At 41.6% G+C, this 57,488-nt stretch carries 39 protein-coding genes; 16 read left to right on the top strand and 23 right to left on the bottom strand.

Annotated features, from left to right (window positions below):
* Window positions 1–201: 201 nt before the first annotated feature.
* On the top strand, window positions 202–771 hold the full coding sequence (locus tag ACM5QX_RS23985; protein WP_414755830.1) for a hypothetical protein: 570 nt from the start codon (window positions 202–204) through the stop codon (window positions 769–771).
* 100 nt (window positions 772–871) lie between these two features.
* Here ACM5QX_RS23985 and ACM5QX_RS23980 read toward each other — a convergent pair whose 3' ends face one another.
* Both ACM5QX_RS23980 and smc read right to left on the bottom strand, forming a co-directional pair.
* Window positions 872–1,852 carry a PRC-barrel domain-containing protein gene (locus tag ACM5QX_RS23980; RefSeq protein ID WP_414755829.1) on the bottom strand — a complete coding sequence of 327 codons (981 nt, stop codon included), beginning with the start codon at window positions 1,850–1,852 and terminating at the stop codon, window positions 872–874.
* A gap of 58 nt (window positions 1,853–1,910) precedes the next feature.
* Window positions 1,911–5,534, bottom strand: a complete 3,624-nt coding sequence (smc, locus tag ACM5QX_RS23975) for a chromosome segregation protein SMC (RefSeq protein ID WP_414755828.1) — start codon at window positions 5,532–5,534, stop codon at window positions 1,911–1,913.
* A gap of 282 nt (window positions 5,535–5,816) precedes the next feature.
* Between smc and ACM5QX_RS23970 the strand changes: the two genes are divergently transcribed.
* The 4 genes from ACM5QX_RS23970 (at window position 5,817) to ACM5QX_RS23955 (ending at window position 9,640) form a co-directional block, all read left to right on the top strand.
* Complete coding sequence (locus ACM5QX_RS23970) at window positions 5,817–5,981, top strand: hypothetical protein (RefSeq protein WP_414755827.1); 165 nt, start codon at window positions 5,817–5,819, stop codon at window positions 5,979–5,981.
* Window positions 5,982–6,142: 161 nt separating this feature from the next.
* Window positions 6,143–7,504, top strand: coding sequence for an NAD(P)/FAD-dependent oxidoreductase (locus ACM5QX_RS23965; RefSeq protein ID WP_414755826.1), 1,362 nt, complete (start codon window positions 6,143–6,145; stop codon window positions 7,502–7,504).
* Between the two features lie 70 nt (window positions 7,505–7,574).
* Window positions 7,575–7,766, top strand: a complete 192-nt coding sequence (locus tag ACM5QX_RS23960; protein WP_414755825.1) for a hypothetical protein — start codon at window positions 7,575–7,577, stop codon at window positions 7,764–7,766.
* A gap of 512 nt (window positions 7,767–8,278) precedes the next feature.
* Window positions 8,279–9,640, top strand: coding sequence for an NAD(P)/FAD-dependent oxidoreductase (locus ACM5QX_RS23955; RefSeq protein ID WP_414755824.1), 1,362 nt, complete (start codon window positions 8,279–8,281; stop codon window positions 9,638–9,640).
* Between the two features lie 145 nt (window positions 9,641–9,785).
* Here the strand turns inward: ACM5QX_RS23955 and ACM5QX_RS23950 are convergent, their stop codons facing one another.
* On the bottom strand, window positions 9,786–10,169 hold the full coding sequence (locus tag ACM5QX_RS23950; protein WP_414755823.1) for a hypothetical protein: 384 nt from the start codon (window positions 10,167–10,169) through the stop codon (window positions 9,786–9,788).
* Window positions 10,170–10,286: 117 nt separating this feature from the next.
* Here ACM5QX_RS23950 and ACM5QX_RS23945 point away from each other — a divergent pair, with 117 nt between their 5' ends.
* From ACM5QX_RS23945 to ACM5QX_RS23935, 3 genes are all read left to right on the top strand, one after another.
* A complete protein-coding gene (locus tag ACM5QX_RS23945) occupies window positions 10,287–10,985 on the top strand; it encodes a glutathione binding-like protein (protein ID WP_414755822.1) in 699 nt (232 codons plus the stop codon).
* A 263-nt stretch (window positions 10,986–11,248) separates the two neighbouring features.
* Window positions 11,249–11,740, top strand: coding sequence for an orange carotenoid protein N-terminal domain-containing protein (locus tag ACM5QX_RS23940; protein WP_414755821.1), 492 nt, complete (start codon window positions 11,249–11,251; stop codon window positions 11,738–11,740).
* A 151-nt stretch (window positions 11,741–11,891) separates the two neighbouring features.
* Window positions 11,892–12,380 (top strand): universal stress protein, encoded by a 489-nt coding sequence (locus ACM5QX_RS23935; RefSeq protein ID WP_414755820.1) that lies wholly within the window; start codon window positions 11,892–11,894, stop codon window positions 12,378–12,380.
* 48 nt (window positions 12,381–12,428) lie between these two features.
* Here ACM5QX_RS23935 and ACM5QX_RS23930 read toward each other — a convergent pair whose 3' ends face one another.
* Window positions 12,429–18,209, bottom strand: coding sequence for a HAMP domain-containing protein (locus ACM5QX_RS23930; protein WP_414755819.1), 5,781 nt, complete (start codon window positions 18,207–18,209; stop codon window positions 12,429–12,431).
* 785 nt (window positions 18,210–18,994) lie between these two features.
* Between ACM5QX_RS23930 and ACM5QX_RS23925 the strand changes: the two genes are divergently transcribed.
* Together ACM5QX_RS23925 and ACM5QX_RS23920 are read left to right on the top strand one after the other, a co-directional pair.
* Window positions 18,995–19,762, top strand: a complete 768-nt coding sequence (locus tag ACM5QX_RS23925) for a DUF928 domain-containing protein (protein ID WP_414755818.1) — start codon at window positions 18,995–18,997, stop codon at window positions 19,760–19,762.
* Window positions 19,759–21,963: a CHASE2 domain-containing protein gene (locus ACM5QX_RS23920; RefSeq protein WP_414755817.1), complete on the top strand. Its 2,205-nt coding sequence runs from the start codon at window positions 19,759–19,761 to the stop codon at window positions 21,961–21,963. Before ACM5QX_RS23925 ends, ACM5QX_RS23920 begins: the two co-directional genes overlap by 4 nt.
* A 110-nt stretch (window positions 21,964–22,073) precedes the next feature.
* Here ACM5QX_RS23920 and ACM5QX_RS23915 read toward each other — a convergent pair whose 3' ends face one another.
* A complete protein-coding gene (locus ACM5QX_RS23915; protein ID WP_414755816.1) occupies window positions 22,074–23,303 on the bottom strand; it encodes a glycosyltransferase family 4 protein in 1,230 nt (409 codons plus the stop codon).
* Between the two features lie 179 nt (window positions 23,304–23,482).
* Between ACM5QX_RS23915 and ACM5QX_RS23910 the strand changes: the two genes are divergently transcribed.
* Window positions 23,483–24,439: a glycosyltransferase family A protein gene (locus ACM5QX_RS23910; protein WP_414755815.1), complete on the top strand. Its 957-nt coding sequence runs from the start codon at window positions 23,483–23,485 to the stop codon at window positions 24,437–24,439.
* A 147-nt stretch (window positions 24,440–24,586) separates the two neighbouring features.
* Here ACM5QX_RS23910 and ACM5QX_RS23905 read toward each other — a convergent pair whose 3' ends face one another.
* The 3 genes from ACM5QX_RS23905 to ACM5QX_RS23895 all read right to left on the bottom strand — a co-directional run bounded on the left by ACM5QX_RS23905 (window position 24,587) and on the right by ACM5QX_RS23895 (window position 27,382).
* A complete protein-coding gene (locus ACM5QX_RS23905; protein WP_414755814.1) occupies window positions 24,587–25,318 on the bottom strand; it encodes a hypothetical protein in 732 nt (243 codons plus the stop codon).
* The gene (locus ACM5QX_RS23900) at window positions 25,318–26,778 is read right to left on the bottom strand and encodes an AAA family ATPase (protein ID WP_414755813.1); all 1,461 of its coding nucleotides are present in this window, start codon (window positions 26,776–26,778) and stop codon (window positions 25,318–25,320) included. Before ACM5QX_RS23900 ends, ACM5QX_RS23905 begins: the two co-directional genes overlap by 1 nt.
* Before the next feature lie 232 nt (window positions 26,779–27,010).
* Complete coding sequence (locus tag ACM5QX_RS23895) at window positions 27,011–27,382, bottom strand: zinc ribbon domain-containing protein (RefSeq protein WP_011321368.1); 372 nt, start codon at window positions 27,380–27,382, stop codon at window positions 27,011–27,013.
* Window positions 27,383–27,594: 212 nt separating this feature from the next.
* On the opposite strand from ACM5QX_RS23895, the gene menD reads away from it, so the two are divergent.
* Complete coding sequence (gene menD, locus ACM5QX_RS23890; RefSeq protein WP_414755812.1) at window positions 27,595–29,364, top strand: 2-succinyl-5-enolpyruvyl-6-hydroxy-3-cyclohexene-1-carboxylic-acid synthase; 1,770 nt, start codon at window positions 27,595–27,597, stop codon at window positions 29,362–29,364.
* Between the two features lie 120 nt (window positions 29,365–29,484).
* On the opposite strand, the gene ACM5QX_RS23885 is transcribed toward menD, so the two are convergent.
* Both ACM5QX_RS23885 and ACM5QX_RS23880 read right to left on the bottom strand, forming a co-directional pair.
* Entirely contained in the window at window positions 29,485–29,817 is a 333-nt protein-coding gene (locus tag ACM5QX_RS23885; protein ID WP_010994489.1) for a hypothetical protein, read from the bottom strand.
* 190 nt (window positions 29,818–30,007) lie between these two features.
* On the bottom strand, window positions 30,008–30,895 hold the full coding sequence (locus tag ACM5QX_RS23880) for an alpha/beta fold hydrolase (RefSeq protein WP_414755811.1): 888 nt from the start codon (window positions 30,893–30,895) through the stop codon (window positions 30,008–30,010).
* Window positions 30,896–31,054: 159 nt separating this feature from the next.
* On the opposite strand from ACM5QX_RS23880, the gene ACM5QX_RS23875 reads away from it, so the two are divergent.
* Together ACM5QX_RS23875 and ACM5QX_RS23870 are read left to right on the top strand one after the other, a co-directional pair.
* The gene (locus tag ACM5QX_RS23875) at window positions 31,055–31,366 is read left to right on the top strand and encodes a carbon dioxide-concentrating mechanism protein CcmK (protein ID WP_011321371.1); all 312 of its coding nucleotides are present in this window, start codon (window positions 31,055–31,057) and stop codon (window positions 31,364–31,366) included.
* An 88-nt stretch (window positions 31,367–31,454) separates the two neighbouring features.
* Window positions 31,455–31,808, top strand: a complete 354-nt coding sequence (locus tag ACM5QX_RS23870; RefSeq protein WP_414755810.1) for a carbon dioxide-concentrating mechanism protein CcmK — start codon at window positions 31,455–31,457, stop codon at window positions 31,806–31,808.
* A gap of 159 nt (window positions 31,809–31,967) precedes the next feature.
* Here the strand turns inward: ACM5QX_RS23870 and ACM5QX_RS23865 are convergent, their stop codons facing one another.
* From ACM5QX_RS23865 to ACM5QX_RS23850, 4 genes are all read right to left on the bottom strand, one after another.
* Window positions 31,968–32,234: an NIL domain-containing protein gene (locus tag ACM5QX_RS23865; protein ID WP_414755809.1), complete on the bottom strand. Its 267-nt coding sequence runs from the start codon at window positions 32,232–32,234 to the stop codon at window positions 31,968–31,970.
* 84 nt (window positions 32,235–32,318) lie between these two features.
* Window positions 32,319–33,194: a sulfate ABC transporter permease subunit CysW gene (gene cysW, locus ACM5QX_RS23860; protein WP_414755808.1), complete on the bottom strand. Its 876-nt coding sequence runs from the start codon at window positions 33,192–33,194 to the stop codon at window positions 32,319–32,321.
* Window positions 33,181–34,050 carry a sulfate ABC transporter permease subunit CysT gene (gene cysT / locus ACM5QX_RS23855; RefSeq protein WP_041456482.1) on the bottom strand — a complete coding sequence of 290 codons (870 nt, stop codon included), beginning with the start codon at window positions 34,048–34,050 and terminating at the stop codon, window positions 33,181–33,183. Before cysT ends, cysW begins: the two co-directional genes overlap by 14 nt.
* A 235-nt stretch (window positions 34,051–34,285) precedes the next feature.
* Complete coding sequence (locus ACM5QX_RS23850) at window positions 34,286–35,431, bottom strand: sulfate ABC transporter substrate-binding protein (RefSeq protein WP_011321376.1); 1,146 nt, start codon at window positions 35,429–35,431, stop codon at window positions 34,286–34,288.
* 615 nt (window positions 35,432–36,046) lie between these two features.
* Here ACM5QX_RS23850 and ACM5QX_RS23845 point away from each other — a divergent pair.
* Entirely contained in the window at window positions 36,047–37,120 is a 1,074-nt protein-coding gene (locus ACM5QX_RS23845; protein ID WP_414755831.1) for a sulfate ABC transporter substrate-binding protein, read from the top strand.
* Between the two features lie 152 nt (window positions 37,121–37,272).
* Here ACM5QX_RS23845 and ACM5QX_RS23840 read toward each other — a convergent pair whose 3' ends face one another.
* The 8 genes from ACM5QX_RS23840 to ACM5QX_RS23805 form a co-directional block, all read right to left on the bottom strand.
* On the bottom strand, window positions 37,273–42,699 hold the full coding sequence (locus ACM5QX_RS23840; protein WP_414755807.1) for an AAA family ATPase: 5,427 nt from the start codon (window positions 42,697–42,699) through the stop codon (window positions 37,273–37,275).
* Window positions 42,700–43,034: 335 nt separating this feature from the next.
* Window positions 43,035–44,378, bottom strand: a complete 1,344-nt coding sequence (locus ACM5QX_RS23835; protein ID WP_414755806.1) for an FAD-binding protein — start codon at window positions 44,376–44,378, stop codon at window positions 43,035–43,037.
* 366 nt (window positions 44,379–44,744) lie between these two features.
* Window positions 44,745–45,479 carry a class I SAM-dependent methyltransferase gene (locus ACM5QX_RS23830; protein WP_414755805.1) on the bottom strand — a complete coding sequence of 245 codons (735 nt, stop codon included), beginning with the start codon at window positions 45,477–45,479 and terminating at the stop codon, window positions 44,745–44,747.
* A gap of 37 nt (window positions 45,480–45,516) precedes the next feature.
* On the bottom strand, window positions 45,517–46,206 hold the full coding sequence (locus tag ACM5QX_RS23825) for a hypothetical protein (protein WP_011321381.1): 690 nt from the start codon (window positions 46,204–46,206) through the stop codon (window positions 45,517–45,519).
* Between the two features lie 231 nt (window positions 46,207–46,437).
* Complete coding sequence (locus ACM5QX_RS23820; protein ID WP_414755804.1) at window positions 46,438–47,217, bottom strand: class II glutamine amidotransferase; 780 nt, start codon at window positions 47,215–47,217, stop codon at window positions 46,438–46,440.
* A gap of 471 nt (window positions 47,218–47,688) precedes the next feature.
* Window positions 47,689–49,203: an anthranilate synthase component I gene (trpE, locus tag ACM5QX_RS23815; protein ID WP_414755803.1), complete on the bottom strand. Its 1,515-nt coding sequence runs from the start codon at window positions 49,201–49,203 to the stop codon at window positions 47,689–47,691.
* 147 nt (window positions 49,204–49,350) lie between these two features.
* Window positions 49,351–49,770, bottom strand: coding sequence for a photosystem I reaction center subunit II PsaD (locus ACM5QX_RS23810; RefSeq protein ID WP_011321384.1), 420 nt, complete (start codon window positions 49,768–49,770; stop codon window positions 49,351–49,353).
* A gap of 137 nt (window positions 49,771–49,907) precedes the next feature.
* Window positions 49,908–51,920, bottom strand: coding sequence for a DICT sensory domain-containing protein (locus tag ACM5QX_RS23805; RefSeq protein ID WP_414755802.1), 2,013 nt, complete (start codon window positions 51,918–51,920; stop codon window positions 49,908–49,910).
* Window positions 51,921–52,962: 1,042 nt separating this feature from the next.
* On the opposite strand from ACM5QX_RS23805, the gene ACM5QX_RS23800 reads away from it, so the two are divergent.
* Window positions 52,963–55,245 (top strand): glycogen debranching N-terminal domain-containing protein, encoded by a 2,283-nt coding sequence (locus tag ACM5QX_RS23800; protein WP_414755801.1) that lies wholly within the window; start codon window positions 52,963–52,965, stop codon window positions 55,243–55,245.
* A 106-nt stretch (window positions 55,246–55,351) separates the two neighbouring features.
* Here ACM5QX_RS23800 and ACM5QX_RS23795 read toward each other — a convergent pair.
* Window positions 55,352–57,488: Calx-beta domain-containing protein (locus ACM5QX_RS23795; protein ID WP_414755800.1), on the bottom strand; the 2,137-nt coding region annotated here is incomplete at its 5' end.

Here is a 57,488-nt window from a genome sequence, read left to right as displayed (position 1 = left end):
TTCAGTTAAGAGAATGGTAGGTTGGGTGGAGCGATAGCGGAACCCAACAAAGTATGCGTGAATGTTGGGTTCCGTTCCTCCACCCAACCTACACCAGTCTAAGTTGTTGCCTTAACTGAACTGTATTGGAGTATGAACACCATTTAGTCTATAAAACGGGAAATATAAGTTAAATACACACGTTGAAATAGGTCTTACTTTATGATTTTTGGCTTAAAAAGTCTGACTAATCTATCGATATTACTGGTATTAGTCGGTATCAATAATCCCCATCCTTCGGCTATAGCTAAGACAAATAATCAAACGCAGCTATTAGCACAACGACCAGCTAGAACTGTTAATTCTCAGCCACATAAAGTTTTTCAACCTATTCTGCCGAAGTTAAAACAAAAGAGTCAAATTAAGATTTTATTGCCTAAATATATTCCTGAGTCGGATGGAACAAACCCAATTTACGCCATTATTGAAACTTCTACACCGAAGAAATATGACATTCTCTTGGGTTTCAGTCCTGATTGTACTGGTGGGACGGCTTGTCGTTTAGGTGTGGTTTCGGCGGAGGCTGTCACGGGTTCAACGCCGCGCCTCACGGGGAAACGGGTGAATTTAGCTAGGGGTATTGCTGGCTATTTTGTGGATTTTAGTTGTGGTGCTAATTGTTCTGATGCCACTTTGACGTGGCGACAACAAGGGGTGCAGTATAGTTTTGGGTTGAAGGCAGGCGATCGCAATTCTCTCATCAAAATGGCTAATTCTGCTATCAATCCTTAATGTTGCATTGCCATTAAAAACAATACAGAAGAAGACGCGATGAATCGCGTCTCTACGTGGTTATTTGGCGTTATTTTGGTCTTGTGAAATCACCAATAAATTAATATCCGCCTTCTTCTTCGTATTCTGGCTGTCTTTCTTTGACTTTCTTGGGAATGTTCACTGGTTGGGGTGGTGTGTCGTCCCAAGCATCACTTTCTACATCATCATCATAATCGTCGTAATCTTCGGTGTAGGGCTTGCTGTAGGGTTTAGCAGGGGGCTGATACCTGTCTCTACCTGTGGCTTCACTCCAATTGTCTTCTTCTTCGTCTTCTTCGTATTGAATTGACTCGTATTGGCGCGCCTTCATAACTTGGCGCTGTGGTCTTTCTTCTTCGATGTAGTCCTCAGTCCATTCTTCCTCGGCTACGGGTTCGGGGGTGCGGACTTTGGGTTTTGGTGGCTGTAAGGGTACGCCGCTAGGTAGCTGATTTGATGGTGCGACGGCGCGGGGTGCAGAATAACCATATTCTTCGTCTGCGTCTCTTTCCCAAGGCGCTTTACCAATACCCAGGCGTTCGAGAACACCAACTGTTAACTGATTTACCCGTTCTTCAGCTCCTTCAAAGACAATCAATCTGTTGGGGCCGGTGCTGACTACTTCTTCTATGGATATTTCGTAGGTGCTTAAGAATTGGTCGGGAATTTGGGGGAGTCCCAAGGAGGCGATGACTATGGTGTTGAGCTTACCGGTTTCGGCTTCAAACCTAAAGCCCCGCACTCTACCTAAAACTTCGCCTGTTTCGGTGATGACTTCCCAGTTAATTAAGTTACTGAGGGCTTCAACTTCAATATCTTCGATGACATCTTCGTTATCAACTAAGATCACATCGCCATATTGGTGGATGCTGCTAAGGTACATATAGCGGGGCAGACCAGAGATAGAGATCAGGCTGTCTCGCAAACCAAGAGCCACAACCTCTCTTTGATCAATATCCACCCAAACTTGACTGACGATTCCTAACCGTTTGCCGTTGTCGCGGGTAATTACCTGCGTATTTAATATGTCGGAACGCCTAATTATTTGTTCAGAGGTCATTCTATACGGAGTCCTGATCTCGAATCCGGTTTATCTATACACTATTATTAACAAAAACTCAAGCAGATGTATTCGAGGATGATAACTTAATTCCCAAAACTTGAGTATAAGCTCCTCGTGCTTGAGTAACGCCGATTGTGCGTTCGGCTGATTCTATCATCGGACGGCGCAAACTCACAACTATGAACTGTGCCTGTTGGGCTTGTTGTTTAATCATTCTTGACAATCGTTCTACGTTTGCCCCATCAAGGAACATATCTACTTCATCAAAGGCGTAAAAAGGTGAGGGGCGGTAGCGTTGCAGGGCAAAGATAAAGCTTAAGGCGGTGAGGGATTTTTCACCACCGGACATGGAGGCGAGTCTTTGGACTGGTTTACCTTTGGGGTGGGCGACTAAGTTTAAGCCACTGTTAAAGGGGTCTTCGGGATCGTCTAATTGCAGGTAGCCGTCGCCGTCGGACAGGGTGGCAAAGATGGATTGAAAATTTTCATTTACAGCGTCGAAGGCTTCTTTAAAGGCGATTTGGCGCAAGGTGGTGAAGTTTTCAATGCGGAGGAGTAGTTCGGTGCGTTCTCCTTCTAATGTCTCTAATTTTTGGGTGAGTTCTTCTAAACGCTTTTGGGTGCGTTCGTATTCTTCCAACGCCAGCATATTTACAGGTTCCATCGCTTGGAGGCGTTTAGAGAGCGATCGCAATTCTTTCTGCAATTCTTCTAAGTCTACCTTGTCTGGGACTTCTGGCAAAGGGTCGGGCAGTTCTGGGACTAGTTCCTGTAACTGGCTTTGTAAGGCGGTTAAGTCTTCCCGGCGTTTGAGTTGGGTTTCTTCCAGCTTTTGAATTTCCCATTCTAATTGTTGCTGACGCAGGAGGTGCGATCGCACTTCTTGTTCGATGGTGTCGCGTTTTTGTTTTTCTGCGCCGAGATGTTGTTCTAGTTCGCTGAGTTTGGTGCGGGTTTGGGTGATTTGTGCGTCTATGGTTGTGGTTTGTTGGGAGACGCGATGAATCGCTTCTGTACAAGTGGTTTGTTGGGTTTGATATTCGGTGATGCGTTGTTGGGCTTCTTGGATGCGTTCTTGTAAACGCTGTTGTTGATTTTCTAGATTTTTTAAGCGTTGTTCGGCTTCCCTAAAGGCGGTTTCCCGTTGTTGGATTTGTTGTTCTTGGGTTTTAATTGTCGCCTGAATTTGTTGCCATTCGCTGGGGGTTTGGGAGGCTTCTAACTCCGCTAAGGTGTGGCGTAGTTGTTGTAACTGGCTTTCTTGTCCTGGTAAGTCTCTGTCGAGAATTTCCAGGCGAGATTGGGCTGTGGTAAATTTCTCGGTGTTTTGGGTGAGTTGCGATCGCGTCCCTGTTAATTGGGCTGTTAAACTCTTAATATCTTTTTGCAACTGTTCCAACTGTAACTGCTGTTCTCGCCTTGCTTGTCGGGTTTCCGTGAGTTCTTGGGATAGTTGTTTGGCTTTGATCGATAAATTAGCGATCGCATCACCACAACGGTTTAAAATCCGATCAATATCGGCTAAACGCTGTTTTAAGCTAACGGCTTCATCTGATTCTGCGGCTTCTGTATTCCCAAATCGCAACGCCGAACGCTGGTTACTACTACCCCCAGTCATCGCGCCACTGGTTTCTAGTAGTTCCCCATCCAAAGTAACGATGCGATATAAACCGAGATTTTTCCGCGCCGTATCCAAGTTGGCGAAGACTACCGTATTACCGAAAACGTAATTGAAGATGTCTTTATAACGGCGATCGCAGTCTACCAAATTTACAGCATAGTTAATAAAACCATTCGCTAAACGCAGCGTTGCATCCTGGGTAAATTTGTGAGCCTGAATTTTATTTAACGGTAAAAACGTCGCTCTCCCAGCCCGTTTTTGTTTGAGTAGTTCAATCCCGGCGGCTGCTATACCATCATCTTCCACCACAATGTGTCCCAGCCGCGCCCCAGCCGCAATTTCTAACGCTAATTGAAACTTGGGTTCTACCCTTCCCAAATGTACCACCAAGCCGCACACCCCAGGCATTCCTGACTGGATAATCACCTTACTGGCTTGAGTTCCTTGTACCTCTTGCTGTGCTTGTGCTTGCGCCTCAATTCTATCTAGCTGGCGTTGTTTGTCCCGTTGTTCTTGCAATAGGCGCTTTTGGGTATCCTGCTGGATTTGTAATTCCTGTTCTGTGGCTGCAAGATTTTGGGCTAAATCTTGAATAGGTTCACTAGATGTATTAAATTCTGTTTCTATGCGTTCACAATCGGCTTGTTTCTCCGCCAATTGCGGTTCTAAATTAGCAATTAACTCAGTTTGCTCCTCAATTAACTGCTGTAACTGGTGATTTCGTTCCCGTAGTTGCGCCTGTTCCGTGCGTTGCGGTTCCAAAGTTTGCAACACAGTCTCAATTTGTCGGTTCAACGCCGTTTGTTGCTGTACCCACGCCTCCGACGCTGAGGCGATTTCTGCGGCTGCTTCGCGGGACTTTTCCAACGCTTGTTGTGCTTCATCCCGTTGCTGCTGACAATAGACAATGGATTGTCTTTCTAAATCCTGTGCTTGCGCCAGTTCACCCAAACCTTGCTGATGTTGTTGGATATCTTGCTGAGTTTGCGCTAAACGTCTGGTAGTTTCTTGCAAAGCCGCGTCTAATTCCGTTTGCTGACGTTGGAGTTGCTTCCGTTCCGCTTCTTGGGTAGCTAGGGTAGATTGTACCGCCAGCAGTTCCTCTTCCCCCATTGCTTTCACATGAGCATTTAGCTGTTCCAGTTCAGCCGTTTTTTGGTTAATTTCTGTATTTAAGCTTGCCAGCTGAGTTGTCAGTTCCCCATAATGGCGATCGCCTGCTTGAATATCTGTAACTAACTTCTCTTGCTGTGCTTGTAGGGAACGCCAAGATAACACCGCTTCCCAACATTGCTTTTCTAAAAACTCCGTGCGTAACTTTTGATACCTCTCCGCCTTCGCTCTGTCTTGGGAGAGGCGATCGCGTTGTAAAGTTAACTCAGACTCAATAATCCGACAACTATCTTCCTTATCCTTCACCTCATCCAAAGTTCCCTTGGCTTGGTGAATCTTCCTATCAAAGGCCGCCACCCCCGCCAACTCATCAATAATTTCCCGCCGTTCCTTCCCCTTCATGGAAATAATGCTGGTGACATCCCCTTGTAACACCACGTTATAACCTTCAGGGTAAATCCGCAGCCTCTCCAACTCCTCATGTAACTCCGTCTGCGTCGCCGAAACCCCATTGATGTAGTAATTAGACGTATAACTCCCCTGATGCGTCACCCGCAGCTTCCTAGTTACACTCCATTCTGTAGCTTTGTGACCATTCCCATTTACACTAGGCGCTTCATCCTGGGATAATTCTTCACCACTGACAACTGACAACTGACTACTGACATCCACCAAATCAGATAAATCAAACGTCACCGTCACCACAGCTTCCACCGCCGAGCGACTTTTCGCCGTTTGAGTATTATTAACCAAATCCGGTAAGCGGTCTGCTCGCATCCCCTTAGAACTGGCTAATCCCAAACAAAACAACAGCGCATCCAAAATATTAGACTTACCCGAACCATTAGGCCCAGATACGACAGTAAAACCCGACAGCAATGGGACAGAGGTCGTACCGCCGAAGGATTTGAAATTGGTAAGTTCTACGCGCTTAATATGCACCATGCAGTGCTAGTTAACTGAATGTTAATGAAGAACAAGTGTATCAATTAATGAAAAATTCTCAAGTAGTCTCAGGGAAAATTTAGAATATTCCCAGAACCCAGAGCAGGTAAAGAGAGTTTAACAGCGAATTGCCACAATTGGTATAGTTTCAATCAGCCGAGTCATCTGAGATTTTAGTTACCAAAATTGTCAACTATCATTTTTTCACGCTGTTATTGACTGGTTTGCTAACAGTTGTTAGGTGTGATTTGATTAACCATTCGTCTGCGATTCCCGAATTTCTTGGGAGAAAATATTCTAATTTTCCCTGAACAGCAGAATATTGATGAACTAATTGTAATTGCGGCAGCACTTTTTGATAACGAGTATCAAGACCTAATTACTGTTGCTTTTAAAAAAGCTGGGATTCTTACCCTCCAACTGCATAAAGCTTATCGCTCAAAATGATAACTACCACAACTGTGTAGCTTAAGTTACTCAATGTTTGTCTTTTTAGTAACTTTAAGCAATTTTTTATATGTTCAAAATAAACAGAAATAATTGTGACATTTTTGATACAAATTTGTTAAGAATAGTTACAGCAGTCGTAACACAAGGAAATAATTCTTATGGTTGAAGCACTTGATAACAACCCACCACATAAAGTTGTGATTGTCGGTGGCGGTTTTGGTGGATTGTATGCAGCAAAAGCCCTGGCTAAAGCTAAAGTAGACGTGACTCTCATCGACAAGCGGAACTTTCACCTATTTCAGCCACTACTTTATCAAGTTGCAACAGGGACGCTATCACCAGCAGATATTTCCTCGCCTTTACGCGCAGTATTAAGTAAAAGCAAGAATACTCAAGTATTGCTGGGAGAAGTAAATGATATTGACCCAGAAGCACAAGAATTGGTGATGGGTGATGAAAAAATTCCCTACGATACCTTAATTGTCGCCACTGGTGCAAAGCATTCCTACTTTGGTAAAGATAACTGGGAAGAATTTGCACCTGGTTTGAAAACTGTAGAAGACGCTATCGAAATGCGTCGCCGCATCTTTACAGCTTTTGAAGCAGCCGAGAAAGAAAAAGACCCCGCAAAGCGTCGTGCTTGGTTGACCTTTGTAGTTGTCGGTGGCGGCCCTACTGGTGTAGAGTTAGCAGGAGCGATCGCAGAATTAGCATACAAAACCCTTAAAGAAGATTTCCGCAACATCGACACCACCGAAGCCCAAGTCATCCTCCTAGAAGGCTTAGATAGAGTCCTCCCTCCCTTTGCGCCAGAATTATCCCAGGAAGCGGAAATATCCTTAAAGCAGTTGGGTGTGGTTGTCAAGACAAAAACCTTGGTAACCAACATTGAGAATGATATCGTCACCCTCAAACAAGGTGAGGAAATCAAAGAAATTGCCTCCAAGACTGTATTATGGGCCGCAGGTGTGAAAGCATCGGCAATGGGGAAAGTTTTAGCCGAACGAACTGGGGTAGAATGCGATCGCGCCGGCCGAGTCATCGTAGAATCAGACTTAAGCATTAAGGGACACAGCAATATTTTTGTTGTGGGAGACTTAGCCAACTTCTCTCACCAAAATGGTAAACCCCTCCCTGGTGTTGCACCCGTCGCTAAACAAGAAGGTGAATACGTCGCCGCATTGGTTCAAAAACGCCTGCAAGGTCAAACCCTACCAGCTTTTAACTACACTGATAAGGGTAGTTTAGCGATGATTGGGCAAAATGCAGCCGTTGTAGATTTAGGATTCATCAAACTCAAAGGCTTCTTTGCATGGTTGTTCTGGTTAGTGATTCACATCTACTTCCTGATTGAGTTTGATAATAAGTTAGTAGTCATGATTCAATGGGTATGGAATTATGTGACTCGCAATCGTGGCGCTAGATTGATTACAGGCCAAGAAGTGGCTTTAGAGGTGAAAGCTGTCAACAATAACGGTCATTATCAGGCTACAGAAAAGAGGTTGCCGGTTAATGTCTAGGATTAAATAGGTAATTGGTAATGCTGAAAATAGTTACCGTTTGACCGAAGCAATAAAAGTAGGGTGGGTAATGCCCACCTTATTATGGTTTTGGTGGGCTATGCCTACCATACAAATACTTAATACCAATTCGATTAATGATTGCAAAACATCCTTGGGTGAAGACGCGATGAATCCTTTGGATGAAGAAGACGCGATTCATCGCGTCTCTACAAATGGTTTATTTGTCGCATTTTTTTCAAATTGGTATAACTTTTTATAGCTATCGCCAGTAGTTTTAGGACATCAATAGATGATACAATCTAGATACAATAAGACTTTTAACCCAGTCCCCAGTCCCCAGCTATAATTCATTCTTTCTAATTACTTATTAGCCCGAAATGTGTGGAATAGGTATCTTGCTTTATGGAGGCAAAATACCTATTCCATAATTATTTTTAGCTTATACGTTTACATATATTTATTAATATATTTGAGAGTATTTACTCACTATTAATAAACATAATTATTTAGAGATTTATTCTCAATAAAAACATAGTTCTGGCAAGAAAATTAAACATGATTTTGTCAAGTATACCTAATAGATAAACTTTAAGATGCCTACAAAATAGGAGTTTCAATATGGCAAATAGAAAATAACGTCTTGTGAATAGTAAATTTGATTAATTTAACTATTTTTACAATTGTTCAAAACAAGCGGTAACAAATCTCATAACTTTGTTACAAATCAATTAAGAATAGTTACATTTCTCTGAACGCAAGGAAATTTTTATTATGGTAGCTTCACTTGAACCACATCAGGTTGTAATCGTTGGTGGTGGCTTTGGTGGACTGTATGCAGCAAAAGCACTGGCTAAAGCTAATGTAAATGTTACTCTCATCGATAAACGTAACTTTCACTTATTTCAGCCACTTTTATATCAAGTTGCGACAGGTACGCTATCACCGGCTGATATTTCCGCACCATTGCGCTCTGTACTCAGCAAAAGTAAGAATACAAAAGTGTTGCTGGGAGAAGTTAATGATATTGATCCCAACTTACAACAAGTTATTGTAGGTGATAAAGTAGTCCCTTATGACACCTTAATTGTCGCCACAGGTGCAAAGCATTCTTATTTTGGTAAGGATAATTGGCAAGAATTAGCGCCTGGCTTGAAAACTGTGGAAGATGCGATAGAAATGCGTCGCCGGATATTTGGCGCATTTGAAGCCGCAGAAAAAGAAACAGACCCCGAAAAACGCAAGGCTTTCTTGACTTTTGTGATTGTGGGTGGTGGCCCTACAGGAGTAGAATTAGCTGGAGCGATCGCCGAGTTAGCATACAAGACGCTCCAAGAAGATTTCCGCAACATCGACACCTCAGAAACCAGAATACTACTATTGCAAGGTGGCGATCGCATCCTCCCACACATTGCACCAGAATTATCCCAAGCAGCCACAACATCTCTGCGAGAGTTCGGTGTGGTTGTCCAGACAAAAACAAGAGTGACAAGTATTGAAAACGACATCGTTACCTTTAAGCAAGGCGATGAATTGCAAACAATAACCTCCAAGACTATATTATGGGCAGCAGGTGTGAAAGCATCGGCGATGGGGCAAGTTTTAGCCGAACGAACTGGGGTAGAATGCGATCGCGCCGGACGAGCGATCGTTGAACCAGACTTAAGTATTAAAGGACACAAAAATATTTTTGTTGTGGGAGACTTAGCCAACTTCTCTCACCAAAACGGTCAACCTCTTCCTAGTGTTGCACCAGTCGCCATCCAAGAAGGTGAATATGTCGCCAAATTGATTAAAAAACGCTTGCAAGGTAAAACTCTGCCAGCCTTCAAATATAATGATCACGGTAGCCTAGCGATGATTGGGCAAAATGCAGCCGTTGTAGACTTAGGCTTAGTCAAGTTGCAAGGCTTCTCTGCATGGGCATTCTGGCTATTAATTCACATCTACTTCCTCATTGAGTTTGACAGCAAATTATTAGTCATGATTCAGTGGGCTTGGAACTACTTCACTCGCAAACGTGGTTCAAGATTGATTACTGGAAAAGAATCACTAGCATTTGCCAACAATTTTGACGATAGCAACGCTACAAATAATTACGCATCAGCCAGCAATAGACAGCCACTAAATGTCTAGTTGTTCCATGATTAATTCCGTCGTAGGGTTGTGCAAGTGTACAGCCCTACACTTATTGATATAAAAATTTTAGTCTGTATAGAAATTATGCGATCGCCTAATTATCCATGAGAGGCGATCGCATTTATAAAAATATTTCCCTTCTTTAGCCCCTGTCCTCACCAAATCGTTTTTGCAACATCAACCAATCCTGTGGCTGCATAATTAATTTGGAAATAGGTAAGCGTTTCCACTCACCATCTTGTTTGAGTAATATCTTTTTGTGTGCTATTTTTACGTCTTCAGGAGAATTGTAACCGTAGATGCGTTGTGGCCATCCTAAAGGTGTGTGAATAATAAACTGTTTATCTTCGACGGTGATATAAGGCTTATGCCAATATGCCCACCCTAAGAAGATGATGATAATTCCAATGATGATGCTAATGCTGAATTGACCTCTAACCAGGAGAATGCCGCCCAAAACTAAATTTAATAACCCTAAGGGAATGAATATATAGCCGAAAGTTTTGTTGTAATGCAGTCTCATCATCAAGTTCTCATTGGCTTGTAATTGATCTGATCAAAGATAACAGCCAGACAAAGCCATAGTCAGGAGTAAAACAGTTAAAATCTCGGTGCGAAAACAAACAAAATCAAAGACACAACCATGATTGACCTTTACTATTGGACAACCCCAAACGGCCACAAAATCACTATCTTCTTAGAAGAAGTCGGCTTACCCTACAACATCATCCCCATAAATATCGGTGCTGGCGACCAATTCCAGCCAGAATTTCTCAAAATATCCCCGAATAATCGCATTCCCGCCATTGTTGACAATGAACCAGCAGATGGGGGTGCAGCGATTTCTGTGTTTGAGTCTGGCGCTATATTGTTGTATTTGGCAGAAAAAACCGGAAAATTAATTCCCCAAAGTATTAGGGGACGTACAGAGGTTCTACAATGGCTATTCTGGCAAATGGCAGGATTAGGCCCAATGGCCGGACAGAACCACCACTTTAGTAGCTATGCACCTGAAAAAATTGAGTATGCCATTAACCGCTACGTCAATGAAACAGGGCGCTTGTATGCAGTGTTGGATAAACGCCTTGCAGATAGAGAGTTTGTTGCTGGTGAATATTCTATTGCCGATATCGCTGCTTATCCTTGGATTGTGCCTTATGAACGCCAAAGCCAAAATTTAGACAGTTTCCCCCATCTCAAACGTTGGTTCGAGACAATTCAGGTACGTCCGGCGGTCATTCGCGCCTATGAAAAAGCCGAAGCTTTTAAAAATCAGGCGCTAGATATTGAAAAGTCCCGAAACTTGTTATTTAACCAGTCAGCGAATACTATTCAGCGCTGAAGTATGAGGGGAATTTATATAGGACTTACCCATGAGAACGAAAGATCAGGGGTTTGGAAAAGGGTGTATGGGTGTATGGGTATAAATGTTTGAAACCCTTACACCCGATCTCAACAGATAACTTGTGTGTGTAAGTCCTATTTATAATTTCCTGAATTATTCTTCTTTTTGGTCGAGTTACTTATGTCCTGAGTAGGGTTAAACACCTGATCTGTGTTTGTTACGGTTGCTAATGACATTCGTTCATAGCAACCGTAATCATTATGACTTTTACACAAACAGGCGATCCCACTATTCGTAAATATGTCCAATCATGGCAGAAATTGGATGTAGACGAACAATTGGCTTTGTTTTGGTTTATCTACAAAGAAATGGGCGGCGCAATTACACCAGCAGCCCCTGGTGCTAGTACTGTTTCCCCAGCAATTGCCGAAGGTTTATTTAATCAAGTCAAAGAATTGAATCATGAACAGCAATTGCAATTACAACGCGACTTGATTCGGCGTGTAGATAACCAACTAAGCCGCGAATACGGTTCTCTGGGTGATACCACTAAGCTACTGTTTTGGTATCTTTTATCCCAAGGTATGGAAAATGCAACTATAGTTCCTTTTCCTGCTGGTTATACACTGTCTTCAGAACCCCAAGAACTGCTGGAAGGAATCAAAGGCTTAGGTTTTGAACAGCAAATTACTCTTTTCCGTGATTATGTTTCCCCAATGGGTGCTGAAGCAAAAGCGGGTGCTGAAATTTAGGGTTTTCCGATAGGGTTCATATTTTTTGAAATACAGATAGCAATGCCCACCGTATGATGGTGGTGGTGGGCATTGCTTACCCTACGTACTGACCACACGAGGCTTTCTAGTCTGTCAACAGTGAACAGTCAACTGTCAACAGCTATATATTATGTATCAAAAAATTTTGGTAGCAGTAGAAAACTCTGAGATAGGGCAACATATTTTTGAGCAGGGTGTAAATTTAGCCAAAGCAAGCAACGCTGAAATCATGTTGCTGCACGTTATATCTCCTGTGGAAGACCCATATATTACTCCTATTTTTTTGCAACCAGATACAACTTATCCAGCTTGGCAAACGGAATCAATGGATAACTATATCCAGCATTGGGAAAAACTTAAACAGGAAAAACTAGAGTGGTTGCGATCGCTCACTGATGCAGCGATTAATATCGGTGTGAAAACTGGATTTACCCAAAAAATGGGTGATCCAGGTAGGATAATATGTGAAATAGCCCGTAGTTGGTCGGCTGACCTAATTATGGTTGGTAGGCGTGGCCGTGCTGGACTCAGTGAGTTTTTATTAGGTAGTGTGAGTAATTACGTGTTGCATCATGCTCATTGCTCAGTTTTAGTTATACAGGGAAAAACTTTGTCGTAAATAGCCTGCGACTTGCAATTAGGCTTGGTGCAACATATCATCCGCAATTTAACGATAGAGCCAAACTCGCAATAAAGACAGTAGCTGTTCTGTATCTACTGGTTTAGCGATGTAGTCGGAAGCGCCGGCGGCGATGCACTGATCGCGATCGCCTTGCATGGCTTTAGCGGTGAGGGCAATAATTGGTAAGGCTCTAAATTGTTCTTTTTTCCGAATCAATTGCATGGTTTCGTAACCGTCCATTTCGGGCATCATTACATCCATTAACACCACGTCAATATCTTGTGTATTTTCCAATAAGCTAATTCCTTCTCTGCCATTTTCAGCATATATAACCTGCATTTGGTAGCGTTCCAGCATACTGGTGAGGGCGAAGATGTTGCGGACATCATCGTCTACAATCAGGACTTTTTTACCAACTAAGGAATAATCTTGAGAATGGAGTTGTTCGAGGATTTCGCGTTTGGGTGTGGGTAAGTTTGCTTGGACGCGGTGGAGGAATAAGGCGGTTTCATCCAAAAGACGTTCGGGCGATCGCACATCTTTGACGATAATTGTCTCAGCAATCCGTCTTAGTTCTGTTTCTTGAGTTTTGCTGATTTCTCTACCGGTGTACACAATAATTGGTAAGGTTGCACCGTTGGCTTCTCGCTTAATCTGTTCCATGAGTTCAAAACCTGTCATGTCAGGTAAGCCTAAATCGAGGACTAAGCAATCAAACTGCTGAGTACGAATCGCTTCTAAGGCGGCTGCACCTGTACCGACGGCAACTGTGGCTACATCGCTATTACCAATGAGTTCGACAATGCTTTGGCGTTGTAGTTCGTCATCTTCAACAACTAGTAAGTTTTTCACCCGACGTTCTACGAAACCTCTAATTTTGTTGAGGGCTTCGGATATGGCTTCACTGGTGACTGGTTTTTGTAAATAGGCGATCGCCCCTAATTGTAAACCCCGTTGCCTTCCTTCCTCCACGGTCATGATGTGTACGGGAATATGGCGGGTTGTGGGGTCATGTTTCAGGCGGTCTAGGACTGTCCAACCGTCCATTTCTGGTAAGCGGATATCTAATAAAATTGCCATCGGCTGGAAGTCCTTGGCTAATTTTAGTCCGGCTGTCCCAGTTTGGGCGGTGAGTACCTGAAATCCGTGTTGTCGTGCCATATCTACCAAGATCCTGGCAAAATTAACGTCATCCTCGATAATTAGGAGGATGTTATTATCTGCTGATGAATTAGTGATGTTGGTGCGATCGTCAACAAGGATTGAGTCGTACTTTGTAGAGACGCGATTCATCGCGTCTGCCTGGGTCAGCTGATTTATCGCGTCTGCCTGGGTCAGCGTAGATTCAGCACTAAATTGCGGTAAATAGAAGGTAAATGTACTGCCTTGACCAGGATAGCTGGTAAGTTTAATTTCACCACCCAAAAGATGAGCAATTTCTCGGCTAATAGATAACCCTAGCCCTGTCCCGCCGTATTTACGGCTAGTTGTACCATCAGCTTGCTGGAATGCCTCAAAGATAATCTTTTGCTTATCGGCTGCAATACCAATACCTGTATCACTCACAGCAAAAGCAATGACATTTTGAGCAGGGTTTAAAGGTTGTTGGTTAGAATTCCATCCTGGCTTGGCTACCTCAATTCTGAGGCGGACTTCTCCACGTTCTGTAAATTTAAAGGCGTTGGAGAGGAGATTTTTTAATACCTGTTGTAGGCGTTTGATATCTGTATTAACGGTGGTTGGTAACTCAGGGGCTAATTCGACTGCAAAAGTCAGTCCTTTATTTTGCGCTACTTGCCCAAAGCCGCGTTCAATTTGTTCAGCCAACTCTGACAAGGGAATTGGGGTCGCATGGATGGACATAGTTCCCGATTCGATTTTGGCTAGATCCAAAATGTCGTTAATTAAGGCTAATAGTTCATTGCCGGCTGAGTAAATTGTTTGGCTGTATTCGACTTGTTTAGCGGTCAAATTACCATCAACGTTATCTGTCAACAATTTCGCCAAAATTAACAAGCTATTTAAAGGTGTCCGCAGTTCATGGGACATATTCGCCAAAAATTCAGATTTATAGCGGGATGAAAGGGCGAGTTGTTCGGCTTTCTCTTCTAAAGACCGTCGCGCTTGTTCAATTTCCCGATTCTTCCGTTCTACTTCTTTTTTCTGTATAGCTAACAATTCTGCTTTCTCTTCTAACTCAGCGTTGGTTTGCTGTAGTTCTTCTTGTTGTCCCCGCAGTAAATCTTCCGAAGCTTTGAGTGATTGGGCTTGTTGTTCTAGGCGCTTGTTGGTTTCGCGGAGTTCGCTTTGCTGGGTTTGTAGTTCCTCGGCGAGGGATTGGGATTGTTTGAGTAATTCTTCGGTACGCATCGAGGCGGCGATGGTGTTGAGGACGATCGCAATACTTTCGGTGAGTTGGTCGAAGAATGTTAAGTGAATCTCACTAAAGCGGCGGAAGGAGGCTAGTTCAATCACCGCCGTCACTTGTCCTTCAAATAATACAGGCAACACCACGGCATTTAGGGGGTTGGCTTCACCTAAACCAGAGCTAATTTTCACATAATCACTCGGCACTTCTGTTAACAAAATTCGCTCTTTTTCTAAAGCACATTGTCCCACCAAACCCTCACCCAACTGGAAGCGGTTAGCTAGATGTTTGCGTTCCCGATAAGCATAGGTGCTGAGTAGTTGTAGGTAGCTTTGATTTTCTGCACCTTCCATTAAGTAGAATACGCCGTGTTGTGCGCCTACCAGTGGTGCAAGTTCTGAGAGAATGAGTTTGGATACGGTTTCTAAGTCGCGCTGACCTTGCAGCATCCGGGTGAATTTGGCGAGGTTGGTCTTTAACCAATCTTGTTCGGTGTTTTTCTGGGTTGTCTCCCGCAGATTGGCAATCATCTGGTTGATGTTGTCTTTGAGAATTGCTACTTCTCCTTGGGCTTCTACAGCGATGGAACGGGTTAAATCGCCCTTGGTAACGGCTGTAGCTACTTCGGCGATCGCTCTTAACTGGGTGGTGAGGGTAGCCGCTAGTTCATTTACGTTGTCGGTCAAATCTTTCCACGTCCCCGCCGCCCCTGGAACCTTGGCTTGACCACCTAATTTTCCTTCTATCCCCACTTCCCGCGCCACTGTCGTCACCTGATTGGCAAAGGTGGCTAGGGTGTCAATCATTTCGTTAATTGTCTCCGCCAAGGTTTCAATTTCCCCTTTGGCATCTAACATCAGTTTGCGTTTCAAGTCGCCATTCGCCACCGCCGTCACCACTCTGGCGATCCCTCGCACTTGGGCTGTCAAGTTCCCCGCCATTGAGTTGACGTTATCGGTCAAATCTTTCCACGTCCCCGCCACACCTTGGACTACAGCTTGACCACCTAATTTCCCCTCGGTTCCCACCTCCCGCGCTACCCGCGTCACCTCTGAGGCAAAGGAACTGAGTTGATCCACCATTGTATTAATAGTGTTCTTTAAGTCGAGGATTTCCCCTTTCACATCCACGGTGATTTTCTTCGACAGGTCGCCATTGGCTACCGCCTTCGTCACTTCCGCAATATTTCTTACCTGGGCTGTAAGATTCCCTGCCATTGAGTTGACATTATCTGTCAAATCTTTCCAGGTACCGCCCACACCCCGGACGTAGGCTTGTACACCCAATTTCCCCTCGCTGCCTACCTCCCGCGCTACCCTTGTCACCTCTGAGGCGAAGGAATTGAGTTGATCCACCATTGTATTAATAGTGTTTTTCAACTCCAAAATTTCCCCTTTCACATCGACGGTGATTTTCTTGGATAAGTCGCCATTAGCTACCGCCGTCGTCACTTCGGCAATGTTCCTTACCTGGGCTGTCAAACTCCCCGCCATGAAGTTTACACTGTCAGTCAAGTCCTTCCACGTACCCGCTACGCCCTTCACCTCTGCTTGTACGCCCAATTTCCCTTCTGTTCCCACCTCCCGCGCTACCCTGGTGACTTCCGAAGCAAAGGAGTTGAGTTGATCTACCATCGTGTTGACGGTGTTTTTTAATTCGAGAATTTCGCCCTTGACATCGACGGTAATTTTTTTCGATAAGTCGCCAGTCGCTACCGCCGTCGTCACTTCGGCAATATTTCTTACCTGTGCCGTCAAACTCCCCGCCATGAAGTTGACACTGTCGGTCAAGTCCTTCCATGTACCAGCCACACCCCTAACATCCGCTTGTACACCCAACTTCCCTTCGCTGCCTACTTCCCGCGCTACCCTGGTAACTTCCGATGCAAAGGAACTCAGTTGATCCACCATGATATTGATGGTGTTTTTCAACTCCAAAATTTCGCCCTTCACATCCACGGTGATTTTCTTCGATAAGTCACCATTGGCGATCGCTGTGGCAACTTCGGCAATGTTCCGCACCTGTCCTGTCAGGTTCCCCGCCATCAAATTCACATTATCAGTCAAGTCTTTCCAAGTCCCCGCCACCCCGCGCACTTCTGCTTGTACGCCTAGTTTCCCCTCCGTTCCTACTTCCCGCGCCACTCTTGTAACTTCTGATGCAAAGGAATTAAGTTGATCCACCATTGTATTAATAGTGTTTTTCAACTCCAAAATTTCCCCCTTCACATCCACGGTGATTTTTTTCGATAAATCACCAGTAGCTACCGCCGTTGTCACTTCCGCAATATTTCTTACCTGCGCCGTCAAACTTCCCGCCATAAAGTTGACGCTATCAGTCAAGTCCTTCCACGTACCCGCAACGCCTCGGACTTCTGCTTGACCGCCTAATTTCCCTTCTGCGCCCACCTCCCGCGCCACTCGTGTAACTTCTGATGCAAAGGAATTAAGTTGATCAACCATGATATTGACGGTGTTTTTCAACTCCAAAATTTCGCCCTTGACGTTGACAGTAATTTTCTTCGATAAGTCGCCATTGGCTACAGCCGTTGTCACCTCGGCAATATTTCTTACCTGGGCTGTCAGGTTCCCCGCCATCAAATTCACATTATCAGTCAAGTCTTTCCAAGTCCCCGCCACGCCCCGGACTTCTGCTTGTACGCCCAGTTTCCCTTCCGTCCCTACTTCCCGCGCCACCCTGGTAACTTCTGATGCAAAAGAATTAAGTTGATCCACCATTGTATTAACGGTGTTTTTCAACTCCAGAATTTCCCCCTTCACATCCACAGTAATTTTCTTCGATAAGTCACCGTTAGCGATCGCCGTCGCCACTTCCGCAATATTCCGCACCTGTCCAGTGAGGTTCCCCGCCATCAAATTGACATTATCAGTCAAATCCTTCCAAGTCCCCGCCACACCTTGGACTTCGGCTTGCACCCCTAGTTTCCCCTCAGTTCCCACTTCCCTGGCTACCCGCGTCACCTCACCGGCAAAGGAACTCAGCCTTGTCACCATCGTGTTAACTATATTGGCAGTTTGGCGAAATTCACCTTTGAGGGGTCTACCGTCAATTTCTGTGGCGATCGTTTGCGATAAATCCCCATTCGCTACAGCCCGAATTACCCGCGTAGTTTCTGCTGTCGGCTGGACTAAATCGGTAATGAGAGTATTGACAGAATTAACACTATCTGACCAAGAACCGCGTACATTTCCCAAAGAAGCGCGTTCAGTGATCTTGCCTTCTTTGCCCACAACATTACTAATGCGCTTTAGCTCTGCTGCCATGCGCTCATTTTGGTCAATAATATCATTGAGCGTATCAGCTATCTTACCAGCTACACCTGTTTGGTCTATGGGCATCCGAGCAGAAAAATCACCTTTTTTGACAGCAGTTAAAGTTTTTAATAGCTGTTTTAAGTCTAATTCATCGCTTTCTCTAGTTAACTGTTCGGTTGCCATAGTCTAGACCTTTAAAAATTACCGTTTATTTTTACCCCCATAAATATTTGAGAGTAATTTGAGGTGGAAATTTTATCTTGCTGTATACTCAGGATTTCTTAATCCCAGTCCCATGCTAGATAAAAAATGCTATTTCTAACACTTATTGGTGAGAAATATTGCAGCATGAAGACACCAGAAACAGAGAGAAGAAAGATTTTCTTTGATTTTCCTGTACGCAATACATGACGACTGACTTAGACAAGATAGAAGACAGAAGGCGGAAAATAGGAGGAAAGAAAGCTTTTTCATCCCTTTTGGTGTGAGTGGTTCATGATGGCTACTTAGGAAATCATAGCCGCTATTTAGTCTCTGAAGTAGTTGCTAGTAAAATTTTTGATATCTACAAAATAATATTTTTATTACCTATGGCGTATATCTTTAGGCATAGAAGGTTGTAATATTAACCAAAAATTTTAAAAAACAAAGGAAAACAAAGAAAAACAAAGTGGTAAAAATGATTATTGCCCTCATTTACTACCAGGCAAGAAGGGAAACAGGCAACTTTCACAGGAGTTATTGAAAATTTTGAACTGGTTCAAGTCTGGGCTGAATTTTGGGAATACTTGATGTAACCAGGTGAGTGTCTACCTTTCTACCAAGTATCGCTTTGCATAAGTCTTGAGATGTAGGTGTGTCAGTATGAATAATTTTGAGTACAGCTAGGTTATATCGCACTGACACACCCTACCAAACTATAAGTCCACAATCTTTTCAAACTCACACTAGAGCATTTCTACAAATCAATGAAATGTAATCATTTATCTGTTGTCGCCTTTTTCCTAACTTTTAACTGTTTACCACTTTCTGCTGCAACGGTACAGAAGACGCAGGCGCAGTCATCCCATACCCAACACGGTTGGCAGATTAGTCAAGCTTTTAAACCACCAAAACGGCAAGGCCCCCCTGTCAGCACTGGCGGTTCTAGCCGTGGTTCCTCCTGCATTACCGGGAATAAGTCCATCACTCCCCTTATACCTAGAAATAAATTAGGATTGACACTTGCCCAACGCCCGACATTGTTTTGGTCTATCCCATCATCTCCAGCGAAAACGGCTTATCTGGTGCTGTTGAATGATGCGGACAAAAAAGTATTTTATAAAACTACGCTGACACTACCTAACAAACCCGGTATCATCAGCTATACTCTTCCTGCAAGTTCACCCCCATTAGAAACAGGTAAAAGTTACCGATGGTATTTAACACTGGTTTGTAGTCTGCAAGATTTTAGTACTAATCTTACAGTTGATGGTTGGGTAGAACGTATTCCACCAGAATCATCTTTATCACAGGCTGTAGCCAAAGCAGATGCGAGAAGGTTACCCTCTATCTATGCAGAGGCGGGAATTTGGTATGAAGCGTTGGCTAGTTTGGTGCATTTACGCCGTCGTGAACCCAAGAATTTAACTTACCTCTTAAACTGGCGGCAATTTTTACAGTCAGTACAATTAAATGCGATCGCCTCTGAACCTCTACTCGATTGCTGTAAGTCGGAAATTGCCAATAAAATATGATGTGGGCAAAGCTGAAACCCCTATTTTGGCAATGGCGCGGGGTTGTATTTGCGGTTCCGAGTATGACAATTCTGGTGATTGGTCTACGGTTGACAGGTTTGTTGCAGTTACTAGAGTTAGCAGCATTAGACCAGTTTTTTTTGCTACGTCCATCAGAACCGCCAGATACCCGCATTGTGATAGTTGAGATTAATGAGGCTGATGTCCGCAAACAGACACAATGGCCGATGTCTGATGCCGCAATGGCTAGCGTATTAGATACGATTCAACAACAACAACCACGGGCGATCGGGTTAGATATTTACCGGGATTTACCTGTCAATCCTGGGCATGAAATTTTAGTTAAATTGTTTGCATCCACGCCTAACTTAATTGGGGTGCAGAAACTCTCTGACACTCAGGATAGTTCGGCTGTGAATGGGTCTCCAGTACTCAAGGAAAATAACCAAATTGGTTCCAATGACTTACCCTTAGATGGGGATGGGAAGATTCGCCGGGGATTGTTGTATGTCAATGTCAATGAGGACGAGGTTCTCGAAAGTTTTGCCCTAAAATTGGCATTGCTGTACTTAAAGCCGGAAAAAATTACAGAAAAGCCAGCCACTAGTAACCCTGATTACTTGCAGTTAAATCGCGGTGTTTTCCCAATTTTCGAGGCTAATGATGGGGGTTATGTTCGTGCAGATGCGAGGAGTTATCAAGTCCTGCTAAATTACCGGGGACGTATCCAGCAATTTACCACCGTCACCCTCACTCAAGTGCAACAGAAGCAGATTCCCCCAGATTTGATGCGGGGAAAGGTGGTATTAATTGGGGCAACGGCGGAGAGTTTGAAGGATATATTCTACACACCATACAGCAGTAATTTATTTACGCCCCCAGAACGAATGGCTGGTGTGACAATCCACGCCAATTTAGTCAGCCAAATTTTGAGTGCGGCTTTGGATGGTCGCCCACAAATTCAGACTTTACCTGAAACTGGAGAATGGCTATTAATTTTGGGTTGGTCGATTATTGGGGCTAGTTTATGTTGGCAGCAACGCAGTAGTAAACGTCAAAAGATTGTTGTAGCTGTGGGTGTTCCCCTGATGAGTGGCGCTGTCATTGCTGGTAGCTTTTTGGCGTTTGTGGCTGGTTGGTGGATTCCCGTTGTCCCTTCTTTGTTGGCATTTGGGGGATCAGCGATCGCTGTTACTCTCTACATCGCCCAAAGCGCCGGGGAAATGCGAAAAAACCTCGGACGCTATTTAACTGATGAAGTCCTCGCCAATATCCTAGAAACCCCATCAGGTTTAAAGTTGGGTGGTGAACGGCGCAAGGTGACGCTGTTATTTTCCGACTTGCGGGGTTTTTCTGCCATGTCTGAACAATTATCCCCTGAACAGGTGGTGCAGATTCTTAATCTGTATTTGGGGGTGATGACAGATGTGATTAACCAATATAAAGGCACAATTAATGAGTTTATGGGCGATGGGATTTTTATCATGTTCGGTGCGCCTATTTGTCGCCCTGATGATTCCCAAAGAGCGATCGCCTGTGCAATTGCGATGCAACGGGCGATGCAGCAGGTGAATGCACAAACTCGCCAAATGAACCTACCCCAGCTAGAAATGGGTATTGGGATTAATACTGGTGAAGTTGTCGCCGGCAATATTGGTTCACAAAAACGCGCCCAATATACAGTTATTGGTAGTCATGTTAATTTAGCTGCCAGAATTGAGACTTACACTGTGGGAGGACAGATTTTAATTTCCGAACATACTCGCCAAGATGCTAATACTGATTTGCAAATTGCTGGACAAATGCAAATCGAACCCAAGGGAATTAAGGAACCAATCACCATATATGAAATTAGTGGTATTGGTGGCGCATATAACCTGTCTTTACCAGAAGATAATGATGTGATGGTGAAATTGAAATCATCCGTACCTGTGGAATATCAGGTTTTGCAAGGTAAACAGGCAGTGGGTGAAGTATTTCGGGGTGAATTAGTCAGTGTTTCTGAAAAGAAAGCCTTGCTACACTCACCCCATACTTTAGAAAAATTAGCTAATCTCAAGCTCAAATTACTACATGAACCGGAACTAGCGACAGCAGATATCTATGCAAAGGTGATGAAACAATCTGATGCAGATTTGTTTGTCATCCGGTTTACGAATATTCCACCACAGGCGATCGCATCTCTTAATTCTCTGCATTAATAACCCTTATACCGTTCCTTAATGAAGATGTGCTTTATTCTGGAATGTAGAGACGTTGCATGCAACGTCTCTACATCATTTATTTGGTGCAATTTCATAGAGAATTGGTATTACCCATTCAAACAAACTTGCTCATAACGCATACCAGCTATATCCCAGGTAAATTCAGCTTCCACCAGTTTTCTACCATTGTGGGATAATTGCGATCGCAGTTGGGGATTCTCAAACAACTGACTAATAGCATCAACATATTCTGCTGGCTTATTGGCTCGCAATGCTGCTAAAGCTGTATTATCACCATCAACGGCTAATCCTTCTAAACCGCGATCGCTAGCTACTACAGGCACACCAGCCCCCATTGCTTCTAAAGTTTTATTTTTAATGCCAAAACCTGTGCGTAACGGCACTACACACACCGTAGATTGATGCAGATAATTTACCATCGAAGCCACGCGACCAGTAACTATGACCCCTGGAATATTATTTAAATTTTCAATTTCTGGTGTTGGTCTAGCGCCGACAATACTAAATGTAGCGTCAGGATAACGCTTTTGTAATTGTGGTAAGACCTCCATAGCAAAAAAGCGCGCTGCATCGATATTGTGGGAAGCGTCCATTGCCCCCACAAAGATTAAATTATGTCCGCCTGGGTCTTGGCAACGATTGGGGAATAATTCTAAATCTACACCGTTGGGAATGACTTTAATATCAATATCGGGGCGGAGTTTGAGAAATTCCTGGCGATCATCTTGTGTTGTCACCACAATCTGAGAAAATTTACTACAGTATCGCTTTTCGTAACGCTTCAGCACCAGAGAAAGATATAGGCGATCGCGTACTGCATTCTGCGCCGCACCCATTTCTAAATGGTCACGAATCCAGCCGTAAACTGAACTGTGAACATCTACAACTGTAGTTACACTATGACGAAATTCTGGGCGGATATAAATTTCATTGACACTATGTTCACAAGTAATCACATCATATTTTTGAGCCTGAATGCAACTATCAACTAAAGCTTGAATTTCTGGCGAATAGCGATAAAGAACATTGGGTGGTGTCGCCTTCCCCACTGACTCTAGAAAGCGTCCAGCTTTCCCTAACAATTTAGCAATGGCATTTTTAGACTGGGGTTCCGGTGGTAAGGGAAAAATCAGCAGTTCACTGACATATTTACGTAGTTCTGCCACTTCAGTATCTGACACATTCTTGTTATACTGCGTCACTAAAGTCACATCATGATTTTGCTGGAGGTATTTAAGTAAATTAAAAGTTCTAATTTCCGTTCCACCACGGCTAGGCGGATAAGGAAAGGTAGAAGAGAGCATCAGGATTCGCATATAATTGTTATACTCCTTTATTTAATTAAGTACATTTTATTCTCTGTATGATATATCTTGTAAAAGTTGATGTTTATAAAAATAAACTACTCATTTAGTCTATTATTCTTAGCAAGAAAATATTTTTTAAGCCTTTCCAGTAATTAGTATTTGTAGTCAAGCTCTCAAAAAATACATATATGTATAGCAACCCTCTTCTAACAATTGTTACTCCAACACGCGGCAATTTTACAGATTATTGGTTAGAGCAATTATTAAAAATTCAAGGAAATGTTCAATTTATTTTAGTTTATCCGCCTGAAGGAACTATTAAAAATATAGATGATTCTAGAATAAAAAATCTCAGAAGTCCCTATAAAGGTGAAGTGATTCAAAGATTTACAGGGTTACTCAACGTTGACAGTGAGTACGTCCTTGCATTAGATGATGATGATTATGTTCATCCTGATATTTTAGATTTAACATTTAAATACTTCCGGCTCTTCCCTGAAAGTTGGGTGTTAAGATTAAAGATTGAAAATATTCAATATACAGATGAAGTAAGAATTCAAAAAGATTGGGAGCCAAATCCTGATGTTGAACAACTAGAAATATGTAAGAAAACACCAGAAAATCCTTTCCCATTTCAAAAAGGAAACTACAAAGGTCTATTAGAAGTTCCCATCGCTCCCTTAGATAAATCGGTAGACATTAGACATATAATCTTTCCCTGGCATCAAAGAAAAGACCAAAGCGGGATTCATTTTGAAAACTTTAATAACAGAATTTGGAAAACAGAGCGAGTGAAAGCTGCACTCTACGAATTATCAACCGCAATGAATATTTTTGGTGCTTTAACTTGGATTCCTTTATGGAATTTGGATAGAATGCTGGGTTTATTTGTGCAGGCAAAATTCTACCAAAAAGATGCCATAATTGGTCATGCTACACCAAAACCAGAACAAATTAGATATATTGTTAGAGATAATTCCTTAAAGGAAACTAGATTACACGTAATAGCAGACTTATTGTTGCTTAAATGTTATCCGCAATATGGTTATTTATGGAATCTGATCCTCTGGCAAATATACGCTATACCAAAAGTTTGGGGTAGGGCAGTAAAATTAAAGTTGATGAAGTTGAGGCAATCAAACTAGAAAGTTAAATTTATCAATTTGCGTCTACCTACTTTGTGGTAAAACTGGTGCAGGCTGGTAATTAGATGTTTTTTGCAGTTGGCTCATTGCAAATATTGTACCAAGAGTTAAGGCAACAGATACTAGTGCGATCGTTAATTCAGCGAACTAATCTTCTCTGTATAAACTCTCTATAATTGCAATCATTTTTTCACTATTGATTGCTCTCAGCATTTTTTTACCATGTGGAATCTTAACTCTTTCTATTACGTCATTTAATGATTTAAATTCTTCTTTTTCACGCTCATATATGACTGTCTCTGCTATCTTGCCAGCTTTTTTCTGAGGAAAGCCAACATTGATTAATTTCTGAGCTATTTTCTGGAAATCCAATTTTGTAAAAACTTCTAAAGGGGTAACTTTTTCGGCTAGCTTTTTCTTAAGTTCTTTATTTTGGTTTTCTAGGTTTAACTTAGCCGTTGACTCTTCTAATAGTCCCTTAGAGAGTTTTTCAATACGTAATTCCAAATCATTTAAGAATTTCTCTAAATATTCTGGTGTAATATTTACAGTTTTTTTAGTATCGTCTTTTTGGTTTCTAAAAACTTTAATTTGCTCTATTAAAGCTTCTTCATTTTCTTCTTCAATTATAAATACTCCTATCATTTCGCCTTTACGAGGGTCTATTTCTCTAGCTCTAGCAGCAGCATAATATTCAAAATCTCCATCTACAACCTCATAGGATTGCAGACCATTTCTACGGACAATAATAGGATTAACGACTCCTTCAGAATTTAAAATTAACTGAGCAGCTTGTTCTAAATCATCATTGGTAAATATTGAGCGAGATTTACTAGAAGTAAGTTTTTTAACGGCAACAAGTGATGTAGATAATTTCATTAATTCATGCCTATTTTTTGTAATACTTCTATAGCGAGTAGTTCAAATTCTTGCGCTGAAATAGAATCTGGTTTAAAGTCTAATACTGACATGGGGTCAGCAATCTCCATCTCTCCGATAATCTGAATTCTTTCAGCACTCTTTGCTAAATCCTCTCTCTCATAAATCACACTGTCCATTACATCAATTTCATATTTTTCGTGAATTTTTGATATTCTATTCTTCAATGTTGATTGTACAAATTTAGCATTTGTAGATATCTTACAAGGTAAAACTCCTATTGTTTTGATTGGTTGTTTTCGGATTTGTTTCCTAAAAGCATTATTAGTTCTAACAAATTCTTTTACGTTCGTTAATCCTTGGTTGGCAAATGGTTTTAGATCAGACGGAATAATTAGGTAATCCGCAGTTATTAAAGCAATTTTGGCATACAAATTTAATGAAGGTGGTGTGTCAATCAAAACCACATCATACTGATCTTTCACTTCTTCTAGTTTTTCATTTAAAATTAGTCTGCTATAGTCAAGAGCATTTAGTTCAGTTTCTTGTCTTATTAAGTCTAGGTGTGCGGGAACGACATAAATTTCTGGATTACTAAAGTTAGATTTTCTTGCTACTTCCGATATAGGATAAAAATCTTCTGTTGATAATACATGAAAAATATTAGAATCTTTAATATCATCAAACTCTTCATCGTCAAATTTGATTAAACCTGTAGCAAAAGTGGTATTGGCTTGGCTGTCCAGGTCAATTACTAAAACTCTTTTACCTTTTTTTCTAATAGCGGCTGCTAGGTTAACTACAGTAGTTGTTTTCCCCACTCCGCCTTTATTATGATAGACTGCAATGATTTTCATCGAATTTTGTTCCTGAATAACTGTAAAATTTTCTGAATTTACTGATATATCTGACGTAGATGAGATATCCTGAGAGTTAACATCTTCTTGCTGAGTTAAATATTGAATCTTATCTATCTCCGTATGGGATTCTTTAGTTATTGATGTCTCTGGTGTAGGTGAAATATTTCTATGTTTGCTACTTTCTCTACCGATTAAATTTTTAATTTCCTCTAACTTTATTTCAACTTCCTTCCCCGAACAGTGAAAAATTATCTGAACATCATTCTGCACTTTTTCATAAATTCTTATCTCCTTACCATTGGTTAATAAACCATACCTAACATTCAGACTGGTTAAATAGTGTCTGAGTCTGGGAACATGATTATTTAAATTTTGTTTAGGATGCTTTGCTTCCATCACCACACTCAACGGTGAGTTAGCGTCTAAAACAAAGGGAAGGACTTGTGCAGCAAAGGCTAAAAAATCTAATCGAATGCTACCAACGGCAACTTCTTGATGCCAAGTGTCTGGAGTATATCCTAGCTGCGGTAATAAATATTGCACAATCAGTTTGCTTTCAACTTCGCTTTCGTTACGGCAAAGCTCAGGATTAAACCCCACAACTGTTTACTCCTAAAAGTAAATTTAGATTTTTGGTTAAATTTTTTCTGTGTTTAATTATCTCATAGCCTCAAGTATTTATAGCATAATAATTACCTAATGATATGTATATATATTTTAGTCAGTTTAGTATTTATACTTATTATTAAATGTAGTTAAAAGTTAATCAAATTACTTTGCAGTGAGTTTTGGAAATCTCCCGCTACATCCGCAGGATTAGCGGGAGAAGATGTCAAGAAGTTGACAAGACTATCAAAAAACAGATGAGTAATAAACCTAGTAGGAGTAATAAAGCTTGATTGCGTTGCATCCAACTTTTGATAGATGCAGTAGGAGTATTAGCGGCTTGCTGTTCTTCTAATTGAGCGTTTCTCTCGGCGATGTTTTGGTATAGGGTACAGTCTTTAGCGTAGGGACGCTTGGGAAATGTACAAGTATCGTCAGCATGGTAGGTACAGGTGTCGCATAGATAGGTGTCTTTAGCGGCACGATGTAAGGTAATGCCAGGATGACCGTAAGCTTTGAGTGTTGTACGACAGTAAGGGCAGATAAGAGCCTGACTATCAACTTGCTGATGGCAGTTGGGACAAGAAATATTAGCCACGAATTAAATATCAATCATATAAGCAAATAATCTGATTTTAACCATTAATTCCAGTTGCTAGATGGTCTGTGAATGTGGTAGGGGGTAATAGGTGATCGGTAATTGGAAAGAAGCCAATAGGGCGATACACAGCATATCTAAGTTTTGGTGGGCAATGCCTACCCTACTGGTTAAAATTTCTGTACTTATGAGTTGCGAATAGTATTACTGCTATGTCTAATTTAATGCCGATCGCCTATAAAAATATTAATCAACTTTGGGCTTATGTTTTCACCGAAACACTCAAGCGGTTGGGATTAGCTTATGCAGTAATTTGCCCTGGTTCTCGTTCCACTCCTTTGGCTGTGGCCTTTGCCCAACAAGCACCAGATATCGCAGCGATTTCTATACTAGATGAGCGTTCTGCGGCTTTTTTCGCCTTGGGTGTAGCGAAAGCCACTAATCGTCCTGTGGCGATTGTCTGCACTTCGGGAACTGCGGGGGCAAATTTTTATCCAGCAGTTATCGAAGCTCAAGAAAGTCGTGTACCACTGTTATTATTAACCGCCGATAGACCCCCAGAGCTAAGAGATTGTCACTCTGGACAAACTATAGATCAAGTGAAACTCTTCGGTAGTTACCCAAACTGGCAAGCAGAGTTGGCTTTACCAATATCAGATATGGGGATGCTAGGGTATCTGCGACAAACTTTAATTCATAGTTGGTATAGGATGCAAGCGCCAACACCGGGGCCAGTACATTTAAATATTCCCTTTCGTGACCCCCTTGCACCGATTCCTGATGGTGCAGATTTAAGCTATTTACTGACTAAGTTTCACCCAGAAGAATTTTTTGCGGGAATAACAGGTACTACCTCACTCCCTGATCATTCCCAACTGTCCATTCCCCCAGAATGGTTGCAATCTCAGAGAGGAATCATCATTGCTGGTGTCGCCCAACCACAGCAACCACAGGAATATTGTAGAGCGATCGCTCAACTTTCCCAAACTCTGCAATGGCCTGTGTTAGCTGAGGGACTTTCCCCAGTCAGAAATTATGCTGACCTCAACCCCTATTTAATTTCCACCTACGACTTAATTTTACGCAATCAACAATTAGCAACAAGGCTAGCACCAGACATGGTAATTCAAATCGGTGATATGCCAACTAGTAAAGAACTGCGTACTTGGATAGACACTCACCAACCCCGACGCTGGGTAATTGACCCCAGTGACCAAAACCTCGACCCTTTACATGGGAGGACGACCCATTTAAGAATTACGGTGGAAGAGTTGGGATATCAGGGGGTAGAGGAAGACAAATCTTCTGTTTCCGAGTATCTGCAATGGTGGTGTAATGCTGAAACCAACGTTAGGGTCAATGTGGATGAGACTTTGGACAAGATGGAAGACTTGGTAGAGTGTAAAGCCGCCTGGTTGCTTTCTCAAGTACTACCGCCAGAAACGCCCCTATTTATTGCTAACAGTATGCCGGTGCGGGATGTAGAGTTTTTCTGGAAACCGAATAATTTAAGAGTGCGATCGCATTTTAACCGAGGTGCGAACGGTATAGATGGCACATTGTCCACCGCTTTAGGAATCGCTCATCGTCAGCAAAGTAGTGTGCTAATCACAGGGGATTTAGCTTTATTACACGACACCAACGGTTTTTTAATTAGAAATAAGTTTGTCGGACATCTGACAATTATCTTAATCAACAATAATGGCGGGGGAATTTTTGAAATGTTACCCATCGCTAAATTTGAACCGCCATTTGAAGAATTTTTTGGTACGCCCCAAGATATTGATTTTGCTCAGTTATGCACCACTTATAATGTCCAGCATGAATTAATTAATTCCTGGGTGCATTTACAGCAGAGATTAAACCCACTACCAAATACAGGGATTCGAGTTTTGGAATTACGCACAAATAGAAAAATAGATGCTCAATGGCGACGTGATAATTTAAGCAATTTTGCGGCGGATAATACCAATTCTCAATGAAGATGCACTTAATTACTTGAGAGCTAGCAAATTATCATGAAAAAATCTCTGCGTACCTCCGCGCTAACCGCAGCGTTACTCCGCGTTAAAAAGTATAATTTACCTTTCAATTACCCAATTTTAATTTGACTTAACAGCAATATCCTCAAAGTCTGCTAGTGCAAAAGCAAACTCCCGGAAAGCTGTTTTAATCAAGTCCTCTTTCATATTTCTATTTAAAGAGGTATCACGAATCATATCGGCTAACTCGATAAATAATAGAGAAAAAATAAAGCGGTCTTGCCGATCAACCTGTTTTAAGCAAGCTAATATGAACTCGTACAACTCCGTTTTTCTGGGCTTGGTTTGTTCTTCCCAAATTTTCATTCCTAGACAGAAGGTTTTTAACCTGATCTCATTGATGTTGTAGGAGGTATCTTTATAGCGAACTGATACCCGTTGAGGCATTTCCATAAGTTGAAAAGATATATTTACTGTATGGTAGATATTCAACTTTATGCAGACTCATCCGGAAAGTTTTGTTATGGAAATAGCATAATTTTCAATTATCTAGAACTTACGCATAAATGTTGCAAACCCTTGCCCCCTATACCCTTACACCCAGTCTCAACAGACAACCTGGATGCGTAAGTACTGATTATAATTAACTACAGAAACTTAGTATATGTTGAGCCGTAATTCCTGGTTGTTCTAAATGTGGAATATGACCACAATCTTGAATCCAAATCAGTTGGCTATGAGGAATTGCTCTTTTAAATCTTTTACCATCCTCCGTACCCAAAATCCTATCAGCATCACCCCACAAAATCAGGGTTGGTGAGATAATTTCTGCTAGTTGTTTAAATCTAAAAGCTGTGTATCCACCACTTTTGGTAAAAGCAATTAAAGCTTCAGGCCAGCTAGGCATTTCTAAATGTAATGCACCACAATATAAAGCATCGACAGTAGCAAGGTTCGGATTTTTGTAAGCAGCACGAGAAACGCGATCGCGCACTTTTGGACTACGTAAAAATTGCGCCGCTAAATAATCCAACGGGGGAAACATGAATTTACTTAGCGGTGAACCCCCTCGCAAGCCAGCACTGTCAATTAACACTAGTTTCTGAACTGCTTCTGGATAAGTCAGAGTAAAATCAATCGCGGCTGCACCCCCCATTGAAGCACCAACTAAAATCACAGGTTGGTTAATCAGGGTTTTCCAGAAGGAATACAAGTGAGTTCTAATGGCAACAGGGCTAAATTTTATCCCTGCAAGCCTTTGGGTAAATCCAAAACCCAACAAATCCACAGCCCAAGTTTCATTCTCTTTCCCTAGCAGTGGCAAAAGCCGACGAAATTCTAAGACAGAACTATCGAAGCCATGAATTAATAAAATTGGTGTACCACCGCCACCTTGACGTACATAGGCTGTGGTGATTGGTTGATTACTCAGGGGAGTAGCGATCGCTTGAGCTTGAATAGTCTTAGCTAAGGCGATCGATTCAGATTCAGTAAGTTGCCCGACTGCGGCAGGTAAAAAACTTGGAAACATAAATCCTACTTTACCAGAATCAGGCCTACAAGGAATTGCCCAATCCCCAGTCCCCAATCCCCAATCCCCACAAAAGAAATTTCCCCCTAGCCATCACAATGGTGTCTAAAGCCACGTACAATTAATATCACTTAACTTTTTTTATCAGGAGCTAATGCCATGCCAATGGCGGTTGGCGTAATCGAAACTTTAGGATTTCCGGCTGTGCTAGCGGCAGCAGATGCGATGGTAAAATCTGCCGCAGTTACCATTGTCTATTATGGTCAAGCGGAGAGCGCCCGCTTGTTAGTTGCTGTGAGGGGACACGTTGCAGAAGTAAGACGAGCCGTTGAGGCGGGAATTGAGGCTGGTGAGCAAGCACACGGTGGTGAAGTCATCACCCACTATATAGTTCCCAATCCTCCCGAAAATGTGGTAGATATTCTCCCCATTCACTTTACTGAAGAATCAGAACCCTTTCGGATGTTCTAAGCAATTGTGTCATCAAAAAATGTAGCGAAGCTTCATACAATGAACTGGTGCGCTCCATAAATTTATTATTCATACAGGAGATTATTAAATGTCATCACTACAGGCAGTAGGAGCATTAGAGACTAAGGGATTCCCGGCTGTGTTAGCAGCAGCAGACGCTATGGTCAAAGCTGGCCGTGTCACCCTTGTGGGTTATATCCGAGTTGGTAGCGCTCGTTTTACAGTCAATATCCGTGGAGATGTTTCGGAAGTTAAGACGGCGATGGCGGCTGGTGTAGAAGCCGCACAAAATGTTTACGGTGGTACATTAGAATCCTGGGTGATTATTCCTCGTCCCCATGAAAACGTTGAAGCAGTCCTACCTATCGGTTATACAGACGCTGTTCAACAATATCGAGATTCTGTAGAAAATCCCATTGTCCGTTCATCCAACAGACGATAAATATAGCTGGGGACTGGGTGAAAGGTCTTTTTGTGTCTAGGTTGTATCATCTATTGATGTCCTAACACTACTGGCGACAGCTATAATACCAATTCAACATTAAAACAAAACCCCGATTTCTTTGAGAAATCGGGGTTTTTAGATCGAATATTATCGATTTTACCAACCACCAACTTTGGTCTCATCCCAGACTTCTAGTTCCAATTCCTGTAGATAGTTCAGTCCACTTTGGATTTGTGTATCTGTACCTTGTAAATCCAAATCAAACCAGCCATCTCCAACAGCATTGGCTCCTAAAATTGCCGCAGCAATATTTACTGTCAAACCATATTCCGAAACTAGCCGAGAAATAACGGGTTCCTGGTGATAGTCTTTAGGAATCCGTAAGCGAATCCTTTTATTGCTGAGTGTGTTGTCACTAGCCATATATAAACCATTGGTTGATTTTTACTAAGGAGTAGGGTATCGGCTAATAATAGGCATCAACAATTACCAATTACCCATTCCCAATTAATCCACATCTTTAATGCGAGTTTTGCGTTCTACAATCTCTTTCAATACTAGGGTAACTACTGCTAGTAGTGCTAAAAGTACTGCCGCAGAAAAAGCTGCTTCTGTTTCATACTGTTTATAAGCATCCTCTACAAACAATGGCAAACTCTGGGTTTTATTGGCGATATTCCCTGAGACTACGGAGACTGCACCAAATTCACCCATTGCTCTAGCATTGGTCAAAATTACACCATATAGCAAGCCCCAGCGAATCCCCGGTAGGGTGACACGCCAAAATGTTTGCCACTCATTTGCACCTAAGGTTTTAGCGGCTTCTTCTTGGTCTTTGCCAAATTCCTCTAGAACAGGAATTACTTCACGGGCGACAAAAGGCATACTCACAAATGCTGTGGCTAAAACCATCCCTGGAAAGGCAAAGATAATTCTGATGTCATTGCCTTCAAGTAAAGGCCCAAACCAGCCATTGCGTCCATAAAGCAGCACCAGCATCAAGCCAGCAACTACGGGCGAAATAGAAAAAGGTAAGTCAATAATACTTAAGACTAAAGCACGTCCGGGGAATTTATGACGAGCGATCGCCCAAGCTGCACACAAACCAAATACTGTATTTAAAGGTACGGCAATTAATGCCAGCAATACAGTTAATCTGGCAGCGCTGAGAAAGTCGCTACGGGTGAGGTTTTCAAAAAATGGCCCTATGCCTTTGCTGAAGGCTTGGACAAAAACGTTAATTGCTGGGATATATTGAATTAGCGCTAAATAGGCGATCGCTACAAAAATTAAAATTGTGGGAACCCAACTCTTTTTTTGTGGTGGTTTAACTTTGCCTGTATTAGTCCCAGATGAGTGCTGTTTCGGCTCACTTATTGTCATATCTTCTTGACCACCCTTGTAACAGATTAATTCCTAATAGCATTACCAAAGAAATCGTCAGTAAGACTATACCAATCACTGTTGCACCAGAATAGTCGTACTGCTCTAACCTCTGAAAAATCAATACTGGTGCAATCAAATCTTGAAAGGGTGTGTTAGAAGCAATAATTACAGTCGAGCCATACTCACCAACAGCACGGGAAAAACCCAAAGCCACACCAGTTAAAATCGAGGGAAACAAAGGTGGTAGTATCACCTTCGAGAAAGTTTGCCACTGAGAAGCACCCAAAGACCAAGCTGCTTCTTCAACATCATGCTCCATCTCTTGCAGTACAGGTTGCACTGTTCTGACTATAAAAGGTAAGGAAATAAATACCATCGCTACCCAGACACCCAAACGGGTGAACGATACCTTAATCCCTAGTGGTGCTAACAAAGAACCAATCCAACCATTATCGCTGTAAACAGTTGCTAATGTTAAACCTGCTACTGCCGTTGGCAACGCAAAGGGTAAATCTACGGTAGCATCTACTATTCTTTTAAGCGGAAAGTCATAGCGTACCAACACCCACGCAATCAATGTACCAAATACACCGTTAAGCAAAGCGGCAAGTAACGAAGTCACAAAAGTAACATTATATGTTGCTAATGCAAGTTCACTAGTAGCTATTTCCCAAAACCTAGCAGGTGATTCTGTACTGGCTTTGAGGAACATAGCAATTATCGGGACAAATAACATCACCGTTAAATATCCAATAGTAATTCGCCATGTCCAAGGCAAATTCACCACTTTATGAATAAACACTTGCCAGTTAGAAGTTTTAATGTCTACTTTCGTAGTAGGAGATAAAGTCATAAACAATTCAAAATGAAAAAAACACAGAATATTTAGCTTGATGTGCTGGTAATTAGTAACTGGTAATTGGTAATTGCTCAAAAATTTTACCCATAGGATTACTATGTTTATTTTTGAGTTATGCGTTATATGATCATTGCCAAAAGTATCAGAGTGTTGGTGGGCGATGCCCACCCTACAAATACTTAAGTGTCTACAATCATCAAATTAGATTCCTCTATTACCCATTACCCATTTACCGCTTGTTTTTGGCTTGAATTTGGTCAAAAACACCACCATCAGCAAAGAATTTTTTGTCAATTGTTGCCCAGCCTCCTAAGTCTTGAACAGTACCTAGAGTATCTACTTTGGGAAACTTATCTGTTACTTCTTTCGTTTGAGCAACTTTCTCATCTACTGGTCGAAAACCTAATTTCACAAACTCTTCTTGTGCTTCTGGGGTATATAAGAATTTGACAAATCCTTCGGCTACTTCTCGATTACCATGCTTATCAACATTCTGATCTACGACAGCGATAGGATTATCAATAGAAATATTGACACTAGGAATTACATAATCCAACTTTTCACCTTTTTGCTGTGCCAAAATGACTTCATTTTCGTAATTAATTAGAGCGTCTCCTTGCCCTTGTTTGGCAAATGCGTCAGTTGCTTCTCGCGCATCCTTTGTTAAAATAGGCACGTTTCCATAAACCTTAGTCACAAACTCTGTTGCCTTAGCTTCATCTCCACCAGTTTTGATCACGGAGTTCCACAAAGCTAAGAAGTTCCAGCGAGCAATACCTGAGGTTTTAGGATCAGCAGTAATTACTTTAACATCGTCCTTAGCCAAATCTGCCCATGTTTTGATACCTTTGGGGTTGCCTGGACGGGTAATGATTGCTGCTACAGATTTGGAGACAATTCCATCATTAGGAAGTTCTTTTTCCCATCCTGGTTGAATTAACCCTGCTTTCTCAATTTTTTGCGTGTCTAAAGCCAGTGCTAAGTGGACAACATCTGCTTCTAAGCCGTCGATAACGGCACGGGTTTGAGAACCAGAACCGCCATAACTCTGTTTAAATGTGACAGTTTGGTTATGTTCTTGCTTCCATTTTTCTACAAATTTAGGAATAATTGCCTCATGTGCTGCCTTGGTAACAGCAAAGGATACTAGAGTTAATTCCACGTTTGGTTTGTTGGCTGCAACAGGACTAGCAACGGGGTTTGCTGTAGAAGTATTGTTTTCACTACCACCAGTGCAGGCGGCAAGCGCCACACTCAAAACAGCACCAACTAATACCAGTGACACAAAGCTTTTCAGGGAGTTAAATCTGAACCTATATGTCCTCTGCTCTGCTAGCAACCACAATTTTTTCAGGGGACGCTGCCACTCACTCATTTGGATCTCCTCCGTACAAATCTACAGTTAATTGGTAGGAATATTGTTATTACAGTCTAAGGTATTTAGGCAAGTAAAAAATAAAAAACTTCAGATTCTCTATCGAGAATATGGGGAATAGAGGAATTTTACCAGTTTGCTCAGCAATTAAAAACGCTATGGCTTTCGAGTGTCAAATAGCTATCACATTTAACTACTTTGTGTTCAAAGTAACCTGATACTAGATGCCTGATGATTGTATAAGGTCTATATTTCACCAGTGAATTTGTCTATTATTTTTGGCTAATATCCTTGTATGGCTTGGGTTATAGCTTATCTCTTCGTGATATGGCAATCATTACTTCATAGTTCAAAGATTCGTATATTCCGAATTTTTTTTCTTGACTTTACTTTTTTATAACATCGTTCTACGATAGATAAACCGTAAATTCTAAGTAAAAAAACGGGGCAATAAGTTGTATCTTCCAATACTCTTATTGCCCGAATTTCATATTGTCTTTGTCTGGAATTTGCATCAACTAATTGCGTTAGCCACTCAGTGAAACACATCCCATGACACCTAAAATTTTATCAAGACTTAACTCAATTGCCGAGGCGAAAAAGCAACTATTCATTATGTGGAAGCCGCCTCTGAGTCAACCTTCAGCCCTGGTACTAGCAGCAGGCTTGGGTTTAAGTGCTTTAATGCCCTTTAGCACGACAAATTCTCAAGTTGCATCTGCAAACCAAAAGACTCAACTGATTAGCCAAGGAGGCCAGAAAGTTGAAATCACGCTGGTTTCTTATGCAGTGACAAAGGCTGCTTACGAGAAAATTATTCCTCAGTTTGTCGCTAAATGGAAGCGAGAAAAAGGCCAGGATATAGTCATCAAGCAGAGTTACGGTGGTTCTGGCTCTCAAACCCGTGCTGTAATAGATGGTTTAGAAGCAGATGTTGTTGCTTTAGCGTTGGCGCTAGATACCAAAAAAATTGAACAAGCAGGGTTAATTAAGCCAGGTTGGGAGCAAGAAGCGCCTAATAATTCTATTGTGACTCGTTCAGTAGTAGCGCTAGAAACCAGAGAAGGAAATCCAAAAAATATTAAAACTTGGAATGATTTAGCTAAACCGGGAGTCAAGGTAATTACAGCCAACCCTAAAACTTCAGGTGGTGCGCGCTGGAACTTCTTGGCTTTGTGGGGTGCGATCGCTAAAAATAAGGGTAGTGAAGCTCAAGCTCTAGATTTTGTGACTAAAGTCTATAGAAATGTGCCTGTATTACCTAGAGATGCGCGAGAAGCCAGCGATGCCTTTTACAAGAAAGGTCAAGGGGATGTATTACTTAACTATGAAAACGAAGTTATCCTAGCTGCACAACAGGGGAAAACATCACCGTCCTATACTATTCCTCAAACCAACATTTCCATAGATGGCCCAGTTGCAGTTGTTGATAAGGTTGTCGATAAACGTGGTACTCGTGCAGTTTCTGAGGCTTTTGTGAAATTTCTTTTCACTCCAGAAGCCCAACGCGAGTTTTCCAAAGTTGGTTTTAGACCGGTTAACTCTGCTGTAGCTAAAGAAGTCGGGAAAAAATTCCCTAAAGTTGCCAATCTTTACAATGTTCAAAGTTTAGGCGGCTGGAACACTGTACAGAAAAAATTCTTCGATGACGGAGCTATCTTTGACAAAATTCAAAGTGGACGACGTTGAGAAAGCCGTTTGAACTACTTATAAGACAAAGCTGTTTATGATTGTCATTTCATAGACAGCTTTGTCTTTTGCTTAAGTAGAACAATGCAACAAAACCAAAGATAATTTCTAACATCGAGCTACTTATTTAAGTAGGGTACAGTATTTAAAAACTATTTTAAGGAGATTGGCAACTTGACTATAAAAGTCGTTCCATCTGTTAATGATGGCAGACACTCCAAACTTCCTTGATGTTTTTCTACAATCTGGTAACTTATTGATAAACCCAACCCTGTACCTTTACCTACTGGCTTAGTGGTAAAAAACGGGTCAAATATTTTGCTTATAATATTACCATCGATGCCAATCCCGTTATCCGTAACGCGAATAACTGCTTGTTGAGTATCATCTACAATTGAACTAATCCAAATTGTTGGACTAAAACTTATTTCTTGACCGTGATATAATTTACATTTATTTTTTCTTTCTAATAGGGCATCAATAGAGTTAGTCAGCAGGTGCAGGAAAACTTGATTTATTTGACTAGCATCACAGGTAATTTTAGGTAGGTCGCCGTATTCTTTGATAATTTGAATATCTGGTAGCCTTTGCTGCAAAATCATGAGGGTATTATCGATACCTTCATGAATATCAACTTCTTTAATTGCTGACTCATCTAATCGTGAGAAGTTGCGTAATGATATAACTATATCACGAATACGTTCTGCTCCGTTTTTCATCGAAGTGAGCAGCTTTGGCATATCGTCTTTAATAAAGTCTATATCATATTCATCCGCTATTTCCAGAATTGTTTCTTGAGAGTCTGGGTACTCTGCTTGATAAAAATCGATAATATCTAGTAAGGATTTACTATAATCTTTGATGTGAGTTACATTACCATAAATGAAATTGATAGGATTATTAATTTCATGAGCTACACCTGCTACCAATTGCCCTAGTGAAGACATTTTTTCATTATGAATTAATTGGGCTTGTGTACGTTGTAGCTCCCCCAGAATAGTTTGTAATTGATGATTTTTATCCTCTAGTTCTTGGGTTCGCTGTTGAACACGCGTTTCTAATGTTAAATATAAACGCGTATTTTCTAGAGAAATAGCGGCTTGTGCTGATAAAACTTGTAATACTTCTAGTCTATCTTCAGTAAAAGCATGACTAGTGAGATTATTCTCTAAATATAGAATTCCCGTCAGTTTCCCTTGGGAAATAATTGGTGATACAAGTATTGATTTTGGTCGATGATTGATAATATAAGGGTCTTTATTGAAATCTTCAGCATGAGTTACATCATCTAAAACTAAAGGTGCCTGAGTTCTTTTTACATAATTAATTACAGAGGCTGGTAATGCTTGACTATTGGTAATAGGTATGGCTTGTAATGTTTTAATAATTCCTTCATCCGTTAATGAGCCTTCAATAACTAATTTTTCATCTTTTTTAGCAATAAAAAATACCTTCTGCGCCCCTGCATTTTCCTTAGCTAAAAACATAAGTTTTTCTAGTAATTTTTCTAAAACTATTTCGCTACTTAGTGCTTGAGAGGCTTTAACCACTGTGGAAATATCTAGAGATAGATTCCTTGTGGAAGTTGTAGATCCTTTAGTAAGAGTAATGTGTGATTGGGTTAGCGTCCCTGTTCTCGTGAGTAAATTAGAATAACGTTTTTCTAAGTCTTTGGCTTTGGCGATCGCCCCCCAACTTATATAATTATAATGAGCTTCATCCATATAGCTTTTAGCTAGCTTCGTCCTACCCAATTGTGAGTAAAATATAGCAGCCAGTTCGTTGGCGATCGCCATCTCTTGGATATAACCCTGTTCTTGAGCAAGAGTAATAGCACGGTCATAATAATCCATAGCTTGGTAGTTTTTGCCCTGAATTTTACATATTTCCGCTTCGACTAAATAGAATTTATGTAAAAAATTCATGGGAGCGGATTCCGCCCATTTTCTCATCTTCTCCTGGTTATTTTGTACTTGTAAAAGTATATGTTGTTGACCAGATTCGGCTTCATTAGTATAAATTGCTAATTGTGTCAGCGAATCATAAAAGTAGAAGATAGGCACAACAAATTGTGCCGTAGCACCACTAATATTTTGCGCCGCTATACCTGCATGAATCCTGGCTTGCTCATGCTGACCAAATAGATAATTCAGAATGGTTTTATATAGGTGAAAATAGTAAATTCCTAAGTAGTCATTAACAATTTCATATTGTGTGAGAGATTCCTGTTCATTATAATTTTCACCAATTAAACAACAAGCATCTTGAGAATTATCCATCAAGTTTACAACAACTTGATAGAGCATATATTGATGACTTAATGGCTGTTCTTGTTTTGTTTGACGAATAGCACAATTGGCATTTTCTATTTTCTGCTTTAGATTACTTAATTCCTCACCTTGCCAATATAAAGAACAACACCCAAATTGGTAAAACCATGCTGTATATTCTAAATCTCCACCCTCAAGACTGTATTTCGCTCCCATTTTAGAAAAGTGTAGAGTTTCTCTAAGATGGGTTTTCCAATGAAAAATAAAGTTACTCACATAAAATAAAATCTTGCCCTTGATAAATGGGCTTAAATCTGCTGTTAAATCCAGTGCTACTTTGCCTAATTCATAACCTAATTCACTATCATTAATTACACCGCACAAAATCAGCGCATAAGCTGCATAAGCTATGGGAGAAGAAGCAGAGTTTCCATAAGTTAAAGATAATTTCACTCGTGACAAATTAATCAGCAGCATCAGCTTGGGAGAAGCTGAATAAGCAGCAGTGGAAATTGTATCTAAAATATCCATAGCAGCCAACGAGTTAACATCAGTCATCTCAGGTAGATGCAGCAGACTTTGAATGTTATTTCTAGGGATTAAGGAATTGGTTTCTAGTAGTACTTGATTAACAAAATCATCAGTCGGCTCTTCTGGAAAATTAATTCCTAGTTGATTCAGCAAATTTAAGCCAAGGCTCAAAGCTTCTTGCAACTGTTTTTGAGCTATAGCTGTCAGAATTTTTAGATTATAAACTTTGGTTTTCTCTTGTAAGTTATGAGCATTATTAATCACAACATTTGCCAAATCCTGCATTTTATCAAACTGTCCACAGAGATAAGCCGCTTCTGTTGCTTCTTGATATAGATTCAAGATAGTTTTGTAATTAGTTAACCATGATGATTCACCTATAAGTTTTATAGCCATCATGAAATAACTAAGAGCAGGTTCATAGGCTGTTGCTTGTTGTGATTTATGTCCGGCAATGAAATTTAATTCTATTAGCCTATTTTTTTCTGAATCATCAATAACAAGATCAACACTCTTATTCAACTGATTCACAATATCAAAAACATGGTTTTCTATATCTTTTTCTTGGATATTGTTAAGCAATAAGCGACCTATTTTAAGGTGAGTATATTTTTTTTGATTCTCAGGAATCAACGAATATGCAGCTTGTTGTACCCTATCATGTAAAAATTTATAGAGGATTTGTTTACTATCAAATAAAACATCATCTTGAGAGTCAAATAGTAGGGGTATACGATATGTCTCACTCAAAGGTAAAATAAGACCACATTGGAGAGCATCATCAAGCTCATTTGCAGTATCAAATACCGATTTTTCATTTACCAATGATAGGACATAAAGGTTAAAATTGTCGCCAATACAAGCTGCTAACTGTAATATTTTCTGTGTTTTTTCTGGCAATAATTGGATGCGGCTGCACACTAATTCAACTACGCTCTTATCAGAAAGACCAACGGTAACAATTTTCTCAATTTCCCACTGCCACTGCTGTATATTAAAATCGAATATAAGTAGTGATTCTTGATGTAATGCCTTGAGTAGCTGATTAATAAAAAAAGGATTCCCCGCAGTTTTGTTAAAAACAAGTGTAGCTAAAGGATAGCATCGGGTAGTATTATCATGTAAGGTATCTTGAACAAAATGAACTACATTAGCTAGATCCAACGGTTGTAGCTCAATATTGTTGATAATAATGCCAGATTTTTTAATTTCTTCAATAGTACTGATTAGAGGATGAAGTTTGTTAACTTCATTATCACGATACGCTCCAATTATTAGTAAATATTTAATCGTCTGATCACAAATCAAAGACTCCATTAAGTTTAATGTTGCTGAATCTGCCCATTGCAAATCATCTAAGAAGATCACTAATGGATGTCCACAACAGCAAAAAACTTGTATAAAACTTTGAAAAATCTGATTAAATCTATTCTGTGATTCATGAGGAGTTAGTTGAGATACTTCCGGTTGTTTACCAATAATTAATTCGACTTCTGGTATGACATCAATAATCACTTTTCCATTAATACCAACTGCTTGCAGTATATTGCTGCGCCACATTTCTAGTCTTTCTGTAGATTCTGTTAAGAGTTGGCGCATTAAGGAAGAAAAAGCTTGCACGAGGGATAAATAAGGTATATCTCGCTTGAACTGATCAAACTTACCGCTAATAAAATAGCCCTTAACTTGAGTGATGGGTTTATTAACTTCATTGATAACGGAAGTTTTACCAATACCGGAGTAACCGGATACTAATATTAACTCACTGTTACCACGGCTAACTCGTGCGAATGAAAGGAGTAGTTGTTCAACTTGGGTTTCTCGTCCGTATAACTTTTGGGGAATAATTAGCTGAGAGAAAACATCTAGACGACCTGGAGTAAAATCAGCGATCGCTCCTGTATGATTAAGTTGTTCTAAACATTGTTCTAAATCAACCAATAATCCTTGAGCAGAGTAGTATCTATCTTCTGCATTTTTAGCCATTAACTTGTGGACGATACCGACAACAGCATTGGGTACGTTTGCAGCTAGCTGCTGTATGGGTGTCGGTTCCTTGGCAATATGAGCGTGCACTAATTCCAAGGGTTCACTGCTGTTAAACGGTAATTGTCCCGTCAGCATTTCGTAAAGTGTAATTCCCAATGAATAGAAGTCGCTACGGTAATCTAGGTTACGGTTCATCCGTCCCGTTTGTTCTGGCGACATATAAGCTAGTGTTCCTTCTAGCTGGCTGGGGTTGATAAGTTGTGGCGTTTCCTTTTTTAAACGGGAAGCAATGCTAAAATCAGTGAGTTTAATAATTAAGTTAGGCAAGACTTCTGGCGTTTGTTGTAACCCGGTTCCTAAATTTTTAATGATGATATTGCCGGGTTTAATATCTTTATGAATTATTTTATTGTCGTGAATGTAGACTAAAGCACGGGTGATGGCGATGGCAACTTGAAGAGTCAGCTGCAAAGAAGGCTGATGGTTATAAAGATAATGTTTGAGGCTAATACCACCAAAATCTTCAAATACTATTACTAATCGTTTGTGATGAGTTTCCAAACTGATAACCTTGACAATATTTGGATGGTCAAGGTTAGCAGAGATAGAATATTCGTGTTTAAATCTGACAATTGCTTCTAGAGAAAAGTAATTGTCTATTAAGACTTTAAGAATCGTGGGAGTGTTACCATCCACTTTTGTAGCGCGGTAGATGTTAGTGTTGGCTCCAGAATGGGCAAGTTCTAAAATTCTGTAGCCAGATACTTGAATATTATGGGAAATTACCACGTTCTTCTTCCTAGACTCAAATTATTGTTATGGCTATCCTCAATGAGTTTTGAGAAATTAATCCTTGGCTAACGCTGTCCTTCTTAATTCTGACTAAGGAAGAGTTAAAGGGGAATAATCTCTAATTCTCAATAATGATTTAAGGCAATATACAACCTGATCTCAAACCTAATCCCCAACTTATTCCCTTATAGGTCTTGTGCCAACCCAGGAAAGGAAGCTATGAAAACAGATTTAAAAAATAAGTTGTACATCGCCTAATTTAGGATTGCTATATGTCTAGGATTCCCATTAATTTCAGTTACTAACAAAATTACAGCAGATTAAAAACTCTACTAGCCGAGAATATGACTTGGATCATACCGTTGTTTCATAGTCTCCCAAGTCTCATAACTGGTACCATAATGCTGTTGCCAATCAAAATCTGATTTACCAAGCCAACCGGAGAGATAGCGTTTTCCTCCTGCACTGAGAAGTAGTTGATTAACTTTTGCTAACACGTCAAAAGTTTTGGTATCTCCAACTGGAACAGCCATAGGGAGAATTGCAAAACAAAGGATATTCTTGGCTGGTGGCATCATAAATAAACTAGGTAGGTTATCAGATGCAACCATAATGGCTCTGTGTCCATCGCCCAAGCTTAGCGGTAACATATCCAGAATTTCTGGCAAGATTTCGGTCAAGGCTTCAGCACTAATGAAACATTCTATCCAAGGGTGAGCTTGATTCCACCCACCACTTGCCCGCATAACTTCAAAGCGGGGTTGGTAGCGAAAAACATGACTCACAGTTTCTTCATCTTCTGTATGGAAAAGCTGCCAGTAATTTAAGTTTTGTAATACATCACTTACAGATGGTGCTACCTCATCATACTCAATGCCAACTTGCAGTCCATAAAGCCAATGGGCAAAGAAACTTTTACCATTAGTAGTTTGACGAATACCTTTAGCCGAAGTCCAGCAGAATCCTTCTAAATGCTCTATTTGGTGATTTCTACTTAACAATACATGGTCATCCATCCAGGCTTTCAGAGAATCATAAAGTAGATGAAAAGTACGAATGTATTTTTTAGTTTTCCGTAGTGCTAATGTGGCGCTGGCAATAATACCGCATCCTCCTAAACCACCTAAAACTGCATGGTATAGTTCTGGTGCTTGTGTGCGGCTACATTGGATATGTTCACCATTCCCGGTGATGATATGCAAATCAATCACATTGGCAACGACGGGGCCATAAGTTTTGGAAGTGCTACCAATACCACCTGTGGAAAGTAGCCCTCCTACTGTTTGTTCCAAGTTGAGGGGGAGAACACAGGGAAGCATTCCGAATTTCATAGTTGTGGTAACTATATCTTGCCATGTTGCCCCAGCCTCAGTAGCGATCGCCTGCGTCACGGTATCTACTTTAGATACATGGTTTAGTCGCGTCAGGTCAAGGGTGAAAGCATCTTGAGCCACGGACTGTCCGCTTTGCGTATAACCTTTACCACGAGCTTTGAGTCGTGAATTCTGTTGTTTGGCAAATTCTATTGCTGAACTGATTTCCTCAATATTGTGAGGTTGGATAATGCCAAGAGTATTACCTTTAATCAGATTACCAAAGTCAGTAATAACGCTCGACACAAGACTCTGGTCTTGGATTACATTCACCCCTTGAGCATCGATTTTTTGTTCACTCATGGTAGTACCAATTAAAAATACCCTACGAAAAGCTAAAGCTACAAAATACCCTTCTGGTTATCCGCAGGATTACAAAATTAATAATCAAGACAGAACAAGCGCTTGGGTCTGTATATCTGTCGCATTCTTGTTTTAAATTGGTATAAGCTAATGCGCGTCCAAATTGCATAACTACTAATAAATAAGGGCTGTTAACATCTATATGTGCAAGCGCAGGCTAATCTAACAAGAATCAAATCGGATTTTTCTAGATTTATTAGAGAACACCAAAAAATAAATTATCCGGAATTGACGATTTAGTAGGGTGCGTCAGTACGATACATACTGACGCACCCTACATTTTGGATATTTTTATCTGGAAGTTCCTTAGCGGTGTTTAATTACTGCCCAAAATGCTGGTGGTGTTGCGTAGTTGCCATCAGGTAGTTTATGAATACTTTGGAATAAGCCTTCACCCTGACTGAGAATTTCAAAATCAGGAAAATATAATTCAATATCTTCTGCTGTGAAAATCCCTGGTCTAATGCCGTGTTCCATGACTAACAATAGTTCGTATGGTAATTGTCCATACTTTTCCAAGAGTGAGTTAAAGAAGTCAATACAGCCAGTACCTAATTCAATTAAATACATTGCTCCTTGTTTACCAAGAAGTGTGCGTAAAGATTGACCAAGTAACTCCCTTTTTTCTATGGGAATGTGGTGAAAACCTGTTCTCATATAAATATTGGCATCACCGATTTCCGAATGTATTTGTGCAGCTTGTTCGGGTACTAAACCATCAAGAAGGCGATATGAAATATTTGCAGCAGTGTTTTCCTTGGCTGCTATTTCCAGAGCAGACTTAGAAACATCCAATCCGATCACTCTGGGGAAAAATTGCGAGAGAAACTTAGTTTGTGTACCATTACCACAAGCAAAGTCAATGAGTGGTAGTTCGGGATTAAATAATAATTCAAACCGTGGTAAATCAACGACTACAGCTCTTTCTACATTGGCATCCCACAAAACCGGAGTCGAATTAACTAAAGTTTTGTTCCAATATTGTTCCCAAGCATCAGCAACGTTAATGTCAGGTTTTTTGATAGCACTAAGCTTTTCCATAAGGCCTCCTAGTTTTTTAATTTACTGTTGTTACGCTCTACGAAACAGCGACCATCAATGCTGCGGAGGGAGATAACGCAATGGCTAGGCCATCAAACATCAGATCAAAAGCTTCATATATACGATCAATCATCTTGAGATGATGTATTTTTTGCTCATGATTTAACTGTATATTTCCAATTAAATCCTGCATTCCTGTCTCGAAAATCTCATGTTCTTTTTCAACGCCAAGATGATGACTGGAAAAGTATTTAAGAGATGTGTCACAGTTATTTTCTTTAATAAAGTCTGCAACACATTCAAAAAAAACATGACCTGCCGATTCTAGTGCAAGTATTAAAGTTATTCTTTCATAGTCATTGTTAGCACGAAATACTTCTGACATGAGTAAAAACGTTGCATCACGCACAGGAGTATGGAATTGATTATAGAGAACCTGCAAATTTGGCTGTTCCGTATTTAACGCCTTTAGGTCATATAAAAACCATTTATCATGACCGATATCTTCCATGAGGTGTTTTCTAATAAATTGATAGTATTCCTCATCAGTAATGAATGATAGATTGATTCTCAATAAATCTTGAAATGACATTACCCAAAAGCCGACACTAGAAGCCATTCTGGCAAAATCTTCTAACTTAGAATCACCCAATTTTAAGTCCCGAAATAAACTGTGTTCGGCTAACAGTTTTTGTTTTGTTTCCAGATATTCTTGTATGGCTTTCATGGTTTTTTTATGATTACCTACTTGAATACAAGATAGCTTTCTTCATAATTAGCAATCATGGGTGCTAACACCGAGCTTTAAAAGAAAAAATATCTGAATTTTTTGGACAAAAATGCACTATTAAACTATCATGCACTCAGTAGTTACTTAAGTGATGATTACAGTATCTTCGTAAGATTTTTAACTCTGATTTAACGGTTTCTCAAAATCAATCTGTAATAGATGAGATGCTTAATTGAATATATGCCTTAGTGGCAAACCATCCTGAAAGACCAACAGTTCTCCTGGTTGAATTGGTGTCCAAACTTCGTTATCTGTAAGCGGCGTAGTGGCAATAACAGCAACGCGATCGCTTGGTGTTGTCAATTCATTAAAATCTACAGTCATATCCTGATCAATCAGGTGTGCAGCCGCAAAAGGTGCTTGACGTACTATGTAACTTAGGTTTGTTGAGCAATGGGTAAAGAAATGTTCTCCGTCAGATAGTAGATAGTTGAAAACACCGATTGCCGCTAATGTTTTTGTAACCTGTTGCAGTACAGGATACAGTCTTTCTAGGGAGGGTTTACCTTCGGGAAAACTTTGCCGCAGTGTTTCTAATATCAAGCAGAAGGCTTTCTCACTGTCAGTATGACCGACAGCTTGATAAAAACTTTGTATTGGTGGTTGAAAGTCAGGTAAATTACCGTTGTGAGCAAACACCCAATATCTTCCCCAGAGTTCTCGGCGGAAAGGATGGCAGTTTTCTAAGGCGACTTCACCTTGGGTTGCCTTGCGAATATGGGCGATGACATGGGTAGAGTGAATGGGATAGCATCGCACAAAATCTGCTATCGGAGAATCTATGGAGGGTTTAGCATCTAAAAATATTCGACATCCCTTTCCTTCAAAAAAAGCAATTCCCCAACCATCACTGTGATGATCTGTCTTTCCTCCCCGCGCGGAAAATCCTTCAAAGGAAAAACAGATATCTGTTGGCACATTGCAATTCATTCCCAGTAGTTGACACATTAATATTGCAGCTTCTGAATTTTTGACTCATGCCTGATACCAATTCAAAATTCAAAATTCAAAATTCAAAATTAAGAAACCTATATTTTGCGAAGGTTTCTAGGTTCGGATTTGTATCAGAATTTTAGTGAAATGGTATGAGAATCAAGATACTTCAGAATGCTGCCACAGTTTTGGTGCGATCGCTGCAATCTGAAAATTTTTAGATGTATAGCTGGGGATTGGGGATTGGGGACTGGGTGAAAAGTCTTTTTGTGTCTTGGTTGTATCATCTATTGATGTCCTAACACTACTGGCGACAGCTATAGCTGTTGACTGTTGGGAGGTAGCAAGGAAGAGGACAAGGGGCTGGGGAGAACCCCATAAATAAATTTAGGGGCTGGAAAAAATTGAGTAGGGTGGGCATTGCCCACCAAAACCATGAGCCGGTCACACTACGTATATTTAAGAACTCAAATACTAGGGCTGTATCTAGCGTAAGCAGCGAATTGCCAAAAGAAGTCCCCTAGCTTTATTTAAAGTTTCCTCATATTCTTTTTCTGGGTCAGAATCAGCCACCAAACCTGCACCAGCTTGTACCGTTACAGTGTGATCTTTGACTACCATTGTCCGAATAGCGATCGCACTATTTAATTGTCCTTCAAAATCGTAATAGCCATACACCCCAGAATACACACCCCGCCGACTGGGTTCTAACTCATTAATAATTTCCATCGCCCTAATTTTTGGTGCGCCGCTAACTGTGCCGGCGGGAAAACAGGCTTTTAATAAATCCCAGGCGTTTTTATTTGCGGCTAATTTCCCTACAACATTACTCACAATGTGCATTACATGAGAGTAGCGTTCCACCACCATTAATTCATCAACTTTTACAGTCCCACTGGCACAAACACGCCCTAAATCATTGCGTCCTAAATCCACCAGCATGACGTGTTCCGCGATTTCTTTGGGGTCTTGGAGTAAATCGGCGGCTAATTCTGCATCTTCTTTGGTTGTCTTACCCCGTGGACGAGTCCCGGCAATGGGGCGAACTGTGGCTACGGCTTCACCATCTCCATCCAGTTCCGCTTTCACCATCACTTCGGGGCTGGAACCGATGATTTGCCAGTCTTGGAAGTTAAAGTACGCCATGTAGGGCGAGGGATTGATCTGACGCAGGGAACGGTAGAGAGAGAAGGGATCGCCGGTGTATTGGGTGGAAAGGCGTTGAGAAATGACTACTTGAAAGATATCACCCGCTTTGATGTACTCTTTGGCCTTTTGGACGCTGGCGCAAAATTCTGGTCGAGTGAAGTTGCTGGTATATTCTTGTGTTTCCCCCACGTTTTGGCTGCCTGGGGGTGTCCATTCTAATATGGTTTTTTGTGGCGATACGGGCAAAGATAGTTTGCTCACCATTTGGGTGACGCGATCGCACGCTTGCTGATACGCTGCTTTTAAATCTACATTTGGATCACGTAAATCAGCATAGGCGATCGCCCATATTTTTCGCTTTACCTGGTCAAATATTAACAAATGGTCTACCTGCATCCACAATCCATCAGGAATGTTGCGCTCATCTTGGGGATGCACTGGTACACGCGGTTCAATCCAACGAATTAATTCATAACCCCAAAAACCAAACAAACCGCCAATTCCTGGTGGTAGTTGGGGTAACTTGACTGGTTTATATGGTGCTAGACAATCGGCTAAAGCTGTAAATGGATCACCTGTAAATACGACCTGAGAAGCATCACGGTTTGTCTGAGTGGTTGTCTCACCCCTAGCTTCCAAAATCCATAAAGGATCACACCCCAGTAAACTATAACGCCCAATCTTTTCCCCACCTTCTACCGATTCCAGCAAAAAGCTATAAGGCTCTCCAGCGCAAACTTTGTACCAAGCGGAAACAGGTGTATCTAGGTCTGCCACCCATTCCTGATACACCGGCACAAAATTACCTTGCAAAGCTAGCTGAGAAAAGTCGGAGAAATTGGGGAAAATCATCGGCAAGTAGGGGATTGGGGATTGGGGATTGGGTACCAGGGATTGGGGATTGGGGATTGGATATCAGGTATTAGAGAAGTTTCTCTCCCCTGTACTCTGCACCCTGCACCCTGCTTTCCCTAGTCTCCAGTCCCCAGTCCCTAGTTTTTAAGCGTCGTAGGTAGCTTTACCAGAGAACTTCACTTGTGAAGGATTGGGATTTTCCCCAATGCTGCGGGCGTTGAAACGGACTTTCTCACGACCTGGGTTGACTTTTTCTGGGAATACACCATCAGCTGGGTGGATGAAAGTGGTTTCGCCGCTTGGTAAAATCCGGTAAATTTTGTAATTGGTGATCTTGAATTTCCGGAGTTGACCGCCTAGCGCGATACCATATTCCTTCCGAGCGATATACAGGAGGTTTTCACCTTCGTGCATAGTAGCTGCACCACCTGTGGGCAGTTCAAAAACTTGCGCCTTGGGGCTAGTCCAGGTGATAGCATACTTTTCTTCTTCTACTGCTTTTGTGAGCAAGCCGCCGGTGCTGCCAGCAAATAGGGGGGTTTTACCAGAAAGTGTTTCTGCCATAAGGTATTCTCTCAACGTTTTTAGGGCATCGTAACACCGCCATCACCATCATATTGCGATCGCGTTATAGTCTGTAACAGTTTTTAGTCATTGGTCAATGGTCAATAGTCAATAGTCAATAGTCCAAAAGCTAATGACTACCGACTTTTAACTTTTGACCAATTTTCTTCTTGACTATTTTGGGCGATGGGGATAGTGAAATGAAATTGGCTACCTTGGTCTTTACCTGTGGAGGCTGCCCAAATTGCGCCACCCCAACCGTTGACGATTTGGCGGCAAATTGCTAAACCTAGCCCTGTACCGCCTGCTGTGCGGCGTAATGCCCCTTCTTCTTGGTAGAAACGGTCAAAAACTATTTCTAAGCGATTTGGCTCGATACCGCGTCCTGTATCGGCTACTGTGACTTCTACCATTTGACTACCATTGTGAGTGGCACTAATCTTGATCTCCCCTTGTGCGGGTGTGAATTTACAAGCGTTGTCTACAAGTTTTGCCAACACTTCTACTAGCCAATCACCGTCTGCTCTTACCAAGGGTAAGTTTCCGTCTATTTGGGTTTTAATCGCTGGTGGTTTCTCTACTCCAGGACGGATGCGGAGACGACTAAGGGCTAAATCGATACACTCTTGCAGGGTTAAGGATTCTGGATGCCATTCCACTCGACCGCTTTCTAAGTTAGAGAGAGTCAAGAAATCCTGCACTAGTTTTCGCATCCGTTCTGAGTCCGACAACGCAGTATTCAGCATTACCTGTTGCAATTCCACGGGCATATCTGGTTCGGTAGCCAAACTTTCTAAGCACACCTGAATTGTGGATAAAGGTGTGCGGAGTTCATGCCCAGTAATAGCTATCAAGTTGCTGCGGGTACGGTCTAGGGCTTCTAGTTGTTGGTTGAGTTCTTCTAGGTTGGCGTAAGCTTCTGCTTGAATTAAGGCGGCTCCAATTTGGGTGGCGATCGCTTCTACTAAATCCAATTCTCCTGGCTGCCATTGGTGGGGCGGAAGGGCGCAATAATGCAGTTCTACAATACCTAATAATCTCCCTTGAAATACGACTGGTTCGATTAACCAAGAACGAATCGCCAATTTTTTGGCAATTAAGGACAATGTGGGGGAATTTGTGATCCGGAAGTCATTTAAGGTATCGGTGACACAAACACCTTCGCCATGATCTACCACCTCTTTAAACAGGGAATTGTTTTTTAATTCCCAGGTTTGACCACTAATGGAGACCGTACCAGGAGTTAAAAATTCATGTTCGATCACAGCTTGGGCATCACTGGCTTGGGCGCGATAAATTAGACAACGACTAGCTCCTAAATGTTGTCCTAATTCTTGGGCGGCGATTTGTAATACTTGGTGGGGATCAAGCGATCGCCGAATTGCTGTACTAATCGAGTTGACTAAACGTTCTTTTCGTGCTTGAGCCGCAATTGAACGGTAAGCTTTATGTAACTTGTACTGACTAGCTTGCAGGTAAGTCACTAAGCGCTGCACAAAGGGATCAGTATCAATATCACAAGCATATTCAGTCAGAACACTAGTAGCGTTGGAGTAAATTTTCTTTTCGCCAATGCCAAATCGCTGGCAAGCTTTTGTCACTTTTTTTGCTAAGTCTGGTCGATAAACCAAAATCCTATCTAATAGCAGTTGGGCAGCTTTAATACTTACTCCCCTTTCAGATGTCCAAATACCTTCAAAGCGTCGCCCTGCATCCATATCTAGGCCAGGACTAAACTCAGGTATTTGCTGATTTTTGGCGATCGAACCCAGGCTTTCCCTACAGACCAAGCAAGTAGCATAATTGTCAGCTACTACGACCAAATGCCACTCTTGACTCAAAGCATCATCAGGCTCAAATGCTACCTTTTCGTAGTATTCCGAGCTATTGGCAAAATCAGTTTCCGGTGCAGATAGAACGTATATTTGATTACTACGTTGTGCCAATCGCTGATAGCGATGAGCTTCTTGGCGATAGAATCTCTCTCTTTGAAAGCTAGCAATCACTAAAGGCTGGTCTAAAGTCGCAGCCAACACCTGATCTTCCATCGCGTGGGAAAGGGCCGTCAATGAAGCTTTGAAATATAGCTGAGGCCGCAGGTAAGGTAGGGACTGTAGCAGATCACTCAGCACGGAAGTTGAAATGCTCATGAATATCTTTAAAGAAGCCCAATCTGAACTAGATCCACGTCACAGCTGCATTGTACAAATTACAACGGACTCTCAAGTAAACGAAAGTGTTGCGATTTGTAAATTAATGTTAAATCATACTTCTATCAAGGCATTTGCAACACTTTGCTGATTCCTGATAAGAGTGCTGAAAACTTTGTGTACACATTAAAGAACATAGAATCACTAATAGACTATTGACAGCAATGAATTTTGTGTCCAAACCTTGGCTGATCTAGGGTATAGACAGATCATAGCTAGTTTAGTCATCATTCCAGTTTTGTTTATGCAGTTATTTACATCGTAATTTTCCCTAAATTAGGCTACTAAGCCCAATATACATTCTCGAACAGCTCTCCTATTACACTGTTGGCAAGTTTCTTGGCTCAAAACCCCAACTCCAAAAATTACTAGGCATCCTCAGCCTTACATAAAATAATGTTGTATCGTAGTTGAATATTCGCTACTCTGCTAGCTTTTTTTGTTTGATTTAGGGATAAGTCAAGTAAAAACTCTGATTTTTCAGGCTTGACTTAAGATGCAAACAATATAAATTTATAAAGATTTGTAATGTGGTTTGAGGTCTGATTATCCACCAGCATGATGTAAAGATCAAGATAATTTGGCTCCAATGCCTCGCCAGAGTTTTCTAGATAGAACTTACCGGAAGAGGCAGGGGTGAAGGGAGCAGGGAGCAGGGGGAGCAAACCTTTCCCCTCTGCGTGGAGCGGAGCGGAACATGAAGAGAAGTCTGAGCGCCGGCTTCCGGCGCTCAGAACTTCGGGGTACAAGCCCTGCCCTTCTAGGGCGCTTGACCGGGGCGGAGTACAAGCTCCGTCTCGGTTTCCCCCCTTTCTCCCAGCAAAGCTGCCCCTTTTCCTCTTGTTGACAACTCCCACACTTACCACCCCTGATATTTTCACAAGGCTAGGAGTCTATTGGCTTAATTCTCACTCAAGCATATTCTCCCGACTAACGCTGATACGATCGCCAAAATTTAGACCTGTACACGGAATTTTTGCTAATGACACCGGATACTCTGACTAACCCGGATAAAATCTTCTTGGATGGCAAAACTTTTATCCCCGCCGATCAATTACCGATTCCTGAATGGCCTTGTGTGGTCAGCGAAAGACCACAACCAACGCTGACGGTTAAGGATGATGATTTATTTTTAGTTACAGACACAATTGGGAATATTTCTGGTTGTTCTCTGAATGATGGCAACCCCAGTATGGGTTTATTTTGCTGTGACACACGATTTCTCAACCGATTAGAGTTACAAATTGATGGGCGATCGCCTGTACTTCTCAGTAGTACTGCGGAAAAAGGTTTTGCTTTGTCGGTTTTGTGTACTAATCCCAGAATCGACGAACGCATGAAGGCTGATAGCGTCAGCATTCGCCGGGAGTTGGTACTGAATGGCGCTTTATTTGAAGAAATCGAAGTAGCTAACTACAGCACAACGACTGTTGCTTTTGAACTCAGTATCAGTTTTGATGCTGATTTTGTCGATTTATTTGAAGTCCGGGGTTATGACAGAGACAAACGGGGTAAGCTTTTACGCCTAGTAGAACCAATCTCTGAGGATGGAGTAGCTGATGGTGACGGTGTTGTACAAACCCAGCATTTTGCCCACAAAGAACAGTCTTTAACCTTAGCCTATCAAGGCCTAGATGGTTCGGTGATGGAATCTCGTATCCAATTCCAGCATCGCCAACCAGACGATTTTAAAGGTTACACAGCAATTTGGCGCTTAGAGTTGCCCTCTCACTCTACCCAAAAGCTGGGCTATCGGCTGAATTTGTTCACCAATAACAACTCTAGTTCTAGGGTGAGTGCGGCTGTAACTTTAGTACAAGCCAAAGCATCCGAGATGATGGAAGAACAAAACTGGGTACAGAAAATTACTAATATTCGTGCCGATAAAAGTATCTTCAATTTGGTAATTGAACGCGCTGAACAGGATATGTATTTGTTACGTCAATCCTTTGACAAATACAAAACTGTTTCCGCCGGTGTACCTTGGTTTTCGGCATTGTTTGGGCGAGATTCCTTGATTACAGCTTCCCAAACCTTGATGCTTAACCCCGAAATTGCCAAAGAAACCTTGATGTTGCTGGCTGCTTATCAAGGTAAACATGAAGATGAATGGCGGGAAGAAGAACCGGGGAAAATTCTGCACGAGTTACGTTTGGGAGAAATGGCCCGATGTCAGGAAATTCCCCATACGCCATACTACGGTACAGTTGATGCCACGCCCCTATGGTTGATGTTGTATTCTGAGTACTATTCTTGGACACATGACCGAGAAACATTAGAGCAACTATGGCCTCATGCCCTAGCTGCAATGGAATGGATTGACCGCAATATGCAGCCAACCGGTTATCTCACCTACCACCGCAAATCTAAACGCGGTTTAGATAACCAAGGATGGAAAGATTCTGGTGATTGTATTGTAGACCGTAAAGGCGATTTAGCTAACGGTTCCATAGCCTTGAGTGAGGTACAAGCTTACGTTTACGCTGCTAAAACCCGACTGGCGGAAATCGCTAGGATGAAGAAGCGCCTAGACTTATTTGAACGCTGGCAAGAAGAAGCCAGAAGCTTAAAGGAGCGTTTTAACCAAGATTTTTGGATCGAAGACCAAGATTTCTGCGCCTTGGCTTTAGATGGTGCAGGTAAGCAGATAGACAGTATTACATCTAATCCTGGTCACTGCCTACTTTTGGGAATTTTCACACCAGAGAGAGCCTACAGTGTAGCAGAACGTTTACGCGCCCCAGATATGTTTAATGGTTGGGGGATTCGCACTTTAAGTAGTTTGTCCCCAGCTTACAATCCAATGGGCTATCACATTGGTTCGGTATGGCCTCATGATAATTCTTTGATTGCTATGGGATTGCGATCGCTTGGTTTAATTGATCAAGCCTTAGAAATCTTCCAAGGTTTGTTGGATATGACGAGTCAACAACCTTACCTGCGTCCCCCAGAATTATTTTGCGGTTATGAGCGTAATGGCGATCGCTCTCCTGTACAATATCCTGTTGCTTGTACACCCCAAGCCTGGGCTACTGGGAGCATTTTTCAATTAATTCACATGATTGTCAATCTCGTACCCGACGCACCCAACAACTGCTTACGCATTATCGATCCTGCTTTACCAGAGTCAATTAGTAAGTTGTCATTGCACAATTTACAAGTCGGTACTACAGTCTTGGATCTAGAATTTGAGCGTTCCGGTGGTACAACAGCCTGTCGAGTCGCTAGAAAACGCGGCAATCTACGGGTAGTAATTGAGGCTTAAAACCCTGATTTCTCAAAAATCAAGACTGTGGAGACGTTGCACGCAACGTCTCTACATCGTTTATTGGTGCAATTTCATAGAGAATTGGTATAAATCTAATTACTGATCAAGCAACGATCGCCAAATCAGCCGCAGTTAAACTAGGTAAATTGATCAAATTAACCAACTCCGCACCAGTACCAAACCCATCAGCACTGCCATTTTGGTTATAGTACAGACTACCACTACTGATGCTGTAAACGAGGAATGCTGTACTGGTTGCGGCTAAATCATCATCCTCGACAGTAGTAAAATCAGATACTTGACTCAATCCATCACCGACAACGCTACTTAAAGCCGTAAATGTCCTTTTACTCAAAACCAGCTTATCGCTTCCAGAAGTAAAGTCAGTCAGGATATCTATACCAAAATCGTTACTAGTAAAAGCTCGCCCACTACTATATAAAAAGCGATCGCTCTCAGTTCCACCTGTCAAGATATCATTGCCAGACCCGCCAATCAAAGTATCTGCGCCGCCTCTACCTGTTAAGATATCACTGCCATTGCCACCAGTCAGAGTATTATTGAGGCTATTGCCAATGAGGCGATCGCTGCCATTACCACCAATGACATTTTCAACCACATTATTAGCAGATAAAGTCAACTTTAAGTTACTGTTGATGGTCTGAGTGGCGGTAGTACCTAAATTTACGCGGACAGCATTACTTGTACCACTAAAATTGATCGTATCATTGCCGCCCGTGGTAATCTCTTGAATGCGATCGCTACCTAATGGTGTGGAAGCATTGAAATTGTAGGTATCATCCCCATTACCACCAGTAAGAATATTATTCCCACTATTCCCCGTCAATGTATTATTACCACTGTTACCAGTAGCGTTAATATTGCTACTGCCAAGTACAGTTAAATTCTCAATCCCCTCCGCTAAGGTTGTGGTGACACTAGCTTGCAAAGTGTCAGTGATCGTGACAGTTCCAGAAGCTTTTTGTATAGTTGCATTGGTAGGGCTAGAAAGATTAACTCTGAAGGTTTCGTTGGCTTCATTGAGACTATCATTCAGAATCGGAATTGTAATTGTCGCAGTGGTAGTATTGGCAGCAAAAGTTAAAGTACCACTGCGGCTGGTATAGTCTGTATTGGCGGTAGCAGTACCAGCTACTGTAGTATAGTTAACGCTGACTGGTTGACTAGAAGCACTGCTGAGGGTAACAGTTAAGACTGCTTGGCTGGTTTGCCCTTCAACAATGGTGATATCGTTGATTGAAAGAGTGGGAAGAGTGGCTGTGTCATCATTGAGTATAGTTGCTAACGCCTGATTATCAGTGATTGTGGCGTTAGTAGCGTTGCTGAGATTAACGAAGAAGGTTTCGTTGGCTTCAACTGTTGTATCACCAGTTACAGCAACAGTGAAGGTTTTACTCGTATCCCCTGGATTGAAAGTTAATGTACCTGTTGTAGATGTGTAGTCACTTCCGGCTGTCGCTGTACCATTAGCTGTCCCATAATTAACTGTAATTGTCTTTTCACTAACAGCCGATAGAGTGACAGTGAATGTGGTGTTACTTGTACCGCTATTGCCTTCATTCCGGCTCACATCAGCAATAGCAATTGTAGGATTAGCATCATCATCGGTGATAGTTCCCAATCCTTGGTTATCAGCAATAGTAGCGCCAAGGGGATTGCTGAGGTTGACAAAAAATGTCTGATTCGGTTCGGCTATAGTATCGCCTCTCACCGCAACAGTGATAGTTTTGTTGGTTTCCTCTGGGTTGAAAGTTAAGATACCTGTGGTTGAGGTGTAATCATTACCTGCTGTCGCTGCGCCGTTAGCTGTAGCATAGTTAACTGTAACAGCAGAAGTACTGGCGGCGGAGAGAGTGACGGTAAAAGTGGCGTTGGTTGTCCCTGTGTTGCCTTCAGTAACGGTGACATTGTTGATGGTGAGAGTTGGTAGGGTAGCAGATTGTACCTCAAATGCCCCAATGTCTACTGTACCACCGCTTACTCGTGCCAAGCCTCTTTGGTCGAAGGGGGTGGGTTCTGTTGTATCTCCATCGCCATCTAAGTCTTGTGTATCAGCAACAATCAAGTTGTTATTACCAGCGTTGATGCCTGGACTCCCAGCAAGTAGAGCGTGTGTAAGTGTGAGTCCACCGTTGTTTTGCAAAGAGCCGAGTCTAGGGTTAGGGTTCAAGGGGCGACAAACGCCTCTAAACTTAGCCAGATAAAGGTTTGAGAGGCAC

Origin of the sequence: Anabaena sp. CCY 9910 (assembly GCF_963920875.1) — a bacterium.
Taxonomy (GTDB): Bacteria; Cyanobacteriota; Cyanobacteriia; order Cyanobacteriales; family Nostocaceae; genus Trichormus; species Trichormus variabilis.
The sequence above is the reverse complement of the archived record's forward strand: the minus strand, read 5'-3'. Positions and strand labels throughout refer to the sequence as shown.

Excerpts from the sequence above, each read along its gene's own strand:
- ACM5QX_RS23945 (WP_414755822.1), top strand. The coding sequence starts at position 10,287 with ATGATTGACCTTTACTATTGGACAACCCCAAACGGCCACAAAATCACT.
- ACM5QX_RS23875 (WP_011321371.1), top strand. The coding sequence starts at position 31,055 with ATGCCAATGGCGGTTGGCGTAATCGAAACTTTAGGATTTCCGGCTGTG.
- ACM5QX_RS23885 (WP_010994489.1), bottom strand. The coding sequence starts at position 29,817 with ATGGAAATGCCTCAACGGGTATCAGTTCGCTATAAAGATACCTCCTAC.
- ACM5QX_RS23845 (WP_414755831.1), top strand. The coding sequence starts at position 36,047 with ATGTGGAAGCCGCCTCTGAGTCAACCTTCAGCCCTGGTACTAGCAGCA.
- menD (WP_414755812.1), top strand. The coding sequence starts at position 27,595 with ATGTCTAATTTAATGCCGATCGCCTATAAAAATATTAATCAACTTTGG.
- ACM5QX_RS23925 (WP_414755818.1), top strand. The coding sequence starts at position 18,995 with ATGAAATGTAATCATTTATCTGTTGTCGCCTTTTTCCTAACTTTTAAC.
- ACM5QX_RS23915 (WP_414755816.1), bottom strand. The coding sequence starts at position 23,303 with ATGCGAATCCTGATGCTCTCTTCTACCTTTCCTTATCCGCCTAGCCGT.
- ACM5QX_RS23940 (WP_414755821.1), top strand. The coding sequence starts at position 11,249 with ATGACTTTTACACAAACAGGCGATCCCACTATTCGTAAATATGTCCAA.
- smc (WP_414755828.1), bottom strand. The coding sequence starts at position 5,534 with ATGGTGCATATTAAGCGCGTAGAACTTACCAATTTCAAATCCTTCGGC.
- ACM5QX_RS23950 (WP_414755823.1), bottom strand. The coding sequence starts at position 10,169 with ATGATGAGACTGCATTACAACAAAACTTTCGGCTATATATTCATTCCC.
- ACM5QX_RS23800 (WP_414755801.1), top strand. The coding sequence starts at position 52,963 with ATGACACCGGATACTCTGACTAACCCGGATAAAATCTTCTTGGATGGC.
- ACM5QX_RS23870 (WP_414755810.1), top strand. The coding sequence starts at position 31,455 with ATGTCATCACTACAGGCAGTAGGAGCATTAGAGACTAAGGGATTCCCG.
- ACM5QX_RS23805 (WP_414755802.1), bottom strand. The coding sequence starts at position 51,920 with ATGAGCATTTCAACTTCCGTGCTGAGTGATCTGCTACAGTCCCTACCT.
- ACM5QX_RS23955 (WP_414755824.1), top strand. The coding sequence starts at position 8,279 with ATGGTAGCTTCACTTGAACCACATCAGGTTGTAATCGTTGGTGGTGGC.
- ACM5QX_RS23965 (WP_414755826.1), top strand. The coding sequence starts at position 6,143 with ATGGTTGAAGCACTTGATAACAACCCACCACATAAAGTTGTGATTGTC.
- ACM5QX_RS23935 (WP_414755820.1), top strand. The coding sequence starts at position 11,892 with ATGTATCAAAAAATTTTGGTAGCAGTAGAAAACTCTGAGATAGGGCAA.
- ACM5QX_RS23905 (WP_414755814.1), bottom strand. The coding sequence starts at position 25,318 with ATGAAATTATCTACATCACTTGTTGCCGTTAAAAAACTTACTTCTAGT.
- ACM5QX_RS23910 (WP_414755815.1), top strand. The coding sequence starts at position 23,483 with ATGTATAGCAACCCTCTTCTAACAATTGTTACTCCAACACGCGGCAAT.
- ACM5QX_RS23880 (WP_414755811.1), bottom strand. The coding sequence starts at position 30,895 with ATGTTTCCAAGTTTTTTACCTGCCGCAGTCGGGCAACTTACTGAATCT.
- ACM5QX_RS23830 (WP_414755805.1), bottom strand. The coding sequence starts at position 45,479 with ATGGAAAAGCTTAGTGCTATCAAAAAACCTGACATTAACGTTGCTGAT.
- ACM5QX_RS23930 (WP_414755819.1), bottom strand. The coding sequence starts at position 18,209 with ATGGCAACCGAACAGTTAACTAGAGAAAGCGATGAATTAGACTTAAAA.
- ACM5QX_RS23825 (WP_011321381.1), bottom strand. The coding sequence starts at position 46,206 with ATGAAAGCCATACAAGAATATCTGGAAACAAAACAAAAACTGTTAGCC.
- ACM5QX_RS23985 (WP_414755830.1), top strand. The coding sequence starts at position 202 with ATGATTTTTGGCTTAAAAAGTCTGACTAATCTATCGATATTACTGGTA.
- ACM5QX_RS23820 (WP_414755804.1), bottom strand. The coding sequence starts at position 47,217 with ATGTGTCAACTACTGGGAATGAATTGCAATGTGCCAACAGATATCTGT.
- ACM5QX_RS23920 (WP_414755817.1), top strand. The coding sequence starts at position 19,759 with ATGATGTGGGCAAAGCTGAAACCCCTATTTTGGCAATGGCGCGGGGTT.
- cysT (WP_041456482.1), bottom strand. The coding sequence starts at position 34,050 with ATGACTTTATCTCCTACTACGAAAGTAGACATTAAAACTTCTAACTGG.
- ACM5QX_RS23810 (WP_011321384.1), bottom strand. The coding sequence starts at position 49,770 with ATGGCAGAAACACTTTCTGGTAAAACCCCCCTATTTGCTGGCAGCACC.
- ACM5QX_RS23850 (WP_011321376.1), bottom strand. The coding sequence starts at position 35,431 with ATGAGTGAGTGGCAGCGTCCCCTGAAAAAATTGTGGTTGCTAGCAGAG.
- ACM5QX_RS23960 (WP_414755825.1), top strand. The coding sequence starts at position 7,575 with ATGCCCACCTTATTATGGTTTTGGTGGGCTATGCCTACCATACAAATA.
- cysW (WP_414755808.1), bottom strand. The coding sequence starts at position 33,194 with ATGACAATAAGTGAGCCGAAACAGCACTCATCTGGGACTAATACAGGC.
- ACM5QX_RS23865 (WP_414755809.1), bottom strand. The coding sequence starts at position 32,234 with ATGGCTAGTGACAACACACTCAGCAATAAAAGGATTCGCTTACGGATT.
- ACM5QX_RS23980 (WP_414755829.1), bottom strand. The coding sequence starts at position 1,852 with ATGACCTCTGAACAAATAATTAGGCGTTCCGACATATTAAATACGCAG.
- ACM5QX_RS23835 (WP_414755806.1), bottom strand. The coding sequence starts at position 44,378 with ATGAGTGAACAAAAAATCGATGCTCAAGGGGTGAATGTAATCCAAGAC.
- trpE (WP_414755803.1), bottom strand. The coding sequence starts at position 49,203 with ATGATTTTCCCCAATTTCTCCGACTTTTCTCAGCTAGCTTTGCAAGGT.